Source organism: Saccharopolyspora halophila, from assembly GCF_039531955.1.
GTDB lineage: Bacteria > Actinomycetota > Actinomycetes > Mycobacteriales > Pseudonocardiaceae > Saccharopolyspora > Saccharopolyspora halophila.
Genome location: NZ_BAAARA010000015.1, coordinates 1 through 56,784 on the forward strand (window position 1 = coordinate 1; position 56,784 = coordinate 56,784).

53 protein-coding genes (1 of these 53 only partly in view) are annotated in these 56,784 nt (G+C 71.0%); 17 read left to right on the forward strand and 36 right to left on the reverse strand.

Features of this window, described 5'->3' with window-relative positions; translation table 11 throughout:
* Positions 1–185: 185 nt before the first annotated feature.
* Both ABD289_RS18440 and gltB read right to left on the reverse strand, forming a co-directional pair.
* Entirely contained in the window at positions 186–1,688 is a 1,503-nt protein-coding gene (locus tag ABD289_RS18440; RefSeq protein WP_344134072.1) for a glutamate synthase subunit beta, read from the reverse strand.
* On the reverse strand, positions 1,681–6,231 hold the full coding sequence (gene gltB / locus ABD289_RS18445) for a glutamate synthase large subunit (RefSeq protein WP_344134075.1): 4,551 nt from the start codon (positions 6,229–6,231) through the stop codon (positions 1,681–1,683). Before gltB ends, ABD289_RS18440 begins: the two co-directional genes overlap by 8 nt.
* 633 nt (positions 6,232–6,864) lie before the next feature.
* Between gltB and ABD289_RS18450 the strand changes: the two genes are divergently transcribed.
* The 3 genes from ABD289_RS18450 to ABD289_RS18460 all read left to right on the forward strand — a co-directional run bounded on the left by ABD289_RS18450 (position 6,865) and on the right by ABD289_RS18460 (position 9,601).
* Positions 6,865–7,806 carry an ABC transporter substrate-binding protein gene (locus ABD289_RS18450; protein WP_344134078.1) on the forward strand — a complete coding sequence of 314 codons (942 nt, stop codon included), beginning with the start codon at positions 6,865–6,867 and terminating at the stop codon, positions 7,804–7,806.
* A gap of 80 nt (positions 7,807–7,886) precedes the next feature.
* Complete coding sequence (locus tag ABD289_RS18455) at positions 7,887–8,834, forward strand: FecCD family ABC transporter permease (RefSeq protein ID WP_425564746.1); 948 nt, start codon at positions 7,887–7,889, stop codon at positions 8,832–8,834.
* Positions 8,831–9,601: an ABC transporter ATP-binding protein gene (locus ABD289_RS18460; protein ID WP_344134084.1), complete on the forward strand. Its 771-nt coding sequence runs from the start codon at positions 8,831–8,833 to the stop codon at positions 9,599–9,601. Before ABD289_RS18455 ends, ABD289_RS18460 begins: the two co-directional genes overlap by 4 nt.
* An 85-nt stretch (positions 9,602–9,686) precedes the next feature.
* Here the strand turns inward: ABD289_RS18460 and lgt are convergent, their stop codons facing one another.
* From lgt to ABD289_RS18490, 6 genes are all read right to left on the reverse strand, one after another.
* Positions 9,687–10,796: a prolipoprotein diacylglyceryl transferase gene (gene lgt, locus ABD289_RS18465; RefSeq protein WP_344134087.1), complete on the reverse strand. Its 1,110-nt coding sequence runs from the start codon at positions 10,794–10,796 to the stop codon at positions 9,687–9,689.
* A gap of 66 nt (positions 10,797–10,862) precedes the next feature.
* Positions 10,863–11,654 (reverse strand): tryptophan synthase subunit alpha, encoded by a 792-nt coding sequence (trpA, locus tag ABD289_RS18470; protein ID WP_344134090.1) that lies wholly within the window; start codon positions 11,652–11,654, stop codon positions 10,863–10,865.
* Positions 11,651–12,913 (reverse strand): tryptophan synthase subunit beta, encoded by a 1,263-nt coding sequence (trpB, locus tag ABD289_RS18475; protein ID WP_344134093.1) that lies wholly within the window; start codon positions 12,911–12,913, stop codon positions 11,651–11,653. Before trpB ends, trpA begins: the two co-directional genes overlap by 4 nt.
* A gap of 43 nt (positions 12,914–12,956) precedes the next feature.
* Complete coding sequence (gene trpC / locus ABD289_RS18480) at positions 12,957–13,769, reverse strand: indole-3-glycerol phosphate synthase TrpC (protein WP_344134096.1); 813 nt, start codon at positions 13,767–13,769, stop codon at positions 12,957–12,959.
* Between the two features lie 271 nt (positions 13,770–14,040).
* Entirely contained in the window at positions 14,041–14,652 is a 612-nt protein-coding gene (locus ABD289_RS18485) for a Trp biosynthesis-associated membrane protein (protein WP_344134099.1), read from the reverse strand.
* Positions 14,630–16,204: an anthranilate synthase component I gene (locus ABD289_RS18490; RefSeq protein ID WP_344134102.1), complete on the reverse strand. Its 1,575-nt coding sequence runs from the start codon at positions 16,202–16,204 to the stop codon at positions 14,630–14,632. The genes ABD289_RS18485 and ABD289_RS18490 overlap by 23 nt, the downstream gene beginning before the upstream one ends.
* A 94-nt stretch (positions 16,205–16,298) precedes the next feature.
* Between ABD289_RS18490 and ABD289_RS18495 the strand changes: the two genes are divergently transcribed.
* Positions 16,299–16,931, forward strand: coding sequence for a TetR/AcrR family transcriptional regulator (locus tag ABD289_RS18495; RefSeq protein WP_344134105.1), 633 nt, complete (start codon positions 16,299–16,301; stop codon positions 16,929–16,931).
* 55 nt (positions 16,932–16,986) lie between these two features.
* Here the strand turns inward: ABD289_RS18495 and ABD289_RS18500 are convergent, their stop codons facing one another.
* On the reverse strand, positions 16,987–17,712 hold the full coding sequence (locus ABD289_RS18500; RefSeq protein WP_344134109.1) for an SDR family NAD(P)-dependent oxidoreductase: 726 nt from the start codon (positions 17,710–17,712) through the stop codon (positions 16,987–16,989).
* Between the two features lie 138 nt (positions 17,713–17,850).
* Between ABD289_RS18500 and ABD289_RS18505 the strand changes: the two genes are divergently transcribed.
* Positions 17,851–18,483 carry a TetR/AcrR family transcriptional regulator gene (locus ABD289_RS18505; RefSeq protein WP_344134114.1) on the forward strand — a complete coding sequence of 211 codons (633 nt, stop codon included), beginning with the start codon at positions 17,851–17,853 and terminating at the stop codon, positions 18,481–18,483.
* A 111-nt stretch (positions 18,484–18,594) separates the two neighbouring features.
* On the opposite strand, the gene hisI is transcribed toward ABD289_RS18505, so the two are convergent.
* From hisI to ABD289_RS18540, 7 genes are all read right to left on the reverse strand, one after another.
* Positions 18,595–18,945 (reverse strand): phosphoribosyl-AMP cyclohydrolase, encoded by a 351-nt coding sequence (gene hisI, locus ABD289_RS18510; protein WP_344134117.1) that lies wholly within the window; start codon positions 18,943–18,945, stop codon positions 18,595–18,597.
* Positions 18,942–19,715 (reverse strand): imidazole glycerol phosphate synthase subunit HisF, encoded by a 774-nt coding sequence (gene hisF, locus ABD289_RS18515; protein WP_344134121.1) that lies wholly within the window; start codon positions 19,713–19,715, stop codon positions 18,942–18,944. The genes hisI and hisF overlap by 4 nt, the downstream gene beginning before the upstream one ends.
* 323 nt (positions 19,716–20,038) lie before the next feature.
* Positions 20,039–20,770, reverse strand: coding sequence for a bifunctional 1-(5-phosphoribosyl)-5-((5-phosphoribosylamino)methylideneamino)imidazole-4-carboxamide isomerase/phosphoribosylanthranilate isomerase PriA (gene priA / locus ABD289_RS18520; protein WP_344134124.1), 732 nt, complete (start codon positions 20,768–20,770; stop codon positions 20,039–20,041).
* 88 nt (positions 20,771–20,858) lie between these two features.
* A complete protein-coding gene (locus ABD289_RS18525; RefSeq protein ID WP_344134127.1) occupies positions 20,859–21,056 on the reverse strand; it encodes a hypothetical protein in 198 nt (65 codons plus the stop codon).
* Entirely contained in the window at positions 21,053–21,682 is a 630-nt protein-coding gene (gene hisH, locus ABD289_RS18530) for an imidazole glycerol phosphate synthase subunit HisH (RefSeq protein ID WP_344134130.1), read from the reverse strand. Before hisH ends, ABD289_RS18525 begins: the two co-directional genes overlap by 4 nt.
* A gap of 16 nt (positions 21,683–21,698) precedes the next feature.
* Positions 21,699–22,619 carry a transketolase family protein gene (locus ABD289_RS18535; protein ID WP_344134133.1) on the reverse strand — a complete coding sequence of 307 codons (921 nt, stop codon included), beginning with the start codon at positions 22,617–22,619 and terminating at the stop codon, positions 21,699–21,701.
* Position 22,620: 1 nt separating this feature from the next.
* The gene (locus ABD289_RS18540; RefSeq protein ID WP_344134136.1) at positions 22,621–23,313 is read right to left on the reverse strand and encodes a transketolase; all 693 of its coding nucleotides are present in this window, start codon (positions 23,311–23,313) and stop codon (positions 22,621–22,623) included.
* Positions 23,314–23,399: 86 nt separating this feature from the next.
* Between ABD289_RS18540 and soxR the strand changes: the two genes are divergently transcribed.
* Positions 23,400–23,858, forward strand: coding sequence for a redox-sensitive transcriptional activator SoxR (soxR, locus tag ABD289_RS18545; protein WP_344134139.1), 459 nt, complete (start codon positions 23,400–23,402; stop codon positions 23,856–23,858).
* 197 nt (positions 23,859–24,055) lie between these two features.
* On the opposite strand, the gene ABD289_RS18550 is transcribed toward soxR, so the two are convergent.
* Both ABD289_RS18550 and ABD289_RS18555 read right to left on the reverse strand, forming a co-directional pair.
* Positions 24,056–24,736 carry a response regulator gene (locus tag ABD289_RS18550; RefSeq protein ID WP_344134143.1) on the reverse strand — a complete coding sequence of 227 codons (681 nt, stop codon included), beginning with the start codon at positions 24,734–24,736 and terminating at the stop codon, positions 24,056–24,058.
* On the reverse strand, positions 24,733–26,364 hold the full coding sequence (locus ABD289_RS18555) for an ATP-binding protein (protein WP_344134146.1): 1,632 nt from the start codon (positions 26,362–26,364) through the stop codon (positions 24,733–24,735). Before ABD289_RS18555 ends, ABD289_RS18550 begins: the two co-directional genes overlap by 4 nt.
* Before the next feature lie 147 nt (positions 26,365–26,511).
* On the opposite strand from ABD289_RS18555, the gene ABD289_RS18560 reads away from it, so the two are divergent.
* Positions 26,512–27,870: a cation:dicarboxylate symporter family transporter gene (locus ABD289_RS18560; protein ID WP_344134149.1), complete on the forward strand. Its 1,359-nt coding sequence runs from the start codon at positions 26,512–26,514 to the stop codon at positions 27,868–27,870.
* Positions 27,871–28,126: 256 nt separating this feature from the next.
* Here ABD289_RS18560 and hisB read toward each other — a convergent pair whose 3' ends face one another.
* Genes hisB through hisD form a run of 3 tightly spaced genes read right to left on the reverse strand, consistent with a single transcriptional unit; the run spans position 28,127 to position 31,199 of the window.
* The gene (hisB, locus tag ABD289_RS18565) at positions 28,127–28,744 is read right to left on the reverse strand and encodes an imidazoleglycerol-phosphate dehydratase HisB (protein WP_344134152.1); all 618 of its coding nucleotides are present in this window, start codon (positions 28,742–28,744) and stop codon (positions 28,127–28,129) included.
* Positions 28,741–29,859: a histidinol-phosphate transaminase gene (locus tag ABD289_RS18570; RefSeq protein WP_344134156.1), complete on the reverse strand. Its 1,119-nt coding sequence runs from the start codon at positions 29,857–29,859 to the stop codon at positions 28,741–28,743. Before ABD289_RS18570 ends, hisB begins: the two co-directional genes overlap by 4 nt.
* A gap of 23 nt (positions 29,860–29,882) precedes the next feature.
* Complete coding sequence (hisD, locus tag ABD289_RS18575) at positions 29,883–31,199, reverse strand: histidinol dehydrogenase (RefSeq protein WP_344134159.1); 1,317 nt, start codon at positions 31,197–31,199, stop codon at positions 29,883–29,885.
* 605 nt (positions 31,200–31,804) lie between these two features.
* Between hisD and ABD289_RS18580 the strand changes: the two genes are divergently transcribed.
* The 3 genes from ABD289_RS18580 (at position 31,805) to ABD289_RS18590 (ending at position 35,367) form a co-directional block, all read left to right on the forward strand.
* Entirely contained in the window at positions 31,805–33,073 is a 1,269-nt protein-coding gene (locus tag ABD289_RS18580) for a M14 family metallopeptidase (RefSeq protein WP_344134162.1), read from the forward strand.
* Between the two features lie 154 nt (positions 33,074–33,227).
* Complete coding sequence (locus ABD289_RS18585) at positions 33,228–33,899, forward strand: YqeB family protein (protein WP_344134165.1); 672 nt, start codon at positions 33,228–33,230, stop codon at positions 33,897–33,899.
* Between the two features lie 166 nt (positions 33,900–34,065).
* On the forward strand, positions 34,066–35,367 hold the full coding sequence (locus tag ABD289_RS18590) for a hemolysin family protein (RefSeq protein WP_344134167.1): 1,302 nt from the start codon (positions 34,066–34,068) through the stop codon (positions 35,365–35,367).
* Positions 35,368–35,663: 296 nt separating this feature from the next.
* Here the strand turns inward: ABD289_RS18590 and ABD289_RS18595 are convergent, their stop codons facing one another.
* The 7 genes from ABD289_RS18595 to ABD289_RS18625 all read right to left on the reverse strand — a co-directional run bounded on the left by ABD289_RS18595 (position 35,664) and on the right by ABD289_RS18625 (position 41,647).
* A complete protein-coding gene (locus tag ABD289_RS18595; RefSeq protein WP_344134169.1) occupies positions 35,664–35,822 on the reverse strand; it encodes a hypothetical protein in 159 nt (52 codons plus the stop codon).
* Between the two features lie 64 nt (positions 35,823–35,886).
* Positions 35,887–36,519 carry an ABC transporter ATP-binding protein gene (locus tag ABD289_RS18600; protein ID WP_344134172.1) on the reverse strand — a complete coding sequence of 211 codons (633 nt, stop codon included), beginning with the start codon at positions 36,517–36,519 and terminating at the stop codon, positions 35,887–35,889.
* Positions 36,513–37,451, reverse strand: a complete 939-nt coding sequence (locus ABD289_RS18605) for an ABC transporter ATP-binding protein (RefSeq protein WP_344134175.1) — start codon at positions 37,449–37,451, stop codon at positions 36,513–36,515. The genes ABD289_RS18600 and ABD289_RS18605 overlap by 7 nt, the downstream gene beginning before the upstream one ends.
* The gene (locus ABD289_RS18610) at positions 37,448–38,305 is read right to left on the reverse strand and encodes an ABC transporter permease (RefSeq protein ID WP_344134178.1); all 858 of its coding nucleotides are present in this window, start codon (positions 38,303–38,305) and stop codon (positions 37,448–37,450) included. Before ABD289_RS18610 ends, ABD289_RS18605 begins: the two co-directional genes overlap by 4 nt.
* Positions 38,298–39,293, reverse strand: a complete 996-nt coding sequence (locus ABD289_RS18615) for an ABC transporter permease (protein ID WP_344134181.1) — start codon at positions 39,291–39,293, stop codon at positions 38,298–38,300. The genes ABD289_RS18610 and ABD289_RS18615 overlap by 8 nt, the downstream gene beginning before the upstream one ends.
* Positions 39,260–40,849: an ABC transporter substrate-binding protein gene (locus tag ABD289_RS18620; RefSeq protein ID WP_344134184.1), complete on the reverse strand. Its 1,590-nt coding sequence runs from the start codon at positions 40,847–40,849 to the stop codon at positions 39,260–39,262. The genes ABD289_RS18615 and ABD289_RS18620 overlap by 34 nt, the downstream gene beginning before the upstream one ends.
* A gap of 120 nt (positions 40,850–40,969) precedes the next feature.
* Complete coding sequence (locus ABD289_RS18625) at positions 40,970–41,647, reverse strand: DUF2848 domain-containing protein (RefSeq protein WP_344134187.1); 678 nt, start codon at positions 41,645–41,647, stop codon at positions 40,970–40,972.
* Positions 41,648–41,724: 77 nt separating this feature from the next.
* Here ABD289_RS18625 and ABD289_RS18630 point away from each other — a divergent pair, with 77 nt between their 5' ends.
* A complete protein-coding gene (locus ABD289_RS18630; RefSeq protein ID WP_344134190.1) occupies positions 41,725–43,023 on the forward strand; it encodes an MFS transporter in 1,299 nt (432 codons plus the stop codon).
* On the opposite strand, the gene ABD289_RS18635 is transcribed toward ABD289_RS18630, so the two are convergent.
* A complete protein-coding gene (locus tag ABD289_RS18635) occupies positions 42,989–43,612 on the reverse strand; it encodes a GntR family transcriptional regulator (protein ID WP_344134193.1) in 624 nt (207 codons plus the stop codon). The two genes, ABD289_RS18630 and ABD289_RS18635, sit on opposite strands and share 35 nt — an antisense overlap.
* A 70-nt stretch (positions 43,613–43,682) precedes the next feature.
* Between ABD289_RS18635 and ABD289_RS18640 the strand changes: the two genes are divergently transcribed.
* Positions 43,683–44,474 carry a carbon-nitrogen hydrolase family protein gene (locus tag ABD289_RS18640; protein WP_344134196.1) on the forward strand — a complete coding sequence of 264 codons (792 nt, stop codon included), beginning with the start codon at positions 43,683–43,685 and terminating at the stop codon, positions 44,472–44,474.
* Here the strand turns inward: ABD289_RS18640 and ABD289_RS18645 are convergent.
* The 4 genes from ABD289_RS18645 to nadA form a co-directional block, all read right to left on the reverse strand.
* Entirely contained in the window at positions 44,468–45,379 is a 912-nt protein-coding gene (locus tag ABD289_RS18645; RefSeq protein WP_344134199.1) for a CPBP family glutamic-type intramembrane protease, read from the reverse strand. The genes ABD289_RS18640 and ABD289_RS18645 overlap by 7 nt on opposite strands.
* Before the next feature lie 111 nt (positions 45,380–45,490).
* Positions 45,491–46,321 (reverse strand): carboxylating nicotinate-nucleotide diphosphorylase, encoded by an 831-nt coding sequence (nadC, locus tag ABD289_RS18650; protein ID WP_344134203.1) that lies wholly within the window; start codon positions 46,319–46,321, stop codon positions 45,491–45,493.
* The gene (locus ABD289_RS18655) at positions 46,318–47,919 is read right to left on the reverse strand and encodes an L-aspartate oxidase (RefSeq protein ID WP_344134206.1); all 1,602 of its coding nucleotides are present in this window, start codon (positions 47,917–47,919) and stop codon (positions 46,318–46,320) included. Before ABD289_RS18655 ends, nadC begins: the two co-directional genes overlap by 4 nt.
* The gene (gene nadA / locus ABD289_RS18660) at positions 47,916–48,932 is read right to left on the reverse strand and encodes a quinolinate synthase NadA (RefSeq protein ID WP_344134209.1); all 1,017 of its coding nucleotides are present in this window, start codon (positions 48,930–48,932) and stop codon (positions 47,916–47,918) included. Before nadA ends, ABD289_RS18655 begins: the two co-directional genes overlap by 4 nt.
* A gap of 90 nt (positions 48,933–49,022) precedes the next feature.
* Between nadA and ABD289_RS18665 the strand changes: the two genes are divergently transcribed.
* The 3 genes from ABD289_RS18665 (at position 49,023) to ABD289_RS18675 (ending at position 51,461) form a co-directional block, all read left to right on the forward strand.
* Positions 49,023–49,727 carry an NUDIX hydrolase gene (locus ABD289_RS18665; protein ID WP_425564728.1) on the forward strand — a complete coding sequence of 235 codons (705 nt, stop codon included), beginning with the start codon at positions 49,023–49,025 and terminating at the stop codon, positions 49,725–49,727.
* A gap of 81 nt (positions 49,728–49,808) precedes the next feature.
* Positions 49,809–50,486 (forward strand): LON peptidase substrate-binding domain-containing protein, encoded by a 678-nt coding sequence (locus ABD289_RS18670; RefSeq protein WP_344135031.1) that lies wholly within the window; start codon positions 49,809–49,811, stop codon positions 50,484–50,486.
* A gap of 261 nt (positions 50,487–50,747) precedes the next feature.
* Positions 50,748–51,461 (forward strand): DUF8017 domain-containing protein, encoded by a 714-nt coding sequence (locus tag ABD289_RS18675; RefSeq protein WP_344134212.1) that lies wholly within the window; start codon positions 50,748–50,750, stop codon positions 51,459–51,461.
* A gap of 21 nt (positions 51,462–51,482) precedes the next feature.
* Here the strand turns inward: ABD289_RS18675 and ABD289_RS18680 are convergent, their stop codons facing one another.
* A complete protein-coding gene (locus tag ABD289_RS18680; protein ID WP_344134215.1) occupies positions 51,483–52,085 on the reverse strand; it encodes a DUF2567 domain-containing protein in 603 nt (200 codons plus the stop codon).
* A 151-nt stretch (positions 52,086–52,236) separates the two neighbouring features.
* Between ABD289_RS18680 and ABD289_RS18685 the strand changes: the two genes are divergently transcribed.
* Complete coding sequence (locus ABD289_RS18685) at positions 52,237–54,246, forward strand: arabinofuranosyltransferase (protein WP_344134218.1); 2,010 nt, start codon at positions 52,237–52,239, stop codon at positions 54,244–54,246.
* 88 nt (positions 54,247–54,334) lie between these two features.
* On the opposite strand, the gene ABD289_RS18690 is transcribed toward ABD289_RS18685, so the two are convergent.
* On the reverse strand, positions 54,335–55,555 hold the full coding sequence (locus ABD289_RS18690) for a cytochrome P450 family protein (protein WP_344134221.1): 1,221 nt from the start codon (positions 55,553–55,555) through the stop codon (positions 54,335–54,337).
* Positions 55,556–55,761: 206 nt separating this feature from the next.
* Between ABD289_RS18690 and ABD289_RS18695 the strand changes: the two genes are divergently transcribed.
* The gene (locus tag ABD289_RS18695) at positions 55,762–56,643 is read left to right on the forward strand and encodes an AsnC family protein (RefSeq protein ID WP_344134223.1); all 882 of its coding nucleotides are present in this window, start codon (positions 55,762–55,764) and stop codon (positions 56,641–56,643) included.
* A gap of 131 nt (positions 56,644–56,774) precedes the next feature.
* On the opposite strand, the gene ABD289_RS18700 is transcribed toward ABD289_RS18695, so the two are convergent.
* On the reverse strand, positions 56,775–56,784 hold the 3' portion of the coding sequence (locus tag ABD289_RS18700; protein WP_344134226.1) for a hypothetical protein. It continues 266 nt past the right edge of the window; only the last 10 of its 276 coding nucleotides appear in the window; the start codon falls outside the window, past its right edge; the stop codon is at positions 56,775–56,777.

Here is a 56,784-nt window from a genome sequence, read left to right on the forward strand (position 1 = left end):
AGCCACTTCAAGGGGCCCGCATCAGGCCCGGCCCGGTTTCCCCGGTCCGCATCGCGCTGACTCGGATAACTCTACACCCCGCGAAACCTGCCGTTCACCCACCCCCTCCAAACGGTTCGAGGGCCCGGGAGCAAACTCCCCCGGGCCCTCGATCTTCCCTGGTCACCAGGGGTGCGGACGGTCGGTCACACCGCCAGCGGCAGCGCGGTCGGGTGCACCGGCGCGGGCAGGGCCGATTCGCCGGTGAGGTGGGCGTCGACCGCGCTGGCGACCGAACGCCCCTCGGCGATCGCCCACACCACCAGCGACGCGCCCCGGTGCGCGTCGCCGCAGACGAACACACCGGGAGCGGTGGTCTCCCAGTTCGAGCCGCTACCGATGGTGCCGCGCTTGGTCAGCTCGATCCCGAGACCGTCGAGCAGCGACATGCGTTCGACGCCCTCGAAACCGATCGCCAGCAGCGCCAGGTCGCACGGCAGTTCCTCGACCTCGTCGTCGACCGGGACGACCTGCCTGCGGCCGTTCTCGTCGCGGCGCACCTCGACGTGGCGCAACCGCACCGCGCGCACGTCGCCCTGCTCGTCGCCGACGAACGACTCGATGGCCACCGCGAACTTCCGCTCTCCCGCCTCCTCGTGCGCCGGGTAGGTCCGCAGGATGTACGGCCAGACCGGCCACGGCGAGAGGTCGTCGTCGCGCTCGGTCGGCGGCTGCGGGTAGTTGTCCAGCTGGGTGACCGACAGCGCGCCCTGCCGGGTCGCGGTGCCGTAGCAGTCCGCGCCGGTGTCCCCGCCACCCAGGATGACGACGTGCTTGCCCTCGGCCGACAGCTGCGCGGGACCGTCGCCCTCGAGCTCCTTGTTGGCCGGAACCAGGTGCTCCATGGCCAGGTGCACACCGTTGAGCTCGCGGCCCGGGATGCTGTTGTCGTCGCGGCAGCGCAGCGCGCCCACCGCCAGCACCACCGCGTCGTAGCCGGCGTTGAGGTCCTCGACGGTCAGGTCCACCCCGACCTCGCAGCCGGTGATGAACCTGGTTCCCTCGTCGCGCATCTGCACCAGGCGCCGGTCCAGGGCGGACTTCTCCATCTTGAACTCGGGGATCCCGTAGCGGAGCAGCCCACCGATGCGATCGTCCCGCTCGTAGACGGTCACCTCGTGGCCGGCGCGGGTCAGCTGCTGCGCGGCTGCCAGACCGGCGGGTCCGGAACCGACCACGGCGACGCGCTTGCCGGTGTGCTCCTCGGCGGTGCGCGGGACGACGTAGTCGTTCTCCCAGCCGACCTCGGCGATGGTCTCCTCGACCCGCTTGATCGCCACCGGGCCGCCCGCGTCCGGCGAGATGGAGAGCACACAACCGGCCTCGCACGGCGCCGGGCACAGCTTGCCGGTGAACTCCGGGAAGTTGTTGGTCGCGTGCAGCCGCTCGCTGGCGGCCTCCCACTGGCCGCGCCGAACCATGTTGTTCCACTCCGGGATCAGGTTGCCCAGCGGGCAGCCCGCACCACCGGAGTGGCAGAACGGGATGCCGCAGTCCATGCAGCGCGCGGCCTGGGTGGAGACGCTCTCGTTGCGCTCCTGGGTGGAAAGCGCCGCGTAGACCTCCTGCCAGTCACCCAGCCGCTCGTCGGTGGGGCGCTTGGGGGCGTCGGCCCGCGAATACTTCAGAAAGCCCTTGGGGTCAGCCACGGGAAGCCTCCATGATCGCCTCGTCCACGTCGCGGCCTTCGATCCTGGCCATCCGCATGGCTTCCAGGACCCGTTCGAAGTCGCGCGGCATCACCTTGGTGAACGCCGCCGAACGTCGCGGCCAGTCGCCCAGCAGCGACGCGGCCACCGCGGAGCCGGTCAGCTCGTGGTGACGCTCCACGATCTCGTGGAGCCACTTCAGTTCCTTGGCGCTGGGTTTCTGCAGGTCCACCATCGCCGGATTGACCCGAACCGGGTCGAGGTCGAGCACGTACCCGATGCCGCCGGACATGCCCGCGCCCACGTTGCGCCCGGTGCCGCCGAGCACGACCGCGCGGCCGCCGGTCATGTACTCGAAGGCGTGGTCGCCGACGCCCTCGCAAACCAGCAGGGCGCCCGAGTTCCGGACCGCGAAGCGCTCACCGACCTTGCCGCGCAGGTAGATCTCGCCGGTGGTGGCGCCGTAGCCGATCACGTTGCCCGCGATCACCTGGTCCTCGGCGGCGAAGGCCGAGTCCGGGTGCGGGCGCACCACGATCCGTCCGCCGGAGAGGCCCTTGCCGACGTAGTCGTTGGCGTCGCCGATCATGTCCAGCGTGATGCCCTGAGGCAGGAACGCGCCCAGCGATTGTCCGGCCGACCCCTCGAGCTCGACGTGCACGGTGTCGTCCGGCAGGCCGTCGCCGCCGTAGCGGCGGGAGAGCTCGGCACCCAGCAGGGTGCCGACGGTGCGGTTGACGTTGCGCACCGGCAGCTGCAGCTTCACCGGACGGGCGTCCTCGAGGGAAGCCTCGGCGAGCTGGATCAGCGTGCGGTCCAGCGCGTGGTCGAGACCGTGGTCCTGCTCGCGCACCCGGCGGCGCACCGCGGAGTACGGCGTCTCCGGTTCGGCGAACACCGGTTCCAGGTCCAGTCCCTTGGCCTTCCACAGCTGCACGGCCTCGTCCTTGCGCAGCGCCGAGACCTGGCCGATCGCCTCGTCGAGGGTCCGGAAGCCCAGCTGGGCCAGGTGCTCGCGGACCTCCTCGGCGATGAACTCGAAGAAGTTCACCACGTGGTCGACCTGGCCGGTGAACCGCTTGCGCAGCTCCGGGCTCTGGGTGGCGACGCCGACCGGGCAGGTGTCCAGGTGGCACACGCGCATCATCACGCAGCCCTCGACCACCAGCGGAGCCGTGGCGAAGCCGTACTCCTCGGCACCCAGCAGCGCGGCGATCACCACGTCGCGGCCGGTCTTGAACCCGCCGTCGCACTGCACCGTGATCCGGTCGCGCAGGCCGTTGAGCAGCAGGGTCTGCTGGGTCTCGGCCAGACCGATCTCCCACGGCGTGCCCGCGTGCTTGAGCGAGGTCAGCGGGGCCGCGCCGGTTCCGCCGTCGTGCCCGGAGACCAGCACCACGTCGGCGTGCGCCTTGGACACGCCCGCGGCGACGGTGCCGATGCCGACCTCGCTGACCAGCTTGACGTGCACGCGGGCGCGCTCGTTGGCGTTCTTCAGATCGTGGATCAGCTGCGCCAGGTCCTCGATCGAGTAGATGTCGTGGTGCGGCGGCGGCGAGATCAGCCCGACGCCCGGCGTGGAGTGCCGGGTCTTGGCGATCCACGGGTAGACCTTGTGCGCGGGCAGCTGGCCGCCCTCGCCGGGCTTGGCGCCCTGCGCCATCTTGATCTGGATGTCATCGGAGTTGACCAGGTACTCGCTGGTCACGCCGAACCGCCCGGAAGCGACCTGCTTGACCGCCGAGCGGCGCTCCGGGTCGTAGAGGCGGTCGACGTCCTCGCCGCCCTCACCGGAGTTGGACTTGCCGCCGATGCGGTTCATCGCCATGGCCAGGACCTCGTGGGCCTCGGCGGAGATGGCGCCGTAGCTCATCGCACCGGTGGAGAACCGCTTCATGATCTCCGAAGCCGGTTCGACCTCGTCGACGTCGATCGGCTCGCGCCCGCTGTCGAAGTCGAACAGCCCGCGCAGCGTCCCGCCTTCGGCCGCCAGCCGGTCGCATTCCGCGGTGTACTCGCGGAACTTGTCGTAGCGACGGGTCTTGGTGGAGTGCTGCAGCAGGAACACCGTCTCCGGGGTGAACAGGTGCAGCTCGCCCTCGCGGCGGTAGGAGTAGTCCCCGCCGACCTCGAGCCTGCGGTGCGCCTGTTCGGTCGGGTTGTCCGGGAAGGCGGTGCGGTGCCGCCGGGCGACCTCCTCGGCCAGCTCGTCGAGCCCGACGCCGCCGAGCTTGGACGTGGTCCCCCGGAAGTAGCGCTCGACCAGGTCCTGGGACAGGCCGACCGCTTCGAAGACCTGCGCGGCGGTGTAGGCGCCGACGGTGGAGATGCCCATCTTGGACATCACCTTCAGCACGCCCTTGACCAGTGCCTGCACGTAGTTGCCGACGGCGTCCTTGGAGCGGATGCCGGTGATCTCGCCGGTGGCGATCATGTCCTCGATCGCCTCGAACGCCAGGTACGGGTTGACCGCCGCGGCACCGTAGCCCAGCAGCGCGGCCACGTGGTGCACCTCGCGGGCGTCCCCGGATTCCACGACCAGCGCGACGCGCAGGCGCTCCTTGGTGCCGATCAGGTACTGGTGCACCGCGGAGGTCAGCAGCAGGGACGGGATCGGCGCCATCCGGTGGTCGGAATCGCGGTCGGAGAGCACCAGCACGCGAGCGCCCGCGGCGATGGCCTCCGATGCCTCGCGCTGCACCCGCTCGATGGCCCGGCCGAGCGCCTCGCCGCCGCCGTCGACCTCGTAGAGACCGGAGATCACGGCCGAGGCGAACCCCGGGAGGTCGCCGTCGTCGTTGATGTGGATGAGCTTGGCGAGCTCGTCGTTGTCGATCACCGGGTTGGGCAGCATGATGTGCCTGCACGACGCCGGCGACGGGGCGAGCAGGTTCTGCTCCGGGCCCATCACGCGGGCGACCGAGGTGACGATCTGCTCCCGGATCGCGTCCAGCGGCGGGTTGGTGACCTGCGCGAAGCCCTGGACGAAGTAGTCGTAGAGCATCCGCGGGCGCTGCGAGAGCACGGCGGGCGGAGTGTCCGCGCCCATCGAGCCCAGCGGTTCGGCGCCACCGGTGGCCATCGGTGCCAGCAGCAGGCCGAGCTCTTCCTCGGTGTAGCCGAACGCCTGCTCGCGGCGCACCACCGACTCGTGCGTGCTGACCACGTGCTCGCGGTCGGGCAGCTCGTCGAGGTGCAGCTGCCCGGCGTGCAGCCACTCGTCGTAGGCGTGCTCGTCGGCGAGCTCGGTCTTGAGCCGCTCGTCGTCGACGATCTCGCCCGCGGTGGTGTCCAGGAGGAACATCCGGCCCGGCTGCAGGCGGCCCTTGGCCACGACCTCTTCGGGTTTGACGTTGAGCACGCCGGTCTCGCTGGCCAGCACCACGCGGTCGTCGCTGGTCCGCCACCAGCGGGCGGGGCGCAAGCCGTTGCGGTCCAGCACGGCGCCGACGAGCTCGCCGTCGGTGAAGGTGACGCAGGCAGGCCCGTCCCACGGCTCCATCAGGCTGGCGTGGAACTCGTAGAAGGCCCGGCGCTTGGCGTCCATCTCGGCGTGGTTCTCCCACGCTTCCGGGACCATCATCAGCACCGCGTGCGGCAGGCTGCGCCCGCCGAGGTGCAGCAGTTCCAGGACCTCGTCGAAGGAGGCCGAGTCCGATCCGTCGTCGGCGACGACCGGGTACAGCCGCGAGAGATCGCCCGGGATGAGGTCCGAGGACAGCAGGGACTCGCGGGAGTGCATCCGGTTGCGGTTGCCGCGAATCGTGTTGATCTCGCCGTTGTGCGCCACGTAGCGGAACGGGTGCGCCAGTGGCCAGGACGGGAAGGTGTTGGTGGAGAAGCGGCTGTGCACCAGCGCGATCGCGCTCGCCGTGCGCTCGTCGCGCAGGTCCGGGAAGAACGCGGGCAGCTGCTCGGTGGTGAGCATGCCCTTGTATACGAAGGTGCGGCTCGACAGCGACGGGAAGTAGAGCTCGAGCCCCTGCTCGGCCGCAGCGCGCTCGGCCCGCTTGCGCAGGCAGAACGCCAGCCGGTCGAGAGCGAGACCCGCCTCGTCGCGCTGTCCGGCCACCAGGACGGTGGCGAAGTGCGGCATGGACCTGCGGGCGGTGGTGCCCACGTCCGCGGCGTCCGGGGTGGTGGGCACGTCGCGCCAGCCCAGCACCCGCAGGTTCTCCTCGGCGGCGACGTCCTCGATCAGCCGCTGGGCCCGCGCGCGCTGCTCGGCGTCGGCGGGCAGGAAGGCCATTCCCGCCGCGTACCGGTGCTCGCCGTTGCCCGCCGGCTCCGGCAGCACGACATCGGTTTCGGCCCGCAGCAGCTCGTCGGGCAGCTGCAGCAGAATTCCGGCACCGTCACCGCTGGTCGGCTCGGCGCCAGCGGCACCGCGGTGTTCCAGGTTCGAAAGGGCGGTCAGGGCATCGGCGACGATGCCGTGAGAACGTCGTCCACGGATATCGGCGACCATGGCGACACCGCAGGAATCCTGCTCCGCGGCCGGGTCGTAGAGGCCCTGGGCCGCGGGGGCGGCGGAGAAGACCATGCGCAGACCTCCCTCGTCAGATCTCGTGCTGAAAGTCGGAGGTCGAACGTTGACCTGACTTTGGCGACTTCTGGGCACGGGACGACGCTGGCCCGCATGCTTCGGCGTCCGGTTCGCGAGAGATTTTCCGGGCATGACGGCCCGTTCGCGGTAACCAGAGCGTTTAGCAGACTTTAACAGCCAGGACACCCAGAAGCAGCAATTCGAGAGTGATGCTGACCATGTTGTACACCGCTTGACGATTCTTAAGCGGAGCGTTCACGCCGCTCAGCGGGTTGCTCGCGGCTGACTTCGTGTTGAAGCCCGTGGCACGAATGCTACACATCTCGGCGCACCGACCAGCGTTTTCGATGTATCGGTGAACGCGCTTCGTCACCAAATCTAACCGTTGTGCAGCCATCCGGACAGCCCTCGCGGTGACGCACGCCCCGCGCCCGCGCCAACGGCCGATCATTCCTGATATCTTTCCAGCTCAGAGCACTCGAGGGAGTTGAGTTGCTCGCGGGACGCCAGCGTGGAGGGAAACCGGTGCGCTGCCGCTTGCGCGTGGCGTCTGCGTCCGCCACCCCCGGTGCCGGCTCCGTTTCCGCACGGGAACGGCGCTACGAGCACCGGCCGAACCGTAGGGAAGTCATGACCGGGTTCCGTCGCCTCGCCACCCTGCTGCTCGCTGCGCTCGCTCTGCTCAGCGGTGTGACCGCATGCGCGACCCGACAGCACACATCCGCACAGGCTCCCGCCGAGGACCCCGCCGCCGCGTTCCCGGTGAAGGTCGAGCTGCCCGGGCAGGACCCGGTGACGCTGGTCAACCAGCCCAAGAAGATCGTGTCCCTGTCCCCGACCGCGACGGAGTCGCTCTACGCCATCGGCGCGGGCGAGCAGGTCGTCGCGGTCGACAAGTACTCGAACTTCCCGAGCAAGGCGCCGAACACCGAGCTGAGCGGGTTCACCGCCGACGCGGGCGCGGTGGCCCAGCAGAATCCGGACCTGGTGGTCGCTCCGGACAACGCCGAGCAACTCGCCGAGGGCTTGCGCGCCATCGACGTCCCGGTGCTGCTGACGCCTGCGGCCAAGAACCTGGACGAGGCCTTCCAGCAGATCGAGGCGCTGGGGCAGGCAACCGGGCACAACGAGCAGGCCAAGGCGCTGGCGGACAAGATGCGCGGCCAGATCGCCGACATCGTCGAGAGCACGCCCAAGCCGCCGGAACCGCTGAGCTACTTCCACGAGGTCAACCCGGACTTCTACACGGCCACCTCGCAGAGCTTCGTGGGCAGCGTCTACTCCCGGTTCGGCATGACCAACATCGCCGACTCCGCCGGCGGCGAGTTCCCGCAGGTCTCGGCCGAGCACGTGGTACAGGCCAACCCGGACCTGATCTTCCTGGCCGACACGAAGTGCTGCGGCGTGAACAAGGCCAAGGTCGCCGAACGACCGGGCTGGGACACCCTCGACGCGGTGCGGCAGGACCGCGTCGTCGAGCTCAACGACGACATCGCGAGCCGCTGGGGTCCGCGCGTCGTCGATCTGGTGAAGGCCATCAGCAAGGCCGTCACCAAGGCCCAGCAGGAGTGAGCGACCGGCTCGGCGCGCTAACGCGGAGCAGACTGCGCCCGCGGCATCTCGTCATCGGACTGCTGGTGCTCCTGGGCAGCATGGTGCTGTCGGTGCTGGTGGGGGCCGCGGGACTGGGCTGGCAGCGGGTGCTCGGCGAGATCGCCGCGCAGCTCACCGGCGGGGTATCGCCGCTCTCCGAGCGCGAGGCGGCGATCCTGTGGGAGCTGCGCGTGCCGCGCACCGTGCTCGGGCTGCTGGTCGGAGCCGCGCTGGCCGTGTCCGGTGCGGCGTTCCAGGGCGTGTTCCGCAATCCCCTCGCCGACCCGTACCTGCTGGGGTCCGCCTCCGGGGCCGGACTGGCGGTGACGATCGTGATCGCCCTGGTGCCGCAGTACGGACTGGGCGTTCCGGTGCAGGCGGCCGCGTTCGCCGGAGCGCTCGGCGGTGTCGGCCTGACCTGGCTGGTGGGGCGTTCGGCGGGCTCGGACACCGCCACGCTGGTGCTCGCCGGGGTCGCGGTGGGCGCGTTCCTGACCGCCGGGCAGACCTTCGTGCAGCAGCTGCGCGTGGAATCGCTGCAGCAGGTCTACATGTGGATCCTCGGCCGGTTGAGCACCACTGGCTGGCGCGAAGTTCTCGTGGTGCTGCCCTACCTGGTGGTGGCCGCGCTCGTGCTGCTGGTGTGCGCGCGCCTGCTGGATCTGCTGGGCACCGGCGACGAGGAGGCCGCCTCGCTGGGCGTGAAACCGGGCCGGGTGCGGGCTCTGGTGCTCATCGCGGCGTCGCTGGCCACCGCCGCGGCCGTGTCGGTGGCCGGCCTGATCGGGTTCGTCGGCCTGGTGGTGCCGCACCTGGTGCGGCTGGCCGCGGGCGGGAGCTACCGGATCATCGTCCCGCTGTCGCTGCTGTTCGGCGGCGTGTTCCTCGTGCTGGCCGACATGCTGGCGCGCACGGTGCTCGCACCCGCGGAGATCCCGATCGGCGTAATCACGGCGTTCACCGGCGCACCGTTCTTCGCCCTGCTGCTGCAGCGGAGGCACTCATGAGCGGCATCGAGGTGCGCTCGCTGTCCGCCGGATACCGCGGCCGCGAAGTGCTTTCCGGCATCTCGACCACTGTGGACACCGGTGGCTGGCTGGGCATCATCGGGCCCAACGGAGCGGGCAAGTCGACCCTGCTGAAGGCCATCGCCGGGCTCGTCCGGCACACCGGCGGAGTGCTGGTCGACGGCAGGCCGCTGGAAGCGCTGCGGCGGCGGGAACGCGCCAGGGCGATCGGCTACGCCCCGCAGATCCCGCAGCTGCCGATCGGCCTGACCGTGACCGACTACGTCCTGCTCGGCAGGACACCGCACCTGGGGCTGCTGGCCAGGGAGAGCGCGGCCGACCTCGACGTGGTGGCCTGGGTGCTGGAGAAGCTGGACCTGACCGGTCTGGCGAACCGGTCGCTGTCCACACTGTCCGGGGGTGAGCGCCAGCGGGCAGTGCTGGCGCGGGCGCTCGCCCAGCGAGCGGGGGTGCTGCTGCTGGACGAGCCGACCACCGGGCTGGACATCGGGCACGCGCAGGCGTTGCTGGACCTCGTCGACGAGCTCCGCCGCGAGCTGGGGACCACCGTCGTCAGCACGCTGCACGACCTGACCCTGGCTGGGCAGTACGCGGAACGATTGCTGCTGCTCGATCGCGGCGAGGTGGTGGCCGAGGGAACGCCCTCGGAGGCGCTGACACCGGAGCTGCTCGCGACCCACTACGCCGCGCGGACCTCGATCCTGCACTCGCCCGACGGCACCCCGGTCATCGCCCCCGTCCGCTAGCAACCGCCGCACCTGCGAAAACCACCCCGGCGAAACATCCGTCTCGCCGGGGTGGTTCGGCACCGGACCGCAGGGGCCGGGGTGGTCACGAGTTCGAGTTGCCCGCCTTGGAATCCCCGGAACCGGCCTCTTCCTCGCCGGGCTCGTCCGCCGCGGCCTTCTCGTCGCCGGGTTCGCCGGTGTCCCCGCCGGGATCGTCCTCGTCCGGCTCGTCCTCCGCGGACTTCCCCTCGGTGGACTTCGCGCCGGTGGACTCCGCTTCGCGGCCGGAGACCTTCGCGGATCCGTCGCCGCCCGAGACAGTCGTGGGTGGCAGGTCCTCCGGGTAGGGCTTGCCGATCAGCTTCGCCGGCTCCTCCCGCTTGCCGCGAACGATCAGCAGGTAGGCGACGGCGCCCGCGAAGACCAGGATCGAGGTGAACACGTTGATCCGGATGCCCAGGATGTGCGTGGCCTGGTCGGCGCGCATCATCTCGATCCAGACCCGGCCGAGCGTGTAGCCGGCCACGTAGAGCGCGAAGACCCGGCCGCGCCCCATCTTGAACCGGCGGTCCGCCCAGATCAGCAGCAGGAAGACGCCGACGTTCCAGACCAGCTCGTAGAGGAAGGTCGGGTGCACGACGGTGATCGGCGTCTTGTCGATGGCCACGCCCGCGATCGGGTCGGCCAGACCCGTGGACGGGTCGATGCGCCGGTAGATCTCCAGCCCCCACGGCAGGTCCGTCGGACCGCCGTAGAGCTCCTGGTTGAAGTAGTTGCCGAGCCTGCCGATGGCCTGCGCCAGGACCACGCCGGGGGCGACGGCGTCGGCGAAGGCCGACAGCGGAATGCCGCGCTGCCTGCAGCCGATCCACGCGCCGACCGCGCCGAGCGCGACGGCGCCCCAGATGCCAAGGCCGCCGTTCCAGACCTTGAAGATGTCCAGCGGGTTGCGGTCCGGGCCGAAGTACTTGTACCAGTCGGTGGCCACGTGGTAGAGCCGTCCGCCGATCAGGCCGAACGGCACCGCCCACACGGCGATGTCGACGACGGTGCCCTCCCGGCCACCGCGCGCCTGCCAGCGGCGGCTGCCGAGCCAGACCGCGACGAAGATGCCCGCGATGATGAACAGCGCGTAGGCCCTGATCGGAACCGGTCCGATGTACCAAACCCCTTGCGGGGGACTGGGAATGTTAGCCAGGAAGGGACTCGCCATAGCGGCAACCGAGGCATTCACGAGGCCAACGGTATCTGTCCCTCAACGGCGCGTGAGCACCAGGGCTCACCGGCCGCGCACGCCTGCCGCCAGCTCACCGGAGAGCTGGCGCACGCCCGCCGCGCCGTCCTCCTGGGCGCGGGTGACGAACGCGGAACCGACGATCACGCCGTCGGCGAAGCCCGCCACCTCGACCGCCTGCTCCGGCGAGCGCACGCCCAGGCCCACGCCGATCGGCAGGTCGGTGTGCGCGCGGGTGCGCTCGACCAGTCCCGCGGCCGCCGCGCCCACGGAATCGCGGGCACCGGTCACGCCCATCACCGAGGTGGCGTAGACGAAGCCGCTGCTGGCCTTGGCGGTCATCCCGAGCCGTTCCTCCGTCGAGGAGGGCGCGACCAGGAAGATCCGGTCCAACCCGTGCTGGTCGGTGGCGTCGATCCACTCCGCGGCCTCGTCCGGGATCAGGTCCGGGGTGATCACCCCGAGCCCGCCCGCGGCCTTGAGATCGCGGGCGAACGCGGCCGGGCCGTAGCGGTGCACCGGGTTCCAGTAGGTCATCACCACGGCGTTGCCGCCGGCCTCGGCGATCGAGGACACCAGGTCGAACACGTCGCGCACCCGGAACCCCGCGCGCAGCGCGGTCTCGCTGGCGGCCTGGATGGTCGGGCCGTCCATCACCGGGTCGGAGAACGGCAGGCCGACCTCGACGATGTCGCAGCCCGGCCGGTCCTCGCCCGGCAGCATCGCGCGGAACAGCTCGGCGCTGCCCTCGACGGTCGGGAACCCGGCGGGCAGGTAACCGATCAGCGCGGCCCGCTCTTCCCGCCGGCAGGCCTGGAAGACCTCGTCCAGACTCATTGAGCCTCCTCCGAATCCACCAGGCCGAAGTACTTCGCCGCGGTGTCCATGTCCTTGTCGCCCCGCCCGGAGAGGCTGACCACGATCACGCCGTCCGGGCCGATCTCCCGGCCGAGCTCGATCGCGCCGGCCAGGGCGTGCGCGGACTCGATCGCGGGGATGATGCCCTCGGTGCGCGTGAGCAGCTGGAAGGCCTGCATGGCCTCGTCGTCGGTCACCGAGCGGTACTCGGCGCGCCCCGAGTCCTTGAGGTAGGAGTGCTCCGGGCCCACGCCCGGGTAGTCCAGCCCGGCCGAGATCGAGTAGGCCTCGGTGACCTGCCCGTCGTCGTCCTGCAGCAGGTAGGAGCGCGCGCCGTGCAGCGTTCCCGGCGAGCCCTCGCCGAGGGTCACGCCGTGCTCGCCGGAATCGATGCCGTGTCCGGCGGGCTCGTAGCCGACGAGGCGCACGTCGGCGTCGTCGAGGAAGCCGTGGAAGATGCCGATCGCGTTGGAGCCACCGCCCACGCAGGCCACGACCGCGTCCGGCAACCGCCCGGCCATCGCCAGCGCCTGCTCCCGGGCCTCGTCGCCGATGACCCGGTGGAAGTTGCGCACCATCATCGGGAACGGGTGCGCCCCGGCCGCCGTGCCCAGCAGGTAGTGGGTGTGCTCGACGTTGGCGACCCAGTCGCGCAGCGCCTCGTTGATCGCGTCCTTGAGCGTGGCCGAACCGTTGGCCACCGGAATGACCTCGGCGCCGAGCAGCCGCATCCGCGCCACGTTGAGGGCTTGGCGCTCGGTGTCGACCTTGCCCATGTAGACGACGCAGTCCAGGCCCAGCAGCGCGCAGGCGGTGGCCGTGGCCACGCCGTGCTGGCCCGCACCCGTCTCGGCGATCACCCGGCTCTTGCCCATCCGCTTGACCAGCAACGCCTGACCGAGCACGTTGTTGATCTTGTGGGAGCCGGTGTGGTTGAGGTCCTCCCGCTTGAGCAGGATCCGCGCGCCACCCGCGTGCTCGGCGAAGCGCTTGGCCTCGGTCAGCAGCGACGGGCGGCCCGCGTAGTTGCGCAGCAGATCGTCGAGTTCGGCGAGGAACTCCGGATCCTGCTGCGCCTTGGCGTACTCGGCGGCCAGCTCGTCCTGAGCGGCGATCAGCGCCTCGGGCATGAACCGGCCGCCGTAGTCACCGAAGTGACCGCGTTCGTCCGGGTCATGTCCCTCGGGCACCGGCCTGCCCGACCGGTGAGCGCGCGCGGCATCAGCCCCGACGGTCATTTCGTTCCTCCTGTGCCTCACGCGACGCCGCGCCCACCGGTGCTCACCGGCTCGGACGCGGGCACGCCGGATGCGAACCGGCGGTCACCAGCTGGTTGACGGCCGACTTGGGATTGTCACTGGTCACCAGGCCTTCACCGACCAGCACGGCGTCGGCGCCCGATCCCGCGTAGGCCATCAGGTCGCTGGGCCCGCGGACACCGGACTCGGCGATCTTGATGACCTCCGGCGGCAGTCCCGGCGCGATCCGGCCGAACACGTCCCGATCGACGTCGAGCGTGTGCAGATTGCGCGCGTTGATGCCAATGATCTTCGCGCCCGCCTCCAGTGCCCGGTCGGCCTCCTCGGCGGTGTGGACCTCGACCAGCGCCGCCATGCCGAGCGACTCGACCCGGTCCAGCAGCGCCTCGAGGACGTTCTGCTCCAGGGCGGCCACGATCAGCAGCACCATGTCGGCACCGTGCGCCCGCGCCTCGTGCACCTGGTACGGGCTGACGATGAAGTCCTTGCGCAGCACCGGTGTGCCGGGGACGCGCTTGCGCACCGCGTCCAGGTCGGCCAGCGAACCGCCGAAGCGGCGCTGCTCGGTGAGCACGCTGATCACGCGCGCACCGGCCTCGGCGTAGTCGGCCGCGAGATCGGCCGGCTCACCGATCTCGGCCAGCTCGCCCTTGGACGGGCTCCGCCGCTTGACCTCGGCGATCACGCCCACGCCGCCCTCGCTGAGCTTGGCCAGCACGTCGTGCGGTGGTGGCGCGGCAGCGGACAGCTGCTTGATCTCGTCGAAGGAGGTCGCGGCTTCGCGGGCCGCGAGATCCTCCCGCACGCCTTCGATGATGGATTCCAGAACGGTCACGCGAACACCTCGCCGGCTGTGCCCCGAACACGCACCCGCAAGTCGCTGGAACACCCGTCGTTGAATGCGCAGATGAACTCATTGCGCTCGATCACGACACTCCCCTTCCCGCCGTGCCGTCGCATGGCCGATGCTAAACCTCACCAACCGCACCCCTCGCCAAGGGGTGGGCCCGGAGGCCCAGCGCAACAGGGACCTTCGGCCCTTGCGGCGCTGCGAGATCACTGCCCTGCACGACGCACAGCAGGAGTTTCGGGCCGTACCCGGCAGCTCAGCGATCGTCTTCCGCGGTGGGATCGCGACCCGCGTCCAATTCGTTCCACAACTGCCGGTCCGAATCGTGGGAAGGGCGCTCCTTGGCCGTTCCCGGCGCGGAGTACTTGGCACCCATCGCGGGCATCCGCCCGGCACGCAGCACCGTCAGCGCACCCGCCGCGACCAGCAGCAGCGCCCCCAGCAGCATCAGCAACGGCCCCGCGGGCTGGGTGCTGACCTCGCTGACCGGCGTGCCGCCCGCCGGGGCGTGCTCGCGCACGTAGTCGAACCAGCCGCCGGTCAACGTCTGGTAGCCGCGCCAGCCGAGCAGCGCGCCCGCGAGGACCACCAGCAGACCCATCAGCCGCCGCAGCAGCCCGCCGGTGGCCAGCACCGCGGCCACCGCCGCCAGCGAGGCCAGCGCCATCGGGCCCAGCTCCGGGCGGAGCTGGGCACCGGTGCCGCCGCTGGTCATCGTGCTGCCCAGCGGGGTGTCGAACTGCTGGTCAGCCCAGGTCAGCGCGGAAGCGCCCCACAGCACCCCGGCGCCTGCCAGCACCAGCAGCACCACGATCCACAGCAGCCCTCTCGATCGGGGCTCGGGCTCAGATACCTGCGCGCTGGTCAACGCGCTCCTCCACTACTTCGCCGCCCGGCGCGGCGAGGGTTTCGGCGGTGGCCACCGCGTTGAGCACCGCGCGGGCCTTGTTCAAGCACTCCCGGTCCTCGGCGGCCGGGTCCGAGTCGGCCACGATGCCGCCGCCCGCCTGCACGTAGGCCGTGCCGTCACGCACCAGAGCAGTGCGGATGGCGATCGCGGTGTCGGCGTCCCCGGCGAAGTCCAGGTAACCGACCACGCCGCCGTACTGGGCCCGCCGGGTGGGTTCCAGCTCTTCGATCAGCTGCAGGGCGCGCGGCTTGGGCGCACCGGACAGCGTCCCGGCCGGGAAGCAGGCGGCGATCGCGTCGAAAGCGGTCTTGCCCTCGGCCAGCTGCCCGGTGACGGTGGAGACCAGGTGCATCACGTGGCTGTAGCGCTCGATGCGGAAGAAGTCGACCACCCGCACCGAACCGGGGGCGCACACCCGGCCCAGGTCGTTGCGTCCGAGGTCGACCAGCATCAGGTGCTCCGCGCGCTCCTTGTCGTCGGCGAGCAAGTCCTTCTCCAGCACCGCGTCCTCGTCCTCGTCGGCCCCGCGCCAGCGGGTACCCGCGATCGGGTGCGTGGTGGCCTGGCCGTCGTGCACCTTGACCAGCGATTCCGGACTGGAGCCAACGATGTCGAACGGGCTGCCGCCGTTCGGGTCCTCCAGCCGCAGCAGGTACATGTACGGGCTCGGATTGGTGGTGCGCAGCACCCGGTAGATGTCCAGCGCATCGGCCTGCGTCTCGAGTTCGAAGCGCTGCGAGACCACGACCTGGAACGCCTCGCCGGAGCGGATGGCCTCCTTGGCCTTCTCCACCGCCGCGAAGTGCTCCTCCTGGGTGCGCCGCCGGACGAAGTCCGGGCTCGGCCGGGAGAAGGTGGCCACCGTGGGGGCCGCAGGCGTGCTCAGCCGCTCGGTCATCTCGTCGAGGCGGCGCACTGCGTCGTCGTAGGCGGCGTCCACTCGCTCAGGGCTGTTGTCCCAGTTCACGGCGTTGGCGATCAGCGTGATCGTGCCCTCGTGGTGGTCCAGCGCGGCCAGGTCGGTGGCCAGCAGCATCACCATCTCGGGGATCTGCAGGTCGTCCTCGGTCAGTTCGGGCAGCCGCTCCATGCGCCGAACCGAGTCGTAGCCCAGGTAGCCGACCATGCCGCCGGTCAGCGGCGGCATCCCGGGCAGCGGGTCGGTGTGCAGCAGGCGCTGCGTCTCCCGCAACGCCTCCAGCGGGTCGCCGCCGGTGGGCAGGCCGACCGGCGGGGTGCCGGTCCAGTGCGCCTCGCCGTCGCGGACGGTGAGCGCGGCCGCGCTCCGGGCGCCCACGAACGACCATCGCGACCAGGAACGACCGTTCTCAGCGGACTCCAGCAGGAAAGTTCCGGGGCGATTGCCCGCCAGCTTGCGGTAGACGCCCAGCGGGGTCTCGTCGTCCGCGAGCAGCCGTCGCACCACCGGGATCACCCTGCGGTCCGCGGCCAGGGTCCGGAACTCCTCGCGTCCTGGGCTGATGCTGCCGATCTCACCGTCACCGACCATGCGTTCCATTGTGCCGCGCACCGGGTCCGCCCGACGCGGCACCTACCCGCAACCGGTTTTGCCTCCCGGGCACCCGTGCGGCGAGGATGGTCGGGTGAGCAGTGCAGCCGACCGGGACAACGACGAGCCGAAGCGACGGGGTCGCAGGCGCAACGGCGCCGACACGAAATCGGCGCTGCTGACCGCCGCGCGGGAGGTGTTCGCCGAGCAGGGCTACGAGTCCGCGACGGTGCGCACCATCGCCGGTCGCGCCGGAGTGGACCCGGCGATGGTCAACCACTGGTTCGGCGGCAAGGAGGGCCTGTTCCTCGCCGCGATGCGCATCCCGGTCAACCCGGCCGATCTGGTCCCGGAGCTGCTCGACGGACCACCGGAGGAGCTGGCCGAGCGGATCCTGCGGCGGTTCGTCTCGGTCTGGGACGGCGCGGGCGGCGGCCAGTTCGCCGCGCTGGTGCGCAGCGTGGCTGGCAACGAGATCGCGGTGTCGATGCTGCGCGACTTCGTCCGGAACGTCCTGTTCAACCGGCTGCTCCAAGAGCTCGGCTCGGATCGGCCCGACCTGCGGGTGGCCCTGTGCGCCACCCAGGTGGTCGGGCTCGGCATGGCCCGCTACGTCATCCACCTGGAGCCGCTGGCCTCGGCCGACGTGGACACCATCGTCAGTTCCATCGCGCCGAACCTGCAGCGCTACCTCACCGGCGATCTGGGCGAGGTCACGTTCGCGTAGGGGATGTTTCGTCCGCCGCTGGGCCGGGCGTGCCGCGGATCGATGCGCGATGGGACTACGCGCTCCGATGTTGCGGGTGGAGCTGCTCGATCCGGTCGCGTTCGGTGTACATGTCCCAGTACTGCTCGGCGAGGTCGTCGGGGTCGACGACCGGGAACTCCGCAGCCGGCTCCGCAGCAGTTCCGGATTGGGCGATGAGTGCGCTCATCTCGCTGCGGGCGATCGTCGCCCCGACGGAGAGGGTTCCGGCGTAGATGCCCGCATCGGCCAGCTCGCCGTGGAGGGAGTGCAGGTAGTTGCGAACAGCGGCGCCGAGCGGAGCCAGGCCGCTGAGCCCGGGCACGGGGTGGACCGCCGTGACACCGGTGGTCAGGAGAAAGGCGCCATCTCCCCGCTCGGTCCACTCCGGCAGCATCGCGCGGACCACCTCCACGGGTGTCAGCAGGAACACCGGGAGGCCCTTCTCCAGGGTGGCAGCGTCCGTCAGGGCGGCAGGACCGAAGCTCTGCTCAGCGCTGAACGGCCCGTACTCGATCACGTCGATGCGGCCGAAGCGGTCGCGGATGCTCGCGATCAGCTCCGGCACTTCGGCGGGTCGGGACAGGTCAGCGCTGAACCCGGCTGCTTCGACGCCGTCCGCGGCCAGCTGTTCGACGAGGGAGTCCAGTCGCTGCCTGCGCCGCGCCACCAGGGCGACGCGGAAGCCTTCACGGCCGAAACGACGAGCTACGGAGGCGCCGAGGCCGGTCCCGGCCCCGAAGACGGCGATCACTTTGGACATCTGAGACTTCCCCTCACCCAGAAAACCTGACCCTCTGGTCAACTTAATTCGACGGTAGCATGCAAATTGACCGAAGGGTCAAGTCCGGGGTGGAACGAGGCGAAGGAACACCGGGCCAGGACCAGGAGGAATCACCAGATGCGGGCCGACGCGCAACGGAACGCCGAGAAGCTGCGAGCAGCCGCCGCCGAGCTCTTCCACGAGCGCGGCCTGCAGGTACCGCTCAAGGAGATCGCCCGGCGGGCAGGGGTGAGCCACGGCACGCTCTACAACCTCTTCGGTACTCGCGAGGCCCTGATCGACGAGGTGGTGACCGATCACGCGGCACGCCGCCTGGAGGAGGTCGCGCAGCAGGCCCTGTCCATCGAGGACGCCTGGGCGGGATTCGCGCACTACGTCGAGAAAATCTGCGAGCTCCAGGCCACCGACCCCGCCGTCGCCGACGTGGTCAGCGGTCGTTATCCGGGCGCGGAACGCCTCATGACCGCCTGCGACCGGACCAGGGACGCCGCTCAGCGGATCCTCGGGCGAGCCCGCGAGGCCGGCGCTCTCCGCCCCGACTTCACCGATGCGGACCTGGTGTTCGCCTTCGCCGCCAACGCTCTGCTGGCCCGCTCGACCGGCGAAGCCGCCCCGAACGCCTGGCGCCGCCAAGCCGCCTTCCTGCTGGACGGTCTGCGCACCGAGGCCGCCCGCGCGCAACCGCCCGCAACCCAGCCGACCGAGCAGCAGGTCCACGACGCCTTGAAAGACCTCGGCGACACGACGTAGCACGCACGAGGGCGGCGCTCCCGGGTGAGAGGTGCGCTCATCGCCCGCGGGTCAACCCGGACCGACCGGCCCGAGCGAAACCACCGGGCACCTCCGCCGCCGGTAGGCCGGTCAGCTCTCCGGTGCGAGCAGGACGTCAGCGTCGAAGCAGGTGTGGTCACCGGTGTGGCACGCGGCGCCCTCCTGGTCGACGACCAGCAGGAGCGTGTCGCCGTCGCAGTCCAGGCGGACCTCGTGCACGTGCTGGGTGTGCCCGGAGGTCTCGCCCTTGACCCAGTGCGTCCCGCGGCTGCGCGAGTAGTAGGTGCCCTTGCGCGTGGTCAGCGTGCGGTGCAGGGCCTCATCGTCCATCCAGGCCATCATCAGCACCTCGCCCGTGCCGCGCTGCTGCGCGATGGCCGCTACCAGTCCGTCGGGGGTGCGCTTGAGCCGTTCGGCGACGGCGGGATCGAGCTCGTTCATCGGACCGTGATCCCTTCCGCGCGCATGGCGTCCTTGACCTCGCCGATGCGCAGCTCGCCGAAGTGGAAGACGCTCGCGGCCAGCACGGCGTCGGCGCCCGCGCGCACTGCGGGCGCGAAGTGCTCGACCGCACCGGCCCCGCCGCTGGCGATCAGCGGCACGTCGACGACCTCGCGGGCCGCCCTGATCATCTCCAGGTCGAACCCGGCCTTCGTGCCGTCGGCGTCCATCGAGTTCAGCAGGATCTCGCCGACGCCGAGCGCCTGGCCCTTGGCCGCCCACTCCAGCGCGCAGATGCCGGTGCCCCGGCGTCCGCCGTGCGTGGTGACCTCGTAGCCGGAGGGCGTCGGCTGCCCGCCCTCGGGAACGCGGCGCGCGTCCACCGACAGCACCACGCACTGCGCGCCGAACCGCTTGGAGGCCTCGTTGAGCAGCTCGGGACGGGCGATCGCGGCGGTGTTCAGGCTGACCTTGTCCGAGCCGGTGCGCAGCAGCCGGTCGATGTCGTCGGTGCTGCGCACGCCGCCGCCCACGGTCAGCGGGATGAAGACCTGCTCGGCGGTGCGGCGCACCACGTCGAAGGTGGTGGCGCGGTCCGAGGACGACGCCGTGACGTCCAGGAACGTCAGCTCGTCGGCGCCCTCCGCGTCGTAGGCCTCGGCCAGCTCCACCGGGTCCCCGGCGTCCCGGAGATCGGTGAAGTTGACGCCCTTGACGACCCGGCCCTGATCAACGTCCAGGCAGGGGATGACCCGCACCGCAACACCCATGACTCCAGCCTAATGGGTCCTCGCGGACGGCTGCGGAGCCGCATGCGGTGTGCCGCCAGCGAGGTGCGGTGTTGCCAACCACAGTTTTGCCTAAAACTGTCCGGACATTTCGGGCGCGGACTCTCACAGTTTTAGGCAAAACTGTCACCACCACGCGCGCTCGGCGGCTTCGTGGTGAGTGATGGGTCGTGGTCTGGTCGGGAGCGCGGCGGAGCCGCTGTTCAAGGCGGAAATCAGACGGCTCCGCGGCGGGTTCTCGGACGTTGAGAACAGCCGCACCGCCGCGCACACCCGCGGGCTGAAACGCACCGGCAACCGGCGCCTCAGCGCACGGCCTCGAGTGCTTCCTCGAGGGTGAAGTTCTGGGCGTAGAGGGCCTTGCCGACGATCGAGCCCTCCAGGCCCGCCGGAGCCAGCTTGGACAGCGCGACCAGGTCGTCCACGCTGGACACCCCGCCGGAGGCGATGACCGCGGCGTCGGTGCGCTCGCACACCTGGCGCAGCAGCTCGGTGTTCGGGCCCTGCAGCGTGCCGTCCTTGCTGACGTCGGTGACCACGTAGCGGCTGCAGCCCGCGGCGTCGAGCCGGGCCAGCACCTCCCAGAGGTCACCGCCGTCCGTGGTCCAGCCGCGGGCGGCCAGCCGGTGACCCTGCTCGGTGATGCGCACGTCCAGGCCGACGGCCACCCGATCACCGTGCTCGGCGACGACGCGGTCGGCCCACTCCGGGTTCTCCAGCGCGGCGGTGCCGAGGTTGACCCGGGCGCATCCGGTGGACAGCGCCGCCTCCAGGGAGGCGTCGTCGCGGATGCCGCCGGAGAGCTCGACCCGCACGTCCAGCTTGGCGGTCACCTCGGCGAGCAGCTCGCGGTTGTCGCCGCGGCCGAAGGCGGCGTCGAGGTCGACGAGATGGACCCATTCGGCCCCCGCGCGCTGCCAGGTCAGCGCGGCCTCCAGCGGATCACCGTAGGAGGTCTCGGTACCGGCAGCGCCCTGCACGAGGCGAACGGCCTGCCCATCGGCAACGTCAACAGCGGGAAGCAACGTGAAGCTCACGCCCACAACCTTAGGACAGGCCCCGCAGGCGCAGCGCACCACGCCCCGGCACGGCATCGCGGGCCGACGCCACGCCTGGCGGGCCCGCTCAGTCGCGCGTCTTGTCCCGGTTCATCGCGATGATCGGCACTGCCAGCACGGCCACCGCCAGGAGCACGGCCGTCCAGACCGGCACGCCGGCCTGCACCAGGTACGGGATGCCCATGCCGGCCGCCATGCCGACCGCGAGCACGAGCGCGACGATGCGAACCGTGTTCGGCCCCATCAGGCCGTAGCGGCGGCTCACAGGGCGCCCAGCCAGTTGCGCAAGAGGCGGGCACCGGCTTCGCCGGACTTCTCCGGGTGGAACTGAGTAGCCATCAGAGCACCGTTCTCGACCGCGGCGACGAACGGCTCGCCGTGGTCGGCGTAGGTCACCTTGGAGGGCGCGATCGAATCGGCCGGGTCGAGCTTCCACTCGCGGACCGCGAAGGAGTGCACGAAGTAGAACCGCGCATCCGCGTCGAGCCCGTCGAACAGCACGCTGTCCTCGGGTGCGCGGACCGTGTTCCAGCCCATGTGCGGCAGCACGTCGGCCTGCAAGCGCTCGACGGTGCCCGGCCACCGGCCGCAGCCGTCGGCCCGCACACCGTGCTCCACGCCCTCGCCGAACAGCACCTGCATGCCCACGCAGATGCCCAGCACGGGACGCTCCGCCGCCAGGCGCTCGTCGATGATCTTGTCACCGCCTGCCTGCAGCAGGCCCTCCATGCACGCCGCGAAGGCGCCGACACCGGGAACGACCAGGCCGTCCGCTTCCACTGCGGCACGATGGTCGGAGGTCACCTCGACGTCGGCGCCCGCGCGCTCGACCGCGCGCTCGGCGGAGCGGAGGTTGCCTGATCCGTAGTCCAAGATGACGACTCGTGCCACGGCCCCAGGCTACCGGCTAGGACGCACCGGCCAGGAAGCCGCGTACGGCCACGCCGATTTCGGCAGGACCGAGCCCGTGCGCGGCTTCGTGCTCGTCGGCGCTGCCGTAGGCGCGCAGCTCGGCGTCGCGACGCACGCCCAGCGACCGGACCCGATGCGGGATGTCCTGCAGAGCGGCGTCGACCTCGTGCGCCGAGGTACCGCGCAGGTACGGCTCGACGAGCACGACGTCCGGCGCCGAGCCGAGCACGGCATCGCGCAGGCCCGCCGCGTCGAACGGCCGGACCGTGGCCGCGTAGAGCACGGTGACGTCGAGGTCGGCGGTGGCGGACAGCACCGGTCGCAGCATCGGGCCGACGGCCAGCACCACGCCCGCCCGCCCGCTCCGGAGCCTGCGCATCCCGGGGCCGGTCACCAGCGCCTCGTCGTTTCCCCGTTCGGACAGCCGCAGGTAGGCGGGACCGTCCCGGGAGAACTCGCGGCGCAGCAGCGCCTCGACCTCGTCGGGGTGGCCGGGAACGTGCGCGGTCCAGCCCGGAAGCGTGTCGATCAGCGCGACGTCGCCGGGGGCCATGTGGGTGCGCCCGGCGCCCGGGTAGTCGTAGGAAGCACCGGTGCTGACCGCGATCGCCCCGGTTCCCTGGTGGCTCAGATCGAGCTTGAGCTGTTCGAAGGGACGTTCCACCAGGAACGGGGTGATCGAGTGCAGCACCGGGCGCATCCCGGTCAGCGCCAGCCCGCCCGCGACACCGACCATCGCCTGCTCGCGGATACCGATGTTGATCACGCGCTCGGGGTGGCGCAGCGCGGCTTCGGCGAACCGGTCGGCGGAGATCTCGGCCAGCACCACCGCCGCTCTCGGGTCGGTGTCCAGCACGTCGGCGACGGTGTCGGTGAATCGTTCGCGCATGGTCGTGGTGATCGTGGACGCGGCCATCTCAGACTCCTCGTGGTTCGACTTCGGCGACGACGGCGAGCGGTCGGTCGGGCGGGTTGGAGGACAGCGCGTCGCGCAACGCGGTGTGGTCGCGACCGTCGGCCTCGCGGGTGGCCCAGCCCTCCCGGGCGAAGCGGTCGGCGATGCCGCCGGGCCAGCCGGTGCTCGAGGACTTGTTGTCGACCACGACCGTGGTCAACCGGTGCAGATCCCAGCGGCCGGCGACCTGGATCGCCTCGTGATTGCTGCCCTCGTCGAGTTCGGCGTCCCCGACGAGGACCACCACCCGGCCGCCGCGCCGCTGCGCGTCCAGACCGAGGACGGTGCCGAGGGCGAGCGGGAGCCCGTGCCCGAGCGAGCCGCTGCCGATCTCCACTCCCGGCAGCAGCACCCGGTCCGGGTGGAATCCCAGCGGGGAGTCGAAATCGCCGAATCCCCGCAGCTGTTCCGGGTCCAGGAACCCCTTGGCCGCCAGCACGGCGTAGTAGGCCATCGGGCCGTGGCCCTTGGACAGCAGGAAGCGATCCCGATCGGGATCGTCGACGCGCCGCGGGTCGACCGAGAGGATCTGGTCGTAGAGGACCCACAGCACGTCCAGGGTGGAGGTCGCGGCGAAGTCGTGCTTCTCGTCGCCGGTCATCCGGGTCATCAGCGGACCCAGGTCCGCGTAGGCGCATCCGGTGGTCATCGTCATGCGCCCCAGCATCGAACTTCGAGTTCACTGTAAGTCAAGGTTCGAATCCCTGCACCGCGCTCGAAGTCTTCGCTACGCTGGGCGCTGTGACGAAGCTCCCGAAACTGCTGACCATCGGTGAAGTGGCGCAACGCAGCGGCGTGGCGCAGACCGCGCTGCGGTTCTACGAGGAGCGCGGGCTGATCTCCTCGACCCGCACCAGCGGCAACCAGCGCCGCTACGAGCGGCCGGTGCTGCGCAGGCTGGCGTTCATCCGCTCCGCGCAGCGTGTCGGGCTCAGCCTCGACCAGATCTCCGACGCCCTGGCCACCCTCCCGGACGACCACGCCCCCACCAAGGCCGACTGGGCCCGGTTGTCCAAGCGCTGGCGCGACGAGCTGGACGCCCGCATCGACGGCCTGCAACGACTCCGCGACCGCCTCACCGGCTGCATCGGCTGCGGCTGCCTGTCCCTGCGCACCTGCGCGCTGCACAACGCCGACGACCACATGTCCGAGCTCGGCCCGGGCGCTCCCGCGCTGCGCCCGGCGGCCGACGAGAAGTGAGGTCTCAGGGGACGTTTCAGTTCGGGGTTCGCGCAGCGGCGCGGTAGCGGAACCTCGGACACCACCGGGCCCCGCCCAGAACGACGGCGCCACCGCCGAGCGCGCGGTGGTGACAGTTTTGCCTAAAACTGTGCGGCCCCGGCGCCCGAAATGTCCGGACAGTTTTAGGCAAAACTGTCGTTGGCAACGCCGCGCCCTCAGGCCTCGCCGATCCAGCGGTAGGACATCTCCGGGCGGCCGACCGAGCCGTACTGCGGGCTGCGCTCGACCATGCCCGTGGTGACCAGGTATTCGAGGTAGCGGCGGGCCGTCACCCGGGAGACGCCCGCGGTCTCGGCGAGCGCGCTGGCCGTGCCACCGCTCGGGAGCCCGCGCAACGCGGTGACCACGGCGGTGAGCGTCTCCTCGCCCATGCCCTTGGGCAGCGACTGCTTCTCCACCCCGCGCAGCGCGGAGAAGGCGCGGTCGATCTCGGCCTGGCCGTGCACCTCCCGGTCCTGCCCGAGGCTGCTGCGGAACTTGGCGTAGTGCTCCAGCTTCTCCCGCATGGCGGCGAAGGTGAACGGTTTGAGCAGGTACTGCACCACCCCGCTGGAGACCGCCGCGCGCACCACCTTGAGATCGCGCGCCGAGGTCACCGCGATCACGTCCGTGGGCGCGCCCGCCGTGCGCAACGCGCGCGCCACGGCCAGCCCGTCCATGTCCGGCAACCGCAGGTCCAGCAGCACCAGGTCGACGGCGGCGTGCTCGACGAACTGCAGCGCGGCCTGCCCGGTGCGAACCCGGCCGGCGACGGTGAACCCCTCGATCCGGTTGACGTAGGCCTCGTGCGCCTCGCCGACCACCGGGTCGTCCTCCACGACCAGGACCGCGATCACGGCTTTCCGCCCGTTCCGCCCGAGGCCCGCGGGCCGGGCAGTCGCACGGTGAACACCGCGCCGCCCTCGGTGCGCACATCGATGGTTCCGCCGTGGCGCCGCGCGCTCTGCCCGACCAGCGCCAGGCCCAGCCCGCGGTCGTCGGACTTGGTCGACCAGCCGCGTCGGAACAACCGCTGCACGGCCTCGGAATCGACTCCGGGCCCGTTGTCGGCGACCCGGATCAGCACCTCGTCCGCAGCGGACCGAATGGTGACGTTTACCCGCGGCTGCGGGCTTTCGACCACCGCCTCCACGGCGTTGTCGATCAGGTTGCCGAGAATCGTGACCAGATCGCGGGATTCGAGGTGCGCGACGGACTCGTCATCGATCTCGGTGTCGGCGCCGAGCACGACCTCCACCCCGCGCTCCCCCGCCTCAGCGCTCTTGCCGAGCAGCAGGGCGGCCAGCACCGGCTCGTCGACCGCGCCGACGACCCGATCGGTGAGCCGCTGCGCGAGATCCAGCTCCGCGGTGGCGAAGTCCACGGCTTCGTCCGGACGCCCGAGTTCGATCAGCGAGACCACGGTGTGCAGGCGGTTGGCGGACTCGTGCGCCTGGGAGCGCAGGGATTCGGCGAACCCGCGCATCGAGTCGAGCTCACCGCTGAGCGCCTGCAGCTCGGTGTGGTCGCGCAACGTCACCACGCTTCCCAGGTCGCGACCACCGGTGCGCACCGGCGAGACGTTGACCAGCAGCACCCGGTGATCGGTCAGGTGCACCTCGTCCCGGACCGCGCGCCCGGCCCCGAGCGTCTCGAGCAGCGAGGACGGCAGCCCGAGGTCGGCCACGCGCTCGCCCTCCACCTCGGAGGCGTCGAGTTCCAGCAGCACAGCGGCACCATCGTTGCACAGCGTCAGCCTGCCGTCCGGGCCCACCAGCAGCAGACCTTCGCGCACCGCGTGCAGGATCGCGTCGTGGTACTCGTACATCCGGGAGAGCTCCGCGGGGCGCATCCCGTGCGTGTGCCGCCGGATCCGCTCGCTGACCAGGTAGGTCAGCAGCCCGCCGAGCACCAGCGCGGCGCCCGCCACCAGCACCAGCGCGGTGACCCGCTGCTGCAGCTCCCGGGTGAGCACGCGGACCGTGATGCCGTCGGAGACCAGGCCGACCAGCTTCCCGTCGCGGTAGACCGGCACCACCGCGCGCACCGACGGACCCAGCGTTCCGGTGTAGGTCTCGGTGAGCGCCTGCCCGGCGACGGCGCGGTCGATGTGCCCGATGAACGGCTCGCCGATGCGCGCCGGATCGGGATGGGTGTACCGGATCCCCGTGGGCGACATGATCGTCACGAAGTCGACGCGGGTGTCCGCGCGCACCCGCTCGGCCAGCGGCTGCAGCACCTCCGCGGGTTCCGGGGCCACCAGTCCGTCGCGCACCGTCGGGGCCGCCGCCAGCGTCTTGGCCAGCGCGACCACCTCGTCGCGCGCGGCCGCGGAGCTCTGCCGCTGCGCGTCGTAGAAGGCCAGCGCCGTGCCGGCCAGCACCACGACGGCGACCACGATCACCTGCAGCACGAACAGCTGCCGCGCCAGGCTCCACTGAGGACGGCCGCGCGCCAGCGGGTTTGCGGAGCGTGTAAGCGACATCAACTGCCCGTTACCAGTGCGTGAACACAATGTACATAAGCGAGACGCCGACGATACCCGGCTCCGATAGTCACCCGACAGATCTCCTCGTGACCCAGGACACGAGCTCGGAGATCGACGTGTGCCCCGTTTTCGGTAGGAGTTGAGTTGGCTGGCAACGACGCGGCGACATCTCGCCGGGACAGAACGCATTACCTGTACATCGCGGTGATCGTCGCCGTCCTGGCAGGCATCGCCGTAGGTTTTCTCGCACCCGAGTTCGGCACGGCGCTCAAGCCGCTGGGCGAGGGCTTCGTGGCACTGATCAAGATGATGATCTCGCCGATCATCTTCTGCACAATCGTGCTGGGCGTCGGCAGCGTCCGGAAGGCCGCCAAGGTCGGCAAGGTCGGCGGCCTGGCGCTCGCTTACTTCATGGTCATGTCGGTGATCGCGCTGGTCATCGGCCTGGTCGTGGGCAACGTGCTGCACCCGGGAACGGGCATGCAGATCACCGAGGCGCTGCGCGGCTCGGGAGCCGAGCAGGCCGGTGAGGGATCGGAGAGCACCACCGAGTTCCTGCTCGGGATCATCCCGAACACCCTGGTCTCGGCGCTGACCGAGGGAGAGGTGCTGCAGACGCTGCTGGTGGCGCTGCTCGCCGGGTTCGCGCTGCAGGCCATGGGCGATGCCGGCCAGCCGATCCTGCGCGGCATCGAGCACATCCAGCGCTTGGTGTTCAAGATCCTCGCGATGGTCATGTGGGCCGCTCCGATCGGCGCGTTCGGCGCGATCGCCGCGGTGGTCGGCGCGACGGGCGTCGACGCGCTCAAGAGCCTCGCCGTGATCATGATCGGCTTCTACACGACCTGCGTGCTGTTCATCTTCGGCGTGCTCGGCACCGCGCTGTGGCTGTTCGCCCGGGTCAACATCTTCTCGCTGCTGCGCTACCTGGGCCGCGAGTTCCTGCTGATCCTGTCCACCTCCTCCTCGGAGGCCGCGCTGCCGCGGCTGATCGCGAAGATGGAGCACCTCGGCGTGAGCAGGCCGGTCGTGGGCATCACGGTGCCGACCGGGTACTCGTTCAACCTCGACGGCACGATGATCTACCTGACGATGGCCTCGTTGTTCATCGCCAGCGCCATGGGCGACCCGCTGTCGCTGGCCGAGCAGATCGGGCTGCTGCTGTTCATGATGATCGCTTCCAAGGGCGCCGCGGGCGTCAGCGGCGCGGGCCTGGCCACGCTGGCCGGCGGTCTGCAGTCGCACCGGCCGGAGCTGCTCGACGGCGTGGGGCTGATCGTGGGCATCGACCGGTTCATGTCCGAGGCCCGCGCACTGACCAACTTCGCGGGCAACGCGGTGGCCACGGTGATGATCGGCTCCTGGACCGGCGAGGTCGACCGCGCCCAGATGAAGCAGGTCTTCGCGGGCGATTCCCCGTTCGACGAGCAGTCCTTCGCCGACGCGGAAGCACCCCAGCCCGACGCCCCGGAGAGCGAAAGGGTCCCGGCCACGACGAGCTGACCCCCGACCCCGCTGAGAGGCGGCCGCACCCCCGGCGGCCGCTTCTCCGTGCGCTGACAGTTTTGCCTAAAACTGCACGGACATTTCGGGCGCCGGAGACCCACAGTTTTAGGCAAAACTGTCACCGGCGGGGAGCGCCGGGTGGCGCCCGCCTCAGCGGTTCCCGCGTGACAGAATCCGAGATCGGCGCCGGATCCGACGGTTTCCACCGGAACCGGCCGGATTCCGGTGGAAACCGGCCGATCCAGCGGTCACCTCAGAGCGCGCCCTTGGTGGACGGAACCACGTCGGCGAAGCGGGGATCGGCCTCCACCGCCGCGCGCAGCGCCCGGGCGATGGCCTTGTACTCGGCCTCTGCGATGTGGTGCGGGTCGCGGCCGTGAATCACCCTGGTGTGCAGGTTGATCTGCGAGTGGAAGGCCAGCGACTCGAACACGTGCCGGTTGAGCACGAACGGGTAGTTCCCGCCGATGGTGAAGCTGTTGTACTGCTCCGGCTCACCGGTCATCACGCAGTAGGAACGTCCCGAGACGTCGACCGCGGCGTGCGCGAGGGTCTCGTCCATCGGGATCCAGGCATCGCCGAAGCGGCGGATGCCCTTCTTCTCGCCCAGCGCCTGCCGCAGCGCCTGGCCCAGCACGATCGCGGTGTCCTCGACGGTGTGGTGCGCGTCGATGTGGATATCGCCGGTGGACTTGACCTTCAGGTCGAAGGCGGCGTGCGTGCCCAGCGCGGTGAGCATGTGGTCGTAGAACGGCACCGTGGTGTCGATGTCGACCTGACCGGTGCCGTCGAGGTCGAGCTCGACCAGCACCGAGGACTCCTTGGTGGTGCGCTCGACCCGGCCGACGCGGGTTCCTGGCTGGAAGGTCATCGCTGGATCTCCTCGCTGACTGCCTTGCTCGCCGCCAGGAACGCGTCGTTCTCGTCCGGCGTGCCGATGGTGACCCGCAGGTGTCCGGGAATGCCGACGTCGCGGATCAGCACGTCGGAATCCAGGTAGCGCTCCCAGGCGCGGTGCGCCTCGGCGAACGGCCCGAACAGCACGAAGTTGGCATCGCTGGGCACCGGCTCGAAGCCCAGCTCGCGCAGCTCGCCGACGACCCGGTCGCGCTCGGCCGCCAGCTTGTGCACCGAACCCAGGGTCGCCTCGGCGTGTCGCAGCGCGGCCCGCGCGGCGGCCTGGGTCGGCGCCGAGAGGTGGTAGGGCAGCCGGACCAGCAGCAGCGCGTCGATGATCGCCGGAGCGGCGGCCAGGTAACCGAGCCTGCCGCCCGCGAAGGCGAACGCCTTGCTCATGGTGCGGCTGACGATCACCTTGGCCGGGTACTGCTCGATGAGCTCCACCGCACTGGGCTGCGCGGAGAACTCGGCGTAGGCCTCGTCGACCACGACCACGCCCGGAGCCGCCTCGCAGATCGCGCGCAGGTCCTCGATCGACACCGCCTGGCCAGTGGGGTTGTTCGGGCTGGTCACGAACACCACGCTCGGCTGCTTCTCGGCCACCGTGCGCGCGGCGGCAGCACCGTCGAGGCTGAAGTCGGGCCGCCGCGGCGCGGGAACCCAGTCGGTGCGGGTGCCCGCCGACAGGATCGGGTGCATCGAGTACGAGGGCTCGAAGCCCAGCGCGCTGCGGCCGGGACCGCCGAAGGCCTGCAGGATCTGCTGCAGCACCTCGTTGGAACCGTTGGCCGCCCACAGGTTCTGCACCGACAGCCCGATCCCGGTCGCCTCCCCGAGGTAGGCGGCCAGGTCGCCGCGCAGCGCGACCGCGTCGCGGTCCGGGTAGCGGTGCAACTCGGCGGCCACCTCGCGGACCGCCTCGGTCACGTCGGCGACCAGCTCGGGCGGCGGCGGATAGGGATTCTCGTTGGTGTTGAGCCGGACGGAGGTGGCCAGCTGCGGCGCGCCGTAGGGGCTGCGGCCGCGCAGGTCCTCCCGCAGCGGCAGGTCGGCCAGCGTCGTATCGGCGCCGAGCACGTCACTCATGATTTTCTACCTTCGGGAAGTCGTCAGCCGGAGAAGCGGGTGGTCACGGCCTGGCCGTGCGCGGGCAGGTCCTCGGCGTCGGCGAGCGCGACCACCTGGTCGGCGACGTCGCGGAGGGCCTGCTCGGTGTAGGAGATCACGTGGATGCCGCGCAGGAAGCTCTGCACGCTCAGGCCCGAGGAGTGCCGGGCGCAGCCACCGGTGGGCAGCACGTGGTTGGAGCCCGCGCAGTAGTCGCCCAGCGACACCGGCGCGTACGGGCCGACGAAGATCGCGCCCGCGTTGCGCACCCGCGCCGCGACGGCGTCGGCCTCGGCGGTCTGGATCTCCAGGTGCTCGGCCGCGTAGGCGTCCACCACCCGCACCCCGTCGTCGATGCCGGAGACCAGGATGCAGCCGGACTGCACACCGGTGAGCGCGGTGGTGATCCGCTCGGTGTGCTTGGTCTGCGCGACCTGGCGCTCCAGTTCGGCGTCGACCGCGTCGGCCAGCTCCGGCGCGGTGGTCACCAGCACGCTGGCCGCCAGCGTGTCGTGCTCGGCCTGGCTGATCAGGTCCGCGGCCACGTGCGCCGGGTCGGCGGTGCCGTCGGCCAGGATCGCGATCTCGGTGGGCCCGGCCTCGGCGTCGATGCCGATCAGGTTGCGCAGGTGCCGCTTGGCCGCGGTGACGTAGACGTTGCCGGGGCCGGTGACCATGTCGGCGGGCTCCAGCTCGGTGCCGCCGGTGTCGGTGCCGCCGTAGGCCAGCAGCGCAACGGCCTGCGCGCCGCCGACCGCCCAGACCTCCTCAACGCCGAGCAGCTGCGCGGCGGCCAGGATGGTCGGGTGCGGCAGACCGCCGAACTCGGCCTGCGGCGGGCTGCACACCACCAGCGATTCCACACCTGCGGCCTGAGCCGGGACGACGTTCATCACCACGCTCGACGGGTAGACCGCCAGCCCGCCCGGCGCGTACAGGCCCACGCGCGCGACCGGCGCCCAGCGTTCGGTGACGGTGCCGCCCTCGGCGACCTCGGTGGTGGTGTCGGTGCGCCGCTGGTCGGCGTGCACCTTGCGGGCGCGGGCGATCGACTCCTCGATCGCGGACCGCACCTGCGGATCCAGCTCCTCGAGGGCCTTGGCCAGCTCCTCGGCGGGTACGCGCACCTGCTGCGGGCGCACCCCGTCGAAGTGCTCGGTGTACTCCTGCGCGGCGTCGACACCGCGATCGCGGATCGCCTCGATCACCGGCCGGACCTTATGCAGCACGTGCTCGACGTCCATCTCGGCGCGCGGCAGCGTGGCGCGCAGCTCGCTGGTGGACGGGACACGACCGCGCAGGTCGGTACGGGTGAGCATGCGGCGTCCTTCCAGTACGGGTTGCGCCTTCCAGGGTAATGGGCGTCGCGATGGCCGCGGCCGTGAACCCTGTCGCGCCACCGGGCGAGCGGCCGAGCACTCCGCTTCATCCCCGATGTCCGGAATCGGATCCACCCCGCGAAGCCGTCGAACATTTCAGAACTGCGTGTTCCCGAAACTTCGCCGCGCGACTCACCACCACCGCGTGAGCATGCCCGCCCCGCGCTCCTCTCCGGCCCGCCCGGCCCGGAGCGCGGTTTCGTCCGGACCCGCCGAGGAGCCCCACGACTTCCGCCTTCGGCACGACGGATACGAGGCCGGAGGGCTCACGGCGTTCATCGCCACCCGCACCGCCGAGCTCGCTGCTGTCCCCGCTGGCCTGGCGCCGGTTCTTCCGCCGGGGACCGTTCGAGGCGCCGCTGAGCGAAACCGTCCGGTGGTGCCTGCGGCGGCCGTCTCGGGCGAGCGGTTCCGGCGACGGCCGGAGCCGACTCCGGCGTCGTTCCCATGCCGGTGGGAAAGACCAATGTTCGCCAGTGGGTTGCCGGCCGTCACCGTCTGCTACAGCCTTCCAACATCACCACCAGTGATCGATCGGAGACCCGATGTTCAGCTCACGGCGCAAGGCGGTGCTGGCGGCGGCGTTCGCCGGCCTGCTCCTGACCGCTCCGGTCCCCGGTGCCCTGGCCGCGCAGCCGGCCGAGGTGACCGCGCAGGACGCGGCGATCTACACCATCGACGGGACCAACGCGGAGTCCCGCACCGATATCCACCGTCTCGGTGCCGAGATCCTGGGCGTCCAGGGCCGCACCGCGCAGATCCAGGCGACCCGCGGGCAGGCCGACGAACTGCGCTCGCGCGGCTACCGGCTGACCGAGAAGACCGGCCTCGGCGAAGCCCTCGGCAAGATCAACGGCAACCGGGGCAAGGCCGCGGCGGGCGACTTCCCACCCGGCGACGAGGCCTACCACAACTACGACGAGACGAACGCCGCGCTGGAGACCGCCGCCACCGAGCACCCCGGCATCACGAGCAAGTTCAGCATCGGCGAGTCCCACGAGGGCCGCGACATCCCGGCCCTCAAGATCAGCGACAACGCGGCGACCGACGAGGACGAGCCCGAGGTCCTGTTCAACTGCAACCAGCACGCCCGGGAGCACCTGACCACCGAGATGTGCCTGCACATCGTCGAGCGGTTCACCAACGGCCACGGCTCCGACCAGGCGGTCACCGACATGGTCGACAGCCGCGAGATCTGGGTCATCCCGATGGTCAACCCGGACGGGTCGACCTATGACATCGCGTCCGGCCAGTACCGGGGCTGGCGCAAGAACCGGCAGGACACCGGCACCGACCTCAACCGCAACTGGGGCTACATGTGGGGCTGCTGCGGCGGCTCCAGCGACGACCCCAACAGCGAGACCTACCGCGGCACCGAGGCCTGGTCGGCGCCCGAAACCGCCGCGATGCGGGACTTCGTCGACTCCCGCGTGGTCGACGGCACCCAGCAGATCAAGGCCGCGATCGACTTCCACACCTACTCCGAGCTCGTGCTCTGGCCGTTCGGGCACACCAGCGACGACGTCACCGAGGGCATGACGCAGCAGGAGTACGACCGCTTCGAGCGGGTCGGCACGGCGATGGCCGCGGACAACGGCTACACGCCGCAGCAGTCCAGCGACCTCTACGTCACCGACGGCGACAGCCTCGACTGGATGTGGGGCGAGCACAAGATCCTCGCCTTCACCCTGGAGATGTACCCGGCCAGCGGCGGCGGCCTGGACGGCTTCTACCCGCCTGCCGACGTCATCGACCGGGAGACCGCCCGCAACGACGGGGCGGTGGACATCCTCATCAACGAGGCCGGCACGTGATCGACTGATGGGGTTCGCCTGCAACTGTCCGGACATATCGGATATGATCACGGTGCAGTTTTAGGCAAAACTGTCACCCGGATCCGGGCCCGGGGTGCGTGCGGTCGCGCGCCCCGGGCCCGTCCTTTTGCGGAGTGCTTGAATAATGGCCGCCATGACCACCGTTCATCCTCCCGCGCTGGTCCGTCGTGGTTCGTGGATCTACTGCCCGCTGCTCGGCGCCGCCGCCCTGTTCCTGCTGCGGCTGGTCGCGACGTGGGTGTCCAACCTGCAGTGGGCGCCGCTGCAGGGCGTCTTCGAGCTGGCCGCCTCCGGCGCCGACCCGTGGGGGATGCTGGGCGCAGTGCTGGTGGGCGCGGTGATCGGGCTCGGCTTCGCGGGACTGCTCGCGCAGGAACGGCTGACGGTCGGCGTGGACGACCAGCGGGCGGTGCTGACCACCGGGCGCGAGTCCAACGAATTCCCGCGCGCCGAGATCGGCTCGGTGTTCGTCGAGCGCGGCCACCTGGTGCTGCTCGACCCCACCGGCGGCGAGCTGGCGCGGCGCAAGTCCGGGCTGGATCGCTTCGCGCTGCGCGACGCCTTCAAGGCGCACGGCCACCCGTGGCGGGACGGTGACCCCTACGCGGGCCGCTACCGGTTGTGGACCGCGGACGTTCCGGAGCTCTCGCTGCGGGCCAACAAGCTGCTCAGCGACCGCGACCACGCGCTGCGCAGGCGCGACAACAAGCGCGCCGAGATCCTGCGCGACGAGCTCGCCGAGCAGGGCATCGTGCTGCGCGACGGGCACAAGAAGCAGTACTGGCGGGCGACCGACCGGTTCTGAGGCCGGCGCGCAAGCCGACTCGCCGCGCTCCACGTCACCGATCGGCCCTCCCGCGGGAACCCTCGAATTCGTCCCCGATTTCCCTGGAATTCGGGCCCCCGATTTCCAGGGAATTCCGGGGGCGTTGTGCAGGTGCGGGGGTCGATCGGCGTGTGACAATCCGCGCATGAGCGGCGTCGCGGTCAACATCGGTCTGGTCCTGGTGTTCGTGCTGATCGGGGGCTACTTCGCGGCGGCGGAGATCGCGCTGGTGTCGCTGCGGGACAGCCAGGTCCGCAGGCTCGGCGAGCGCGACAAGCGCGGCGCCCGGGTGGCGAAGCTGCGCACGGACTCGAACCGCTTCCTCTCCGCGGTGCAGATCGGAGTCACCTTCGCCGGGTTCTTCGCCTCCAGCTACGGCGGCGCGACCATCGCGGTGCGCATCGAGCCGGTGCTGACCGGCTGGGGGTTGCCCGTCGCGCTGGCTACGACTCTGGCGTTGCTGCTGGTGACCGCCCTGGTGTCGTACCTGTCCCTGGTGCTCGGCGAGCTGGCGCCGAAGCGGCTCGCGCTGCAGCGCACCGAACCGGTCGCGTTGCTGACCGCCGGGGTGCTCGATGCGATGGCCACCCTGTTCCGGCCGCTGATCTGGCTGCTGTCGAAGTCGACCAACGCGGTGGTGCGGCTGCTCGGCATCGATCCGCGAGCCAAGACCGCGGAGATCAGCGAGGAGGAGCTGCGCGACATGGTGCGCAGCAGCGAGCAGCTCACCCTCGAGGAGCGCAGCCTGCTCAGCGACGCCTTCCGCGCCACCGACCGGGTGCTCGGCGAGGTGATGGTGCCGCGCACCGAGGTCGACTTCCTGGACGAGGACCTGCCGGTCGAAAAGGCCGTCCAGCACGTGGTGGGCGAGCCGCACTCGCGGTATCCGGTGATCCGGGAGACCGCCGACGACGTGGTCGGGTTCGTGCACGTCCGCGACCTGCTCGGCACCACCTACGCCGAGGTGCCCGCCCGGACCGTGGGCGATCTGATGCGGCCCGTGCCCGCGCTGCCCGCGAGCAAACCGGTGCTGGGGGCGCTGTCGCAACTGCGGCGCCGCCGCGGCGGGCACCTGGCCGTGGTGATCGACGAGTACGGCGGCACGGCCGGGATCGTCACGGTCGAGGACCTGGTCGAGGAGGTGGTCGGCGACATCTGGGACGAGTACGACCCCAGCGCGATCCCGGTGCGCACCGGCCCCGACGGCAGCTACGAGGCCGACGGTCTGCTGCACCGCAGCGACTTCGAGCAGCAGACCGGCATCCAGCTCCCCGATGGCCCGTACGACACGGTCGCCGGTTTCGTGCTGGCCCGCCTGGGGCGCCTTCCCGAGGTCGGCGACACCCTCGAGGCACTCGGGCACAGCTTCAAGATCCAGGAGATGGACGGGCACCGGGTGTCCCGGATCCTGGTCACCAGGCTGCCGGAGCGGCCGGGGGGCGAATAGACGCGAATCCGCGTCGCGTTCGCCGAGCGGGCGAAAGCGAATCCGCGGGGAATTCGGCGCACCCGAGTCCGCGCCTGGAGGTAACCGGACGTTCTATTTCGCGGGAATCACCGGCACCCGGCCACCGGAACCCGCAGAAACCACGAACTTCGGCAACGCGCGTGGTTTCACACTTTCGGATTCAAAAATGTGAACTCGGCATTATCCGAAACGATGTGTTGACGTGCGGCCGCGGAAACGCAGCGGCGTCCGCGACCGTTCGCCATGCCCTGCCCGAGAACAGCAGGTCAGCAGGATCAGCTCATCATGAGGGTGACCGTGCCCGCCACGATGCCGAGGATGACGACTGCGGCGGCGACGATCAGCAGAACGCGCATCTGCGGACGCTCTTCGGTGATCTCGTTCTGCGCCCGCTCGCGCCACTGAACGAAGGTGGTGCCTTCTTGCTCGCTCACCATTGCTCCTAAGGGTCCGTCGTTTTCTTCGAGCGGCCCCCCGCGACCGCGTTGGGTCACACTCTCATATAGATGCATTCAGGTGAACCACGCGGTCCGCCCAGTGCCGAAGCAGGTCTTCGTCATGACTGATCGCCAGCACCCCGATCCCCCTTTCGCGGACTCGGCGATCGACCACTCGGACGAGCGCGGCGGTGGTCGAGGCGTCGAGCATGGCGGTCATCTCATCGCAGACGAGGTAGGCGGGCCGGGGCGCGAGCGCCCTGGCGAGGCAGGCGCGCTGCAGCTGGCCGTCGCTGACCTCGTGCGGCCGCCGGGTCAGCAGCTCGGCGGTGAGACCGACCTCCTCGGCCAGCTCGGGCACGTCGGCCGGCTCGCCCGCGGCCTCGGCGATGATCTCGCGCAGCGTCAGCCGCGGATCCACCGCGGTCCGGGGCTGCTGGAAGACGATGCCAACCGCGGCGCGCTGGTGGGGCGGCGTGCGATGGCGGAACCGGGTCACCTCGGCGCCGTCCACCTCGATCCGCCCGGACCACGGGCGCTGCAGCAGGGCCAGGACCCGGCCCAGCGTGGTCTTGCCGCATCCGCTGGGCCCGGCCAGGCCGATCACCTCTCCCCCGGGCACCTCGACGTCGACGCCGTCCAGCACCGGTCGCCCGCGCCGGTACCCGACGACGAGGTTCTTGCCGGTCAGCACGGCGAGTGGGCGGCGACCCGGCGTTCGCCGTGCTCGACGAGTTCTGGGTCGCCGTTGCACGGCGCGAACCCCGGCCGGTCCGGACAGCGTTGGCAGAACACGCAGCCCCACTCCTCCTCGATGCGGTCCAGCTCGGTCAGCGCGGGCGGGTGCCCGGGGATCGGTTCGAACCCGCCCTCCGGCAGCGCCGCCAGCAGTCCGGCGGTGTAGGGATGCCAGGGCTCGGCCAGCACCTCGTCCGCGGGCCCGGCCTCCACGATGCGGCTGGCGTACATCACCGCGATGTCGGTGGCGACCCGGCGCGCAGCCGCCAGGTCGTGGGTGATCAGCAGCACCGCCCGGTCCTCCCCGGCCACCTCGGCGAGCAGATCGACGGTGCGGTGCACCAGCGGCCGGTCCAGGCCGGTGGTCGGTTCGTCGGCGAGCACGATCCGGGGGTCGCCGGCCAGCGCCAGGGCCAGGGCGACCCGCTGGGCCATCCCGCCGGAGAGCTCGTGCGGGTAGCGGTCGAGGTCGGCGGGGTCCAGCCCGGCCCGTTCGGCCAGCTCGTCGGCTCCGCTGGGCCCGCGCAGCGCGCCGACGGTCTCGGCGAGCTGGCTGCGCGCGGTGCGCACCGGGGTCAGGTGAGTGCTCGCCGACTGCGGGACCAGGCCGATCTCGCGCCCCCGGACCCGCCCGGCCAGGTCGGATTCCGGCGCGTCGAGCAGATCGGTGCCGTCCGCCAGCAGCGCCCGGCCGCGCGTTTCGGCGTTGCCGGGCAGCAGGCCCAGCAGCGCCGAGGCGAGAACGGATTTGCCGCAACCGGATTCGCCGACCAGCGCCAGCACCCTGCCGGGCCGCAGCTGCAGGCTGGCATCGCTGACCGCGCGCACCAGCACGCCGCGCGGCAGTCGGAAGCGCACCGAAAGTCGTTGCAGGGTAAGTGGGTTCACAGCGACAGCTCCGATCGCCGCCGGGGCACGATGCGATCCCGCCAGGTGGCGGCGATCCCGGACACCGCCAGCGTGGTCGCCACCAGCAGCAGGGACGGGAACAGCACGATCCACCAGGCGCCCAGCAGCACGGCGTCCCGGCCGTCGCCGAGGATGTTGCCGATGCTGGCCAGGTGCGGCGGCAGACCGAGACCGAGGAAGCTCAGCGCGGTTTCGTGCCACACCGCGTGCGGCACCAGCAGCACCGCGGACAGCGCCGCCTGCGGCACGATCGCGGGCAGCAGGTGCCTGCGGAGGATGCGGGTGCGCGAGGAGCCGCCCGCGATCGCGGCGTCGATGTAGGGACGTTGCCGCAGCGACAGCACCTCGGATCGCACGATGCGGGCCACCGTGGTCCAGTGCGTGAGCGCGATCGAGCAGATCACCGCCACCAGGCTGCCGCGGTAGAGCGCCACGATCACCACGCCGAGCAGCAGGTGCGGCACCGAGTTGACGGTGTCCACCAGGCGCATCAGCAACCGATCAGCCCAGCCGCCGAGCCCGCCGGCGAGCACGCCGATCACCGATCCGAGCACTGTGGACACCACGGCGCTGAAAGCCGCCACCAGCAACGAAACCCGCAATCCGGCCATGGCCCTGGCGAAGACGTCACGTCCGCTGGAGTCGGTGCCGAAGGGATGGGCGATCCCGGGAGCGAGCCGGATCGAGTCGTAGCTCACCGGTTGCCCGCCGAGCAGCATCGGCACCAGCACCGCGCCGAGCACCAGCGCGGCCAGCACCGCCACCGAGGTCCACAGGCGGGTGTGCGGGCGAGCGCGGGTGCGCGCGGTGGCGCGCCAGGTCAGCTCAGCCATCGGTGGCCACCCTCGGGTCCAGCGCGGCCGCGGCGACATCGGCCAGCAGCGAACCGAGCAGCACGGCGGCGGTGGCGATCAGCGTGATCATCGCCAGCAGCGGGTAGTCGACGGCGGTCGCGGCGGTCACCAGCGCACCGGCCAGGCCGGGCCAGGAGAAGACCTCCTCGACCAGCACCGCGCCGGTGACCAGTTCGGGAATGCGCGCCCCGATCAGCGTCACGAAGGGCAGCAGCGCGGTGGGCAGCGCGTGACGCAGCACCACCACGCGCTCGGCGAGGCCCCGGGCCCTGGCACCGGTGACGTGGTCCTCGGCCAGCGAGCTCAGCATCGACTGCCGCACGTGCAGCACCAGCCAGGGCATCTGCGACACGCCGAGCACCAGCGCGGGCAGCGCGAGGTGTTCGAGGACTTGGCCGACCGACGCGGCCCGACCCGCGTCGGTCAACCCGGCCACCGGCAACCAGCCCAGGCCCAGCGAGAACACCGCGATGGACAGCAGGGCCAGCACGAACGGTGGCACGCCTTCGAGGGCGTGACCGATGGCGGTGACGAGGCGGTCGAAGATCCCGCCCTGCCGCCACGCGGCCACCGTGCCCAGCACCAGAGCCAGCAGGACCGCGATCGCCAGCCCGGTGGTCGCCAGCAGCGCGGTCCACGGCAACCGCTCGGCCAGGACCTGCGCGACGGGCTGGCGCAACGAGCGCGAGGTGCCCAGGTCACCGCCGAGCAGCCCGGTGAACCAGTGCCAGAACTGCATCAGCACCGGCTGATCGAGCCCCAGTTCGGCGCGCACCCGGGCGACGTCCTCGCTGGAGGCGTCGAACAGCCGCACGCCGTAGTACTGGTTGATCGGATCGAACGGGGACGCCGCGGCCAGCAGGAACACCCCGAACGCGACGATGCCCAGCACCGGGACCGCGAAGGCGAGCCTGCGCAGCACCAACCGCGCGATCATGCCGCCGGCTTCCAGTCCTCGACGTTCCACCAGGGGCCCCAGGTGGTGCCGTGGGTGTGCGGCTCGACCGGCGCCCGGTACCCGGTGTAGGCGTCCTCCCGCAGCACGTAGCTGTGGTCGATGAAGGCCAGGTACACCAGGCCGGGGTCGGCGACGTAGGCGCGCTGCGCCTTCCGGTACAGCTCGGCGCGCTTGGCGGGGTCCAGCTCGCGGCGCGCGGCGTCGAGCGCGGTGTCGACCTCGGGATTGCGGTACTTGCCGGGGTTGTTGTACGTGCCGGTGCCGATCATCGAGGAGTGCAGCGCGCTGTAGATCTGCGGATCGGGATCGATCGGGTTGCCGCCGCCGAGCACGATGCCGTCGGTGTCCAGGCGTTCGGCGACCGCGGAGCGGTCCACGCCCGCCAGCTCCACCTCGATGCCGATCTTGCGGGCGTCGGAGGCGAATCCGGTGGCCAGGTCGCGCCGGAGGGTGTCGTCGGCGAAGTACATGACGGTGAACCTCGCGGGCACGCCGTCGCGCTGCCGGATGCCGCCCGGACCCACGCGCCAGCCCGCCTCGTCGAGGATCCTGCGCGCCTCCTCCTGATCGAAGGCGAACTGCGCGGCCGGTTCGTGGCTGGCGCCCATCGACGGCGGGATCGGCGTGGCGGCCGGTGTCCCGTGCCCGCCGAGCAGTGCTCGGATCATGCCCTGGCGGTCCACGGCGAGGTTCAGCGCCAGGCGCACCGCCCGATCCCCCGTGACCGGGTGGTCGTTGGGCAGCTCGATGCCCCGCCAGTCGGCGGTCCGGTGGTGCACCGTGCGGTAGCCCTCGCGATCGGCGTTGTCGGCCAGCACCGGTGGCAGCACGGTTCCGTCGAACTCGCCGGAGGCGAGTCGCTGCGCACGGGTGTTGTCGTCCTTGGCGAACACGATGGTCAGCTTGTGCACGGCGGGCGCGCCGCCCCAGTAGTCGGGATTAGCCTGCCAGATCATCTGATCGCCCTGCCGCCATTCCACGAGCTCGTACGGGCCGGTCCCGACGGGGTGGGTGTTCAGCGGCGAGTTGTCCAGCGGCGCGGGCTCGGCCAGGTACTCACCGGGCACGATGCCCAGCACCATCTTCGACGGCCAAGCGGCGTAGGGGAACTTCAGCCGGAACCGCACGGTATGCGGTTCCACGACCTCCACCCGGTCGAGCATGTCGAAGTCGGAGCCGACGGTGGAGGCGTAGGCCGGATCGATCGCCGCCCGGTAGGTCGCGGCGACATCCTCGGCGTCGAAGGCGGTTCCGTCGTGGAAGCGCACGCCCTCGCGCAGCTGCACCGTCCAGGTCTTGGCGTCCGGCGAGGACTGCGGCTGCTCCGCGGCCAGCGCGGGCCGCAGGTCGGAGCGGCCGTCGAAGGCCAGCAACCCGTCGTAGAACTTCGCGGCGCCTTCGGCGCCGTAGCCCAGCAGCGGGTTCAAGCTCTCCGGCTCGTACCCGTCGGCCAGCAGCATCTCTCCCGGCTTGCCGCCCGGAGCCGACGGAGCCGTGCACCCGGTGGCGAGAACGACGACGAGACCTAAGACGACAAACAACCCGCGCTTCAACACGAGCTGCACGCTAGATGCTGTTGCCACCTTTTCTCAATAAGCTGAGATCTTGCTCGCTCGGATAGCGCAGCCGCCGCGCGAACCGCCCCGGGCGCTCGCAGCGGACGCGGGACGGTTCGCGCGGCGGGGTCAGGCCACCGGCTCCGGCATCCGGCGGACGCGGTAGTCGCAGGTGATCGTGTCGCCGGTGGCCGGGTCGGCCAGCTCGACGCGCCAGGAATCGGCGAACTGATCGACCTCGCCGGCCATCGGGATGGTGCCGGAGAGCAGGACCGTGCCCGGGTGCAGCAGGTCTCGCGCGCGCAGCTCGTCGAGCCAGTGGTGCGGGGTCAGCAGTTCGGCCAGCGTGCCCCGCTGGATCCGATCGCCGCCCGCCCAGGCGGTCAGGGTGAGGTCGTCGATCCGGTCGGCCACGTCGACCAGCCGCCAAGCCTCGCGCCCGAGGACGTCCGGGCCCGCCTGCTTGCTCCACGCGACGCCGTGGACCTCGAGGTCGCGGTCGGTGTGGTCGCAGGCGGCCGTCAGCAGCACGTCGCGCTCGCCCGGGCCCGCCACGACCAGGGCCCACTCGGCCTCGCCCGAGGTCCGGCCGTGCTGAGCGGGGACCTCGTCGGTCTGCATCGCCAGGTACGGCGCGACCGGGTACAGGCAGGGCGTGCGGCTGGGCGCGGGAACCCCGAGCTCGGCCAGTTCGGCCACGTGCGCGGCCACGTCCTGCTGGCTGCGACCCGCGTACCCGCCGTTGAGCACGGTGGACACCCGGACCTCGACGCTCTCGCCGCCGACATCGAAACGCAGTGGAAACACGAGACCCTCCCCATGAGCATACTTCTTGTATACAGTTCGTATCACACATTGAGCCCGACGGACACGAAGAGGAGCTCATGACCACTGCGCCCACCGCCGCCCGGCCCGCGCGGAAGGACCTGATCAAGGCCTTCGTCGCGAGCCTGAGCGGAACCTCCCTGGAGTGGTACGACTTCGCCGCCTACTCGGTGGCCTCCGCGCTGGTGTTCGGCCAGCTGTTCTTCCCCGATCACGACCCGCTGTCCGGCACGCTGCTGGCCTTCTCCACCTACGCCGTGGGTTACGTGTCCCGGCCGCTGGGCGGCTTCGTGTTCGGCAGGCTCGGCGACACCCTGGGCCGGAAACGCGTCCTGGTGATCACCCTGCTGATCACCGGCATCTCCACGGTGTTCATCGGGCTGCTGCCCACCTACGGCCAAGTCGGCGCCCTCGGCGCGGTGCTGCTGGTGGTGCTGCGCTTCGCCCAAGGCGTGGGCATCGGCGGCGAGTGGGGCGGCGCGGTGCTGCTGTCCAGCGAGTTCGGCAGCGAGAAGCACCGGGGGTTCTGGGCCTCGGCCGCGCAGATCGGACCGCCCGCGGGCAACCTGCTCGCCAACGGCGCGCTCGCCGCGCTGGCCGCGACGCTGACCTCCGCCCAGTTCATGTCCTGGGGCTGGCGCGTGGCGTTCCTGCTCTCGGCGGTGCTGGTGATCTTCGGGCTGTGGATCCGCGTGAAGCTCGAGGAGACCCCGGTCTTCCAGGAGCTGCAGCAGAAGGGCGAGCAGACCAGCACGCCGGTCACCGAGGTGTTCACCCGGGAACCGCGCGCGCTGATCTCGGCCATCCTGTGCCGTGTCGGACCGGACGTGACCTATGCGCTGTTCACCGTGTTCGTGCTGACCTACGTCACGCAGACGCTGGGCATGCCGAAGAGCTGGGCGGTCACCGGCGTGATGACCGGTTCCGCGCTGCAGCTGTTCCTGATGCCGCTGGCGGGCGCGGTCTCCGACCGGCTGGGCAGGCGCCGGGTCTACGCGATCGGTGCGGCAGGTGCGCTGGTGTGGCCGTTCCTGTTCTTCCCGATGATCGAGGGCGGGTCGGCCGGGACGCTGATGCTCGGCGTGATCGTCGGCCTGATCCTGCACGCGCTGATGTACGGGCCGCAGGCCGCCTTCGTCGCCGAGCAGTTCAGCCCGGCGCTGCGCTCCACCGGCGCCTCGCTGGCCTACACCCTCGCCGGAGTGATCGGCGGCGCGCTGGCCCCGCTGCTGTTCACCGCGCTGTACGCGCACTACGGGACCTGGGTGGCACCAGCCAGCTACCTCGCGGCGACCTGCGTGGTAACGATGATCGGGCTGGCGCTCAGCCCGACTGCAGCACGTGCTGCGTCGCGCTGAGGTGCTCGGTGATCGCCCTGGTCGCGGCTGCGGCATCGCCCGCGGCCAGGGCGTCGAGGATGCGCTCGTGCTCCTCGAGCACCGCCTTGCGCCTGCCGTCGGAGCGGAACAGCGCCTCGATCCCGGCCCGGACCTGACGGGCGCGCAGCCCGTCGTAGGTCTTGCCGAGCATCTGGTTCCCGATCGCCTCGACGAGGGCGGAGTGGAACCGGTGATCGTGCTCGATGAACGCGCGCGCCCGATCGGAGCCGACCTCGGCCTGCTCGGCGAGCTCGGCGCGCATCCGCTCGAGCGGCACGGCACCGAGCTCGACGGCGCGCCGCGCCGCGTAGCACTCGATCATGCCGCGGATCTCGAACAGCTCGCGGATCTCGCGGCCCCCCACGGGTGCGATGTAGGCACCGCGCTTGGGCATCAGCTGCACGAGCTCCTCGGCCGCGAGCAGCAGGAGGGCTTCGCGGATCGGGGTGCGCGAAACGCCGATCTCGTCGGCGACGGCCTGTTCGTTGACGAACTGGCCCTGCATGGAGGGGTCGCTCAGAACGGTGTCCTTGAGATGGGCGTACGCGAGTTCACGTCCGGACGGCACGGTTGACCCCTTGCTTGCATATCGTTGGTATACAAACATCGTATCGGGCGAGCGAAGGATGGTGGTGGGTATGCGCATCGCGATGTGCCAGGTCGTTTCGAGTGCCGATCCGAAGGCGAACCTGGATCTGGTGGCCGACGGGATCCGGCGGGCCGCCGAAGGAGGGGCGGATCTGGCCGTCTTCCCGGAAGCGACGATGGCCTGCTTCGGGGTCAAGCTCGGCCCGCTGGCCGAGCCGCTCGACGGGCCCTGGGCGAGCGAGGTTCGCAGACTGGCCGACGAGGCCGGAATCGCCGTGGTGGCCGGGATGTTCACGCCCGCGCCGGACGGACGGGTGACGAACACGCTGCTGGTGACCGGGCGGGGCCTGGACACCTCCTACGACAAGATCCACCTCTACGACGCCTTCGGGTTCGCCGAATCCCTCACCGTGGCGCCGGGTTCGGAGCCGCTCGTGGTCGAGCTGGACGGCACCAAGATCGGGTTCACCACCTGCTACGACGTCCGGTTCGCCGGGCTGTACCAGGAGCTGGCCGACCGGGGCGCCTCGGTGATCGTGACCCCGGCCTCCTGGGGCGCCGGGGAAGGCAAGCGCGAGCAGTGGGAACTGCTGGTGCGCGCCCGCGCGCTGGACTCGACCTCATGGGTGATCGCCTGCGGACAGGCCGACCCGCGCGCGGCGGGCGTGCAGCCCTCGGACAAGGCTCCCACCGGCATCGGCTACAGCCTGGTGGCCACTCCGCTGGGCCGCACCCACGAGCAGCTGGACGCCTCGCCGGAGGTGCGCGTCGTCGAGATCGACCCGACCGACGTCGAGCAGGTGCGCCAGGCCGTTCCGGTGCTGACCAACCGGCGCTACTGAGCCAGGCGCTTGCGCAGCACCAGGGCGGCGATCGCGATCGCGATCAGCAGCGCCACCGTGGTCAGGACGCTGCCCTCGATGCCGAACCCGGCGCCGGTGAGCGAGCTCGCGGCGCCGGGGGCGGGCTCGGTGGTCAGCAGGGTGGCTTCCAGGTTCATGCCGGAGACCTGGATGCCCGCGATATTGCCCTGGCACCAGTTCCAAACGACGTGGAACGCGCACACGCCCCACAGCGACCCCTCGGCCAGCGCCCAGATCCCCAGCAGCAGGCCGACCAGCAGGATGTTGATCAGTGCCAGCAGGCCGACGTCGAAGTTGACGCCGTGCAGCAGGGCGAACACCGCGGCCTGGAACGCGACCGCCGCGACCAGGCCCCACTTCCGGAAGGCGACCTGCATCAGGTAGCCGCGGGTGATGACCTCCTCGGTGCAGGCCTGCACCACGAACCCGGTCAGCGCGACGGCGACCGCGATCAGCGGGAGTCCTGCGGTCAGGCCGGTCGTGTACCAGCCGCCGAGCAGGCCCGCGCCGACGGGGACGGCGAGCAGCACCACCGCGACCAGCGCGCCCGCGCCCAGGTTGCGTCCGATGTGGACGGCCGGGAAGAAGCCGAGGCTGCCCAGCGGGCGCCGCTCCTTGAGCAGCACCCACGCGGCCAGCAGCACCGCCGCCCCGCCGAAGGCGAGCATCACCACCATCTGCTCGCCAATCGGGTAGTTCGCGTCCACCAGCCGCGACGGCCAGATCCCGGAGGCGAGCACCAGCGCGACGGTCATCGGCAACGGCCCCACCAGCAGGCACACCATCGCCACGACGAGCCCCAGCACCGGCCCGGTGGGCCGGCGCGCCCGAAAGATGCCCGCGACCAGGGGCGACGGCAGCCGATCCCCCGCGAAACTCTCCACTCTCAACGCACCCCAGCTGGAAGTGACAGTTTTGCCTAAAACTGCACGGACATTTCGGACGGGGAGACCATACAGTTTTAGGCAAAACTGTCGATCAACTGGTACCGAGGGTCACATGTCCAGGCCTAGGTCCAGGGATGGGGAGGAGTGGGTGAGGGCGCCCACCGCGAGGTAGTGGACGCCCGTTGCCGCGTAGGTGCGAGCGTCGTCGAGGGTGAGTCCGCCGGAGGCTTCGAGCTTCGTCGCCGGGGAGGTCTTCTCGACCTCGGCGACCGCCTCGGCGCACTGCTGGGGGGTGAAGTTGTCGAGCAGCACCAGCGAGACCTGCTCGGCGAGGACCTCGCCGAGCTCGTCGAGGCTGGTCACCTCGACCTCCATCGGGAGGCCCGGGGAATGGGCGCGGCAGGCGCGCACGGCGTTGACCGCTCCCCCGGCTGCGACCACGTGGTTGTCCTTGATCAGGATCGCGTCCCCGAGCCCCATCCGGTGATTGACCCCGCCACCGCAGCGAACCGCGTACTTCTGCTGTTCGCGCAGCCCCGGGAGCGTCTTGCGGCTGTCCCGGACGCGGCAACCGGTGCCCGCCACCGCGTCGACCCACTGCGAGGTGGCGGTGGCGATGCCGGACAGGTGGCACAGCAGGTTCAGCGCCGTGCGCTCGGCGGTGAGCAGGTCGCGGACCGGGGCCTTGACCCGCAGGACGCAGTCGCCCGGGGCGATCCGGTCGCCATCGGCGCGCTCGGCGAGCACCTCGTACTCCCCGACGACCTCGTCCAGGACCAGCTTCACCAGCGGCAATCCGGCCACCACGCCCGCCTTGCGGGTGTTGAACCCGGCTTCGGCGACGGCGTCTGCGGGCACCGTGGCGGCCGTGGTGGCGTCCGGTCCGTAGCGCAGGTCCTCGGCCAGCGCGGTGCGCACCACCTCGAGATCGTTCGTCACGCCGCTGTCCTCACGATTCCGGCCTCGGTGTGGATCAACCACCCCGAGGCGTCCAACCTCAGTCCGGTGCTGCGCAAGCGGCGCAGGTCGTCGGTTTCCGGGAAGTCGCTGCGCCGGTGGCAGCCGCGGGATTCGGTGCGCTGCCGGGCCGCGGCGAGCAGCGCCTGCGCGGTCAGCGTCAGCGAGGCGTCCGCGACGGCCCGCGCGCTGCTCATCGGCCGGACGATGGCCGACCGATCCAGCGTCCCGGCAGCGGCCGCGAGCCCTTCCTCGCTGCGACCGATGCTCGCGTGCCGGCTCATGGTGCGCTGCAGCAGGTCGCGTTCGGCCACGGCCAGCGCCGGGGCCCGCACGTCGCCGACCCGCTTGCGCGTCAGCCGCGCGCGACCGAGGTCCTTGGCCGCCGCATCCGCCGCGCGGGCACCCACGACCAGGCCCTCCAGCAGGCTGTTGGAGGCCAGCCGGTTCGCGCCGTGCAGGCCGGTGCAGGCGACCTCGCCCGCCGCGTACAGGCCGGTCACCCCGGTGCGTCCGTCCACATCGGAGGCCACACCTCCGCAGGAGTAGTGCGCGGCGCTGGCGACCGGAATCGGCTCGGACCGGGGATCGATACCGACCGCCCGACAGGAGGCGTGCACGGTCGGGAACCGCCGGTCGAACCCGGCGATCCCGGTGGCGTCCAGGAGCACGTGCTCGGCGCCCGTTTCGGCGGCGCGGCGCGTGATCGCGGCCGAAACCACGTCGCGCGGCGCCAGGTCGCCGAGCGGGTGGACGCCGTCCATCACCCGCTGCCCGCGCACGTCCAGCAGCACCGCGCCCTCGCCGCGCACCGCCTCGGTCACCAGCGGGCGACGCCCGCGCGGGCCGCCTTCGGCGTAGAGCACCGTCGGGTGGAACTGCACGAACTCCAGATCCGCGATGGTGGCCCCGGCTCGCAGCGCGAGCGCGACGCCGTCCCCGGTGGCCACGTCGGGATTCGTGGTGGCGGCGTAGAGCTGGCCGAGGCCGCCGGTGGCCAGCAGGACCGCGGGCGCGTGCAGCACGCCGGGCCGATCCTCGCCGTCCATGGCCAGCGCACCCGCGATCGCGCCGCCGTCACCGCGCAGCAGCTCGACGACGCAGTGCCGCTCCAGCACCGGAATCCCGCCGCCGCGCACCGAGTCCACCAGCGCCCGCTGCACTTCCGCGCCGGTCGCGTCGCCGCCCGCGTGGATCACCCGGAACGCCTGGTGCCCGCCCTCGCGAGTGCGGGCCAGCAGACCGTCGGCGCCGGAGTCGAAGCGCGCGCCCGCGTCGCGCAGCCGGGCGATCGCCTCGGCGCCTCCGGCCAGGATCTCGCGCACCGCCTGCGGATCGCACAGCCCGGCTCCGGCCACGAGCGTGTCGTCGACGTGCTTGCGCAGGCTGTCGGACTCGTCGCGCTCGTCCGGGCGCACGACCGCGATGCCGCCCTGCGCCCAGCCGGTGTTGCCCGACTCCACCGCGTCCTTGCTGACCACCAGCACGCGCAGCCCCAGCTCACGGGCGCGCAGAGCGGCGGTCAACCCGGCGACACCAGTACCGACGACGAGCAGGTCGGCACCGGCCTCCCAGTTCACTCGCCCCCTCCGGGCTTGCCGATCGAGATCATCCGCTGCACCGAGGCGCGGGCGCGGTCGGCCACACCGGTGGACACGTGCACCTCGTCGGCGCCCTCGCTCAGGCACCGCAGCAGCGCGGCCGGAGTGATCATCTTCATGTACTTGCAGGAGGCGCGATCGTTGACCGCGCGGAAGTCGATCTCCGGAGCCGCCTGGCGCAGCTGGTGCAGCATGCCGACCTCGGTGGCGACCAGCACCGACTTCGCCCCGGTGTCGCGAGCGGCGGTGAGCATGTCACCGGTGGAGAGGATCTTGACCCGTTCCTCGGCGACGGTGCCCTCGCCCGCGAGGTAGAGCGCGGAGGTCGCGCAGCCGCACTCGGGGTGGATGAACAGGTCCGCCTCCGGATCGGCCGCGGCGCGCTCGGCGAGCTCGGGACCGTTGATGCCCGCGTGCACGTGGCACTCGCCCGCCCAGATGTGCAGGTTCTCCCTGCCGGTCTCGCGCTTGACGTGCGCGCCCAGGAACTGGTCCGGGCAGAAGAGCACTTCCTGCTCGGCCGGGATCGACCGCACCACGTCGACGGCGTTGGAGGACGTGCAGCAGATGTCGGTCTCGGCCTTCACCTCCGCGGTGGTGTTGACGTAGGAGACCACGACAGCGCCCGGGTGCTCGGCCTTCCAGGCGCGCAGCTGCTCACCGGTGATCGAGTCGGCCAGCGAGCAGCCCGCCCGCTCGTCCGGGATCAGCACCGTCTTGTCCGGCCCGAGGATCTTCGCCGTCTCGGCCATGAAGTGCACACCGCAGAAGACGATGGTGCCCGCGTCGCTGTCGGCCGCGATACGACTCAACGCCAGCGAGTCGCCGGTGTGGTGCGCGACGTCCTGGATCTCCGGCAGCTGGTAGTTGTGCGCCAGGATCACCGCGTCGCGCTCCTCGGCCAGCCTGCGCACCTCGCGCGCCCACTCGGCATCGGCCCGCACGCCGGCGTAGCCGTCGTCGGTGCGCTGCCACGTCGCAGTAGCGGCCATCTCGTCCTCCTCATCGGAGCCCCTGGTGGCAGGACCCCGTCGTGCACCCCGGAAAACGGGGACCGGGGTTTTCGTCTTAGAATCGAAAACGTGCCACATCGTATCACCGCGCCAGCCGCGGAGGGCAGAGACGCAGGTCACGAGGTTCTCGCCGGGGTGCTTCAGGTCCGCGACGGCCGGCTGCAGGTGCTGCTCTGGCAACGGGCGCAAGCGCCCGATCTGCACCTTTGGTCACTTCCAGGGGGTCGGCTGGCCACCGACGAGGACGTGGCGACATCGATCCGCAGGCAGCTCGCGGAGAAGGTCGATGTGCGCCAGCTCTCCCACGTCGAGCAGCTGGCGGTGTTCAGCGCTCCGGCGCGGGTGCCGGGCGCGCGGTTGATCGCCACGGCGTTCCTCGGCCTGGTGCCCGCCGACGTGGACCCGGTGATCCCCGCGGACACCCGCTGGTGCGCGGTGGACGACCTGCCGGAGACCGCCTTCGACCACGAAGAGATCGTGCTGGCCGCCCGAGAGCGGCTGTCCGCCAAGCTCTCCTACACCAACCTCGGATTCGCCCTGGCCCCGGCCGAATTCACCGTCTCGGAGCTGCGGGGCATCTACTCGGCCGCGCTCGGCTACCAGGTCGCGGCGACCAACCTGCAGCGCGTGCTCTCCCGCCGGGGCGTTCTCGAACCGACCGGCCGCACGATGCCCGCGGGCCCCTCCGGCGGCCGCCCGCCCGCCCTGTTCCGGTTCACCTCGCGAGACCTCCAGGTGACCGACCCCTTCGCGGTCTTCCGGCCGCCGAACTGACCGAGGCGATGCCCACCGGGCGGGTCCGCCGGGCAGGCTCGGGAAGCTTTTGGCGCGATCGGCAAGTAGTTTGGTCACGTGATGGACACTCTGCCGCTGTTCCCGCTGGCGTCCGTGCTGTTGCCGGGTGGGCACCTGCCGTTGCACGTCTTCGAAGCGCGTTACCGGAAGCTGGTGCAGGCCCTGCTCAACGAGGAGCTGCCGGATCGCCGGTTCGGCGTGGTGACCATCCGGCAGGGCTGGGAGGTCGGCGAGGACAACGTCGACTCGATGTACGACGTGGGCTGCACGGCAATCATGGACAACGTCCGCCAGCTGGCCGGTGATCGTTACGACGTCTCCGCCACCGGTGAGCGCCGCTTCCGGCTGCTCCAGATCGACACCGAGTCCGCGCCCTACCTGCTCGCCCACGTCCAGTGGCTGCCGGACGCGACGCCGGAACCGGACAACCCCGCCCGCCGCGAGCGCCTGACCGCGGCTGCCCGGGAGGCCCACGAGCGCTACCACTCCTCCGGCCTGCGCAACGAACCGCACGAAACCCCGGGCGCCGACGCCGATCCGGCGGATCTGTCCTATTTGCTCGCCGAGGACTGCGTGCTCAGCGTCGAGGACCGCCAGGCGCTGCTCGCCGAGACCGATCCGATGGTGCGGTTGCGCGACCTCCGCAGGCTGCTGCTCCGCGAGGCCCAGTTCCTCCGCGAGCTGCGCGCGGTCCCCGCCCCGCTGGCCGAGTTCGCCCAGGAGGCGAGCCCCAACTGACCTCGGCCGGATGAGCCGAACTCCCGGCGAGCGCGATGGCCCGGGCAATAGGATCCGGTGCATGTCCTCGCCTGGTGGTCCCTGGGATCCGCGAAACCCGCAGCAGCCTCCGCCACAACAGCCGCACGTCCCGCAATCGGGGATGCAGACCAGGGGTTCGGGGCGTTCGGGCAGCAACAGGGATGGCAGCAACCGCCCCCACCGCCGCGACCGCCGAAGAAGCGGCGCGGAGCGCTGATCGCCACGATCTCGATCTCGGCCGTGGTGCTGATCGTCGCGGTGACCGCGGTCGTCGTTCTCACCTCGCGCGGAGATGACCGGGCGCAGCCCGCTCCGGCCCCCACGCGCAGTTCCGAGGTGCCGACCGCGCGCAGTTCGACGGTGCCGACCAGCGTGCGCACGGCCCCGCCGACCGCGCAGCGCGAGCCCCTGGTTCCCGGGTGGCAGGTCGCCGAGGTCCCGAAGCGAAGCGCCGTCTACGACGTTCCGGCCGACTGGGAGATCGACCCCGATCCGGAAGCCGTCTACGGCTACGGCGAACCGCAGGACGCGGTGACGGTGACCGGGGTCGCGACCTACCGGCGCGGCTTCTGCACCGGCGAGCCCAACAGCTACCGGGCGACCGCGGGCGCGACCGCTCGACGCGGTCCGGACGACACGACCGTGGCCACCGAGACCTCGCAGAAGTTCATCGCCGAGGCCTACGGCCGCGACGGTCTCGCCCCGATCGCCGAACCGGCTCCGCCGGAGCACATCCGGCTGCCCGGCGGCATGTCCGCGGTCCGGATCGACACCGAGGTCACCTTGCCCAACCCGCAGCGCTGCGACGCCCCGGTCGTCGAGGTCTCCGTCGTGGCCACCAACAACGACGGGGACGGCTCGGTCGTGTTCATCGCAGCCGCCGACCAGGGAATTCCCGACGCGGTGTCGCCGGAGGTCCTGCACCGGATCAGCGCATCGCTGCGCGCCGGCTGAGCACCGCGAACCGCGGCGCGGTCAGCCCAGCCTGCGTCCCAGGTCGTCCAGCCCGTTCCAGGACACGGCCACGCCGTAGCCCAGCGCCACGGCGAACGGCTGCACCAGCAGCACCCACTGGGTGGTGATCTCCGGAGCGATGGTGATCAGGTCGCCGACCGCCGGGCTCGACGGCATCGGGTACAGGCCCGAGGCGAACGAGGCGCCCATCGACATCCCGAGCCAGGAGGCCACCAGCGAGCCCGCGACACCGCCCAGCAGCAGCACCGGTCCGCGCCTGCCGCGCAACCGCCAGAGCACCGCCGAGGTCAGCAGTCCGGCCGCGAAGGCCAGCAGCGAGAAGATCGCGATGGCGTCGAAGGCGTGGTAGCTCTCCACCATCGGCGAGCGCACCGAACCGCCCGGCCCGAGCACCTTTTCCTGCGGCGGCGCCATGCGGGACCAGACCCACCCCAGCGGAACCCCGATCAGCGCGATCAACGACACCGCGCTGATCGCGGGCAGCAGGTCGGACTTGACCACGACCTTGGGCGTGGCGGGCGCCAGCACCGGCACCAGCGCCTCGGGTGCCCCCGTCGCCCCGACGCGCTCGGGGACGGCCCGTTCCGTCTGGCTGTCAGCCAACCCGCCGACCTCCTGCTCGCGCGACTCGCCGAATGTGACGTCACCTTAGCGCTCCGGTGCGCACCGACGACATCACCCGACGAGAAGCCTCGGCGCGCACATCAACTATTCTGCGCGAGCCCCGTATCGGCTACGCCGAAGGACGAGTGAAGTGGTGGGAATCCTGCCCAGCCCGCAGTTGACGGGACCGAGCCCGATCGACGAACCGCGACAGCCCTCGGTGGTCCGGCTCCCGCTGCGCAACACCCTGATCGAGTTGGTGCTCGGTGCCCTGGTCGCCGGTATCTTCAGCGTGGCGCTGCAGTTCGCGATCGCCCGGCTGGGCATCAGCGAACCGAGCTTCGCCCCCGAGGCCCTCGCCTCGCTGACCAGCGGCGGGTTGCTGCTGGTGCTGTTCCTGCTGCTGGCCTTCGGCTACCGTCGCGCGCCGCGCTGGGTGAAGCTGCTGGGCGCCTGGCTGTCGCTGAGCGCCTTCGCCACCTTCGCGCTGGCCATCCCGCTGCAGGCGACCCGCTACTACTACGGCGGTTCGTCGGTGGACAACGGGTTCCGGCTGCAGTACATGACGCGGATGGCCTCCGAGCTGGGCCTGGCGGACATGAACTACCAGAACGTCGCGCCCTACTACCCGGGCGGCTGGTTCTGGCTGGGCGGCCGGTTCGCGAACCTGATCGGCTGGGAGGGCTGGGCCGCCTACAAGCCCTACGCCCTGGCCTGGGTGGCCGTGACCGCCGTGGTCGCGTTCACGCTCTGGAGCGTGGTGCTGCGCCGCAGGCTGGCGCTGCTGGCCGCACTCGCCACCACGCTGGCGGGGATGATGCACGGCATCGAGGAGCCCTACGCGTGGCCCTCGGCGGCGTGGCTGCTGCCGGTGGCGGTGCTGGCCTGGCAGGCGCTGCGGATGACCGAACGCCCCCCGATGGGGCTGCTGCTGGGCATCGGCGCCTACGTCGGGTTCGCCGCGGCCACCTACACGCTGCACTTCGCGTTCGCGGTGCTGATGATCGTGCTGATGGCGGTGCTCATCGGCGCGTTCCGGGTGCACCAGGGCGACAAGGCGTGGCCCGTGGTGCAGCGGTCGTTCTGGAGGCTGCTGCCGATCGGCCTGGTCAGCCTGGTGCTCGCCCTGGTGGTGTGGCTGCCGTACCTGATCTCCACCAGCTTCCTGCTGGACAACCCGCGCAGCGCGGCCCAGCACTACCTGCCGGAGAACGGCGCGTTCTTCCCGCTGCCGATGACCGAGGCCGCCCCGTTCGGCGTCCTGTGCCTGGCCGGGTTCGTCTGGATCCTGCTGCGCTGCCGCCGCAACGAGGTCGCCGCGGCCATGCTGGCCACGGTGCTGGCGGTCTACGGCTGGTTCGCGCTGTCGATCCTGGCGCTGCTCGGCAAGACCACGCTGCTGGCCTTCCGGCTCAACGTGATCCTCGACCTCACGCTCGCGGTGGCCGGCGTGCTGGCGCTGCTGGAGCTGATCGGCTATCTGCGCGAGAAGCTGGACGCCCGCTACGCGCTGCAGATCGGCACGGTCGCGTGCGCGCTGGGCCTCATCGGCGCGATCAGCATCAGCCAGCACGCGATGAGTTCGGACCTCGAGGTCTCGACCGAGAACGCCTACGACGACTACTACCCCACCGGCGACAACGCCAAGGGGCAGCAGGACCCGGCCGAGCCGGGCAACTGGTTCGACGACGAAATCCGCACGATCGCCCGGCTCACCGGTGACGAGCCCGCGCAGAACCTGCTGCTGTCCACCGACTACAAGCTGATGTCGTTCAGGCCGTACTGGGGCTTCCAGCAGGAGACGCCGCACTACGCGAACCCGCTGGCCGAGTACGACCGGCGCGCCGACGAGATCGAGCGCTGGTCGGAGGCCGAGTCCAGCGACGAGCTGTTGAAGATGCTGCGCAACAGCGAGTTCCGCACGCCCGACGTGTTCGTGCTGGGCAACCCGGACAGCGAGCACTCGGAGTTCAAGACCGAGGGCGACGGCGAGGTGCCGCCGGAGGCGCGGGGCAAGCTGACGCTGCAGCTCAAGGACGACGCCTTCCCGCAGAACCCGAACGTTCGCGACTACCGCGTGTACTTCGACGAGAAGCTCTTCGACTCGCCCGCCTTCGTCAAGCGCGATGTCGGGCCGTACACGATCATCGCGCTGCGCTGACACCACCGGGCGGTTCTCGCCCACGACCGGCGCCGGTCGTGGGCGAGAACCGCCCGCATGCGGCTACCGCCGCGTGCCGAAAGGACCGCTACTTCAGGCGGACCGGCAGCGTCTTCAGGCCGTGGATGAGCGTCGAGAAGCGCCATCGCACGTCGTCGAGTTCGGCGGCCGGCGCGAGATCCGGGAAGCGCTCGGCGAGCCTGCGCAGCGCGATCTGGCCCTCCATGCGAGCCAGCGGAGCGCCCAGGCAGAAGTGGATCCCGTGCCCGAACGCCAAGTGCCCCTGCGCGTCCCGGGTGATGTCGAAGCTCTCCGGGGCCTCGAACCGGTCCGGGTCGTGGTTGGCCGAGGCCAGCCCGACCCACACGAGCTCGCCCTCGGGGATGGTCACCTCGCCGATGGTCACCGGCTCGGTGGTGTGCCGCAGGGTGCCGTGCATGACCGGGCCGTCGAACCGCAGCGTCTCCTCGACCGCGCCGGCGACCAGTTCCGGGTCCGCCTTCAGCGCCGCCCACTGCTCGGGGTTGCGCAGCAGGGCCAGCACCCCGTTGCCGATCAGGTTGACCGTGGTCTCGTGCCCGGCGACCAGCAGCAGGAAGACCATCGAGACCAGCTCGCCCTCGCTGAGGCGATCGGCGTCCTCGGTGGCCTCGATCAACGCGGTGAGCAGGTCATCGGCCGGTTCGGCGCGCTTGGCGGCGATGAGCTCGACCAGGTACTCGGCCATCGCCGCGCCCGCCTGGCTGGTCGCCTCCGCCGAACTGGCGTCGAGCAGGGTGTTGGTCCACTGCCGGAAGTCGTCCCGGCGTTCCTCGTCGACGCCCAGCAGTTCGCAGATGACCTGGATCGGCAGCGGGAACGCGAAGGCGTCCAGCAGATCCACCTCGTCGTGCTCGGACATCGCGTCGAGCAGGTCCGCGGCGATCTGCTCGACGCGCGGCCGCAGGTTCTCCACCCGCCGGGCCGTGAACGCCTTGACCACCAGCTTGCGCAGCCGCGTGTGGTCCGGCGGGTCCAGGTTGAGCATCTGCTCGTTGAGGGCGCTGTTGAACGGTCGCCGGATTCCGCCGTCGCGATCCATCCGATCCATGATCTCGCCGGTGCGGCGGAAGTCCTTGGCCAGCCGCGGATCGGTGAGCGCGTTGCGGGCGTCCTCGTAGCGGGTGATCACCCACAGCTGCATCCCCTGCGGGGTCACCATCCGCTGCACCGGTGTTTCGGAGCGGATCTCGCGGTACTTCGCGTACAGGTCGTCGACGAACTCGGCGTCGAAGACCGGTAGCTCGGCGTTCGCCTCTGTGGTGGGCATCGGCTTCCTTTGCGGATAAGCGGAATTCAAGCCTACGGTTCCAGTGAACACCGTTAACTGGAAGTTGTCACACGACGCGGAGAAATCGGCCCCTCGATTCCCCCGATACGACCAAACCGCGAAAACCGGCATTCTCCGCGAAGCGCCGATCGCGAAACCCGTGCCTCCTGCCGGACGCCGGGCGTGACCGGGTAGCGTGGCGTGACGTGACTGGCCCGGATCCCGTGGACGTACGACTGCTCAGCGCCGTCGCCGAGATGGGCCGCGTTGCCATCCCCGACCTGGCGTCCCGGCTCGGCATGGACGCGCGCGATGTCGCCGCGCGGCTGGCCGCGCTGTCCACCACCGGGCTGCCGATGATCGTCGGGGTGGAGTGCGACCCGCAGGGCATCCGCAACGCGGTGGCCGCCGCGCAGCAGTGGGCCGCGCAGCACAGCGCCTCCAGCGGGCCGCACGGCGTGCCCCCGAACCAGTACTCCGGTCCGCACCCGGTGCAACCGCCCCAGCAGCCGCCCGGGAACTCGGGCGGGTACTCGATGCCGCAGCCACCGCAGCAGAGCGGCCCGCAGCAAGTGCCGCAGCAGGTCCCGCAGCCGATGAACTCCTGGGGCCCGCCGGGCTCGGCCGCGTGGGTGCGCGCCGATCAGCACGCCGCGCCGATGCCGCAGAACGGCAAGATCGGCAGCAAGCTGGAGGTGGCGAGTCCCGCGGGCGAACGGCTGACCATCGGGCTCGTCGAGGTGGTGGACCCGGCCGACTTCCTGTTCACCGCGGCGGGTTACGAGCTCCAGCCGGGCGAACGCGCGGTCGTGGTGCACACCGAGCTGACCAATCGCTCACCCGCCCCGTTCGCCGCGCTGCCGGACCAGCACCTGGAACTGGTGGCCAAGGACGGGTCCGCGATCGCCAAGGCCCCGGTGTCGCTGTCCTCGCGGCCCCCGCACCGCGCCGGTGTTCAGCCCGGTGAGACGGTCGGCGGGCACACCATCTACGTGCTGCCGGAGATCACCGAGCTCACCTCGGTCCGCTGGGCGCTGCGCCCCGGCGACCCGCAGCTGACGCTGACCTGGGACATCACCGACCTCTAGGGAGCCGGAGCCGTCGCCCCGCGGCCGGGACCGAGCGGTTCTCCGGGAATGCGGCGACGCCGCGCACCTGCCGCGGATTCCGGCGACCCGGCCCGCCGGAATCCCGCCGCGCGACGCCGCTCGAACAGCTCCTAGTCCCGC

Coding starts and splice junctions, on each gene's coding strand:
- ABD289_RS18450 (WP_344134078.1), top strand. CDS start 6,865: ATGACCGGGTTCCGTCGCCTCGCCACCCTGCTGCTCGCTGCGCTCGCT.
- ABD289_RS18455 (WP_425564746.1), top strand. CDS start 7,887: ATGGTGCTGTCGGTGCTGGTGGGGGCCGCGGGACTGGGCTGGCAGCGG.
- ABD289_RS18670 (WP_344135031.1), top strand. CDS start 49,809: ATGGACACTCTGCCGCTGTTCCCGCTGGCGTCCGTGCTGTTGCCGGGT.
- ABD289_RS18535 (WP_344134133.1), bottom strand. CDS start 22,619: ATGGCCGCGTCCACGATCACCACGACCATGCGCGAACGATTCACCGAC.
- hisF (WP_344134121.1), bottom strand. CDS start 19,715: ATGGGTGTTGCGGTGCGGGTCATCCCCTGCCTGGACGTTGATCAGGGC.
- lgt (WP_344134087.1), bottom strand. CDS start 10,796: ATGGCGAGTCCCTTCCTGGCTAACATTCCCAGTCCCCCGCAAGGGGTT.
- hisI (WP_344134117.1), bottom strand. CDS start 18,945: ATGAACGAGCTCGATCCCGCCGTCGCCGAACGGCTCAAGCGCACCCCC.
- ABD289_RS18610 (WP_344134178.1), bottom strand. CDS start 38,305: ATGGCTGAGCTGACCTGGCGCGCCACCGCGCGCACCCGCGCTCGCCCG.
- ABD289_RS18500 (WP_344134109.1), bottom strand. CDS start 17,712: ATGTCCAAAGTGATCGCCGTCTTCGGGGCCGGGACCGGCCTCGGCGCC.
- ABD289_RS18630 (WP_344134190.1), top strand. CDS start 41,725: ATGACCACTGCGCCCACCGCCGCCCGGCCCGCGCGGAAGGACCTGATC.
- ABD289_RS18580 (WP_344134162.1), top strand. CDS start 31,805: ATGTTCAGCTCACGGCGCAAGGCGGTGCTGGCGGCGGCGTTCGCCGGC.
- trpB (WP_344134093.1), bottom strand. CDS start 12,913: ATGACCGTCGGGGCTGATGCCGCGCGCGCTCACCGGTCGGGCAGGCCG.
- gltB (WP_344134075.1), bottom strand. CDS start 6,231: ATGGTCTTCTCCGCCGCCCCCGCGGCCCAGGGCCTCTACGACCCGGCC.
- ABD289_RS18505 (WP_344134114.1), top strand. CDS start 17,851: ATGCGGGCCGACGCGCAACGGAACGCCGAGAAGCTGCGAGCAGCCGCC.
- ABD289_RS18540 (WP_344134136.1), bottom strand. CDS start 23,313: ATGACGATGACCACCGGATGCGCCTACGCGGACCTGGGTCCGCTGATG.
- ABD289_RS18570 (WP_344134156.1), bottom strand. CDS start 29,859: ATGAGTGACGTGCTCGGCGCCGATACGACGCTGGCCGACCTGCCGCTG.
- ABD289_RS18460 (WP_344134084.1), top strand. CDS start 8,831: ATGAGCGGCATCGAGGTGCGCTCGCTGTCCGCCGGATACCGCGGCCGC.
- ABD289_RS18555 (WP_344134146.1), bottom strand. CDS start 26,364: ATGTCGCTTACACGCTCCGCAAACCCGCTGGCGCGCGGCCGTCCTCAG.
- trpA (WP_344134090.1), bottom strand. CDS start 11,654: ATGAGTCTGGACGAGGTCTTCCAGGCCTGCCGGCGGGAAGAGCGGGCC.
- ABD289_RS18640 (WP_344134196.1), top strand. CDS start 43,683: ATGCGCATCGCGATGTGCCAGGTCGTTTCGAGTGCCGATCCGAAGGCG.
- ABD289_RS18490 (WP_344134102.1), bottom strand. CDS start 16,204: ATGGTCGGTGACGGTGAGATCGGCAGCATCAGCCCAGGACGCGAGGAG.
- hisB (WP_344134152.1), bottom strand. CDS start 28,744: ATGACCTTCCAGCCAGGAACCCGCGTCGGCCGGGTCGAGCGCACCACC.
- ABD289_RS18585 (WP_344134165.1), top strand. CDS start 33,228: ATGACCACCGTTCATCCTCCCGCGCTGGTCCGTCGTGGTTCGTGGATC.
- nadA (WP_344134209.1), bottom strand. CDS start 48,932: ATGGCCGCTACTGCGACGTGGCAGCGCACCGACGACGGCTACGCCGGC.
- ABD289_RS18590 (WP_344134167.1), top strand. CDS start 34,066: ATGAGCGGCGTCGCGGTCAACATCGGTCTGGTCCTGGTGTTCGTGCTG.
- hisD (WP_344134159.1), bottom strand. CDS start 31,199: ATGCTCACCCGTACCGACCTGCGCGGTCGTGTCCCGTCCACCAGCGAG.
- ABD289_RS18690 (WP_344134221.1), bottom strand. CDS start 55,555: ATGCCCACCACAGAGGCGAACGCCGAGCTACCGGTCTTCGACGCCGAG.